General features: G+C 68.5%; 54 protein-coding genes and 1 tRNA gene (1 of these 55 cut by a window edge). 26 read left to right on the top strand and 29 right to left on the bottom strand.

All coding sequences use genetic code 11. From position 1 onward, the window contains the following. Positions 1-1510 carry the 5' portion of an MMPL family transporter gene (locus tag AW272_RS00325; RefSeq protein WP_066359895.1) on the bottom strand. 407 nt of this gene lie to the left of the window's left edge, so only the first 1510 of its 1917 coding nucleotides appear in the window; its start codon is at positions 1508-1510; its stop codon lies beyond the left edge, outside the window. Between the two features lie 84 nt (positions 1511-1594). On the opposite strand from AW272_RS00325, the gene AW272_RS00320 reads away from it, so the two are divergent. The 4 genes from AW272_RS00320 to AW272_RS00305 are packed head-to-tail and all read left to right on the top strand — an operon-like array spanning position 1595 to position 3614. Then, positions 1595-2008 carry a MarR family winged helix-turn-helix transcriptional regulator gene (locus tag AW272_RS00320; protein WP_066359893.1) on the top strand — a complete coding sequence of 138 codons (414 nt, stop codon included), beginning with the start codon at positions 1595-1597 and terminating at the stop codon, positions 2006-2008. 42 nt (positions 2009-2050) lie between these two features. Further along, on the top strand, positions 2051-2479 hold the full coding sequence (locus AW272_RS00315; RefSeq protein WP_066359889.1) for a hypothetical protein: 429 nt from the start codon (positions 2051-2053) through the stop codon (positions 2477-2479). Beyond that, on the top strand, positions 2473-2685 hold the full coding sequence (locus AW272_RS00310; protein ID WP_066359887.1) for a helix-turn-helix transcriptional regulator: 213 nt from the start codon (positions 2473-2475) through the stop codon (positions 2683-2685). The genes AW272_RS00315 and AW272_RS00310 overlap by 7 nt, the downstream gene beginning before the upstream one ends. A 5-nt stretch (positions 2686-2690) precedes the next feature. Further along, the gene (locus AW272_RS00305) at positions 2691-3614 is read left to right on the top strand and encodes an NAD(P)-dependent alcohol dehydrogenase (RefSeq protein ID WP_218010745.1); all 924 of its coding nucleotides are present in this window, start codon (positions 2691-2693) and stop codon (positions 3612-3614) included. Here the strand turns inward: AW272_RS00305 and AW272_RS45485 are convergent. From AW272_RS45485 to AW272_RS00285, 4 genes are all read right to left on the bottom strand, one after another. Next, positions 3604-3936 (bottom strand): DivIVA domain-containing protein, encoded by a 333-nt coding sequence (locus AW272_RS45485; protein WP_066359883.1) that lies wholly within the window; start codon positions 3934-3936, stop codon positions 3604-3606. The genes AW272_RS00305 and AW272_RS45485 overlap by 11 nt on opposite strands. Beyond that, positions 3933-5012, bottom strand: coding sequence for a ZIP family metal transporter (locus tag AW272_RS00295; RefSeq protein WP_157518060.1), 1080 nt, complete (start codon positions 5010-5012; stop codon positions 3933-3935). Before AW272_RS00295 ends, AW272_RS45485 begins: the two co-directional genes overlap by 4 nt. A gap of 149 nt (positions 5013-5161) precedes the next feature. Further along, positions 5162-6658, bottom strand: a complete 1497-nt coding sequence (locus AW272_RS00290; RefSeq protein WP_066359880.1) for an aldehyde dehydrogenase family protein — start codon at positions 6656-6658, stop codon at positions 5162-5164. Between the two features lie 37 nt (positions 6659-6695). Beyond that, positions 6696-7217, bottom strand: coding sequence for a TetR/AcrR family transcriptional regulator (locus AW272_RS00285; RefSeq protein WP_066359878.1), 522 nt, complete (start codon positions 7215-7217; stop codon positions 6696-6698). A 78-nt stretch (positions 7218-7295) separates the two neighbouring features. Between AW272_RS00285 and AW272_RS00280 the strand changes: the two genes are divergently transcribed. After that, positions 7296-8135, top strand: coding sequence for an NAD(P)H-binding protein (locus tag AW272_RS00280; protein ID WP_066359876.1), 840 nt, complete (start codon positions 7296-7298; stop codon positions 8133-8135). Here the strand turns inward: AW272_RS00280 and AW272_RS00275 are convergent. After that, positions 8084-8584 (bottom strand): PadR family transcriptional regulator, encoded by a 501-nt coding sequence (locus tag AW272_RS00275; RefSeq protein WP_169807462.1) that lies wholly within the window; start codon positions 8582-8584, stop codon positions 8084-8086. The genes AW272_RS00280 and AW272_RS00275 overlap by 52 nt on opposite strands. A gap of 27 nt (positions 8585-8611) precedes the next feature. Between AW272_RS00275 and AW272_RS43020 the strand changes: the two genes are divergently transcribed. Then, a complete protein-coding gene (locus AW272_RS43020; RefSeq protein ID WP_169807461.1) occupies positions 8612-8797 on the top strand; it encodes a hypothetical protein in 186 nt (61 codons plus the stop codon). Positions 8798-8831: 34 nt separating this feature from the next. On the opposite strand, the gene AW272_RS00270 is transcribed toward AW272_RS43020, so the two are convergent. After that, positions 8832-12872 (bottom strand): nSTAND1 domain-containing NTPase, encoded by a 4041-nt coding sequence (locus AW272_RS00270; protein ID WP_157518057.1) that lies wholly within the window; start codon positions 12870-12872, stop codon positions 8832-8834. 92 nt (positions 12873-12964) lie between these two features. Between AW272_RS00270 and AW272_RS00265 the strand changes: the two genes are divergently transcribed. Next, positions 12965-15175 carry an FUSC family protein gene (locus AW272_RS00265; RefSeq protein ID WP_083957771.1) on the top strand — a complete coding sequence of 737 codons (2211 nt, stop codon included), beginning with the start codon at positions 12965-12967 and terminating at the stop codon, positions 15173-15175. Here AW272_RS00265 and AW272_RS00260 read toward each other — a convergent pair. From AW272_RS00260 to AW272_RS00245, 4 genes are read right to left on the bottom strand one after another with little or no spacing between them, the layout of a single operon-like run. Continuing rightward, positions 15172-15684, bottom strand: coding sequence for a CAP family protein (locus AW272_RS00260; RefSeq protein ID WP_066359870.1), 513 nt, complete (start codon positions 15682-15684; stop codon positions 15172-15174). The genes AW272_RS00265 and AW272_RS00260 overlap by 4 nt on opposite strands. A 40-nt stretch (positions 15685-15724) precedes the next feature. Beyond that, entirely contained in the window at positions 15725-16207 is a 483-nt protein-coding gene (locus tag AW272_RS00255; RefSeq protein ID WP_066359869.1) for a CAP domain-containing protein, read from the bottom strand. A 36-nt stretch (positions 16208-16243) separates the two neighbouring features. Beyond that, the gene (locus AW272_RS00250) at positions 16244-17665 is read right to left on the bottom strand and encodes a multicopper oxidase family protein (protein ID WP_066359868.1); all 1422 of its coding nucleotides are present in this window, start codon (positions 17663-17665) and stop codon (positions 16244-16246) included. Beyond that, complete coding sequence (locus AW272_RS00245) at positions 17662-18009, bottom strand: hypothetical protein (protein ID WP_066359866.1); 348 nt, start codon at positions 18007-18009, stop codon at positions 17662-17664. Before AW272_RS00245 ends, AW272_RS00250 begins: the two co-directional genes overlap by 4 nt. Before the next feature lie 112 nt (positions 18010-18121). Between AW272_RS00245 and AW272_RS00240 the strand changes: the two genes are divergently transcribed. After that, entirely contained in the window at positions 18122-19228 is a 1107-nt protein-coding gene (locus AW272_RS00240; protein ID WP_157518055.1) for a sensor histidine kinase, read from the top strand. Continuing rightward, positions 19225-19881, top strand: coding sequence for a response regulator (locus AW272_RS00235; RefSeq protein WP_066359860.1), 657 nt, complete (start codon positions 19225-19227; stop codon positions 19879-19881). Before AW272_RS00240 ends, AW272_RS00235 begins: the two co-directional genes overlap by 4 nt. On the opposite strand, the gene AW272_RS00230 is transcribed toward AW272_RS00235, so the two are convergent. From AW272_RS00230 to AW272_RS00215, 4 genes are read right to left on the bottom strand one after another with little or no spacing between them, the layout of a single operon-like run. After that, positions 19868-22018 (bottom strand): MMPL family transporter, encoded by a 2151-nt coding sequence (locus AW272_RS00230; RefSeq protein ID WP_066359857.1) that lies wholly within the window; start codon positions 22016-22018, stop codon positions 19868-19870. The genes AW272_RS00235 and AW272_RS00230 overlap by 14 nt on opposite strands. 13 nt (positions 22019-22031) lie before the next feature. Next, positions 22032-22577, bottom strand: a complete 546-nt coding sequence (locus AW272_RS00225) for a TetR/AcrR family transcriptional regulator (RefSeq protein WP_066359855.1) — start codon at positions 22575-22577, stop codon at positions 22032-22034. Between the two features lie 60 nt (positions 22578-22637). After that, positions 22638-23471 carry an alpha/beta hydrolase gene (locus AW272_RS00220; RefSeq protein WP_066359854.1) on the bottom strand — a complete coding sequence of 278 codons (834 nt, stop codon included), beginning with the start codon at positions 23469-23471 and terminating at the stop codon, positions 22638-22640. A 48-nt stretch (positions 23472-23519) separates the two neighbouring features. Continuing rightward, positions 23520-24290 carry an alpha/beta fold hydrolase gene (locus AW272_RS00215; RefSeq protein ID WP_066359853.1) on the bottom strand — a complete coding sequence of 257 codons (771 nt, stop codon included), beginning with the start codon at positions 24288-24290 and terminating at the stop codon, positions 23520-23522. Between the two features lie 102 nt (positions 24291-24392). On the opposite strand from AW272_RS00215, the gene AW272_RS00210 reads away from it, so the two are divergent. After that, positions 24393-25223, top strand: coding sequence for a helix-turn-helix transcriptional regulator (locus AW272_RS00210; protein ID WP_066359852.1), 831 nt, complete (start codon positions 24393-24395; stop codon positions 25221-25223). Further along, complete coding sequence (locus tag AW272_RS41595; RefSeq protein ID WP_066359851.1) at positions 25220-25777, top strand: GNAT family N-acetyltransferase; 558 nt, start codon at positions 25220-25222, stop codon at positions 25775-25777. Before AW272_RS00210 ends, AW272_RS41595 begins: the two co-directional genes overlap by 4 nt. A 6-nt stretch (positions 25778-25783) precedes the next feature. On the opposite strand, the gene AW272_RS00200 is transcribed toward AW272_RS41595, so the two are convergent. Continuing rightward, positions 25784-26917 (bottom strand): glutathione-independent formaldehyde dehydrogenase, encoded by a 1134-nt coding sequence (locus AW272_RS00200; RefSeq protein ID WP_066361153.1) that lies wholly within the window; start codon positions 26915-26917, stop codon positions 25784-25786. Positions 26918-27070: 153 nt separating this feature from the next. Here AW272_RS00200 and AW272_RS00195 point away from each other — a divergent pair, with 153 nt between their 5' ends. From AW272_RS00195 to AW272_RS00180, 4 genes are read left to right on the top strand one after another with little or no spacing between them, the layout of a single operon-like run. Further along, complete coding sequence (locus tag AW272_RS00195) at positions 27071-28480, top strand: serine hydrolase domain-containing protein (protein ID WP_066359849.1); 1410 nt, start codon at positions 27071-27073, stop codon at positions 28478-28480. A gap of 9 nt (positions 28481-28489) precedes the next feature. Then, positions 28490-29146, top strand: coding sequence for a response regulator (locus AW272_RS00190; RefSeq protein WP_066359848.1), 657 nt, complete (start codon positions 28490-28492; stop codon positions 29144-29146). Positions 29147-29150: 4 nt separating this feature from the next. Next, positions 29151-30638, top strand: a complete 1488-nt coding sequence (locus AW272_RS00185) for a sensor histidine kinase (RefSeq protein ID WP_066359847.1) — start codon at positions 29151-29153, stop codon at positions 30636-30638. Positions 30639-30680: 42 nt separating this feature from the next. Next, positions 30681-30953: a DUF6343 family protein gene (locus AW272_RS00180; RefSeq protein ID WP_066359846.1), complete on the top strand. Its 273-nt coding sequence runs from the start codon at positions 30681-30683 to the stop codon at positions 30951-30953. Here AW272_RS00180 and AW272_RS00175 read toward each other — a convergent pair. Continuing rightward, a complete protein-coding gene (locus AW272_RS00175; protein ID WP_066359845.1) occupies positions 30946-31578 on the bottom strand; it encodes a winged helix-turn-helix transcriptional regulator in 633 nt (210 codons plus the stop codon). The two genes, AW272_RS00180 and AW272_RS00175, sit on opposite strands and share 8 nt — an antisense overlap. A gap of 60 nt (positions 31579-31638) precedes the next feature. On the opposite strand from AW272_RS00175, the gene AW272_RS00170 reads away from it, so the two are divergent. Beyond that, the gene (locus tag AW272_RS00170; protein ID WP_066359844.1) at positions 31639-32010 is read left to right on the top strand and encodes a VOC family protein; all 372 of its coding nucleotides are present in this window, start codon (positions 31639-31641) and stop codon (positions 32008-32010) included. 15 nt (positions 32011-32025) lie between these two features. Here AW272_RS00170 and AW272_RS00165 read toward each other — a convergent pair whose 3' ends face one another. After that, a complete protein-coding gene (locus AW272_RS00165; protein ID WP_066359842.1) occupies positions 32026-32442 on the bottom strand; it encodes a hypothetical protein in 417 nt (138 codons plus the stop codon). Between the two features lie 140 nt (positions 32443-32582). Beyond that, a complete protein-coding gene (locus tag AW272_RS00160; RefSeq protein ID WP_066359840.1) occupies positions 32583-33182 on the bottom strand; it encodes a nucleoside deaminase in 600 nt (199 codons plus the stop codon). Positions 33183-33863: 681 nt separating this feature from the next. Here AW272_RS00160 and AW272_RS00155 point away from each other — a divergent pair. Next, positions 33864-34256 carry a DUF732 domain-containing protein gene (locus AW272_RS00155; protein ID WP_066359838.1) on the top strand — a complete coding sequence of 131 codons (393 nt, stop codon included), beginning with the start codon at positions 33864-33866 and terminating at the stop codon, positions 34254-34256. Between the two features lie 503 nt (positions 34257-34759). Here the strand turns inward: AW272_RS00155 and AW272_RS00150 are convergent. The 9 genes from AW272_RS00150 to dnaA all read right to left on the bottom strand — a co-directional run bounded on the left by AW272_RS00150 (position 34760) and on the right by dnaA (position 46790). Next, positions 34760-34833, bottom strand: a tRNA-Ile gene (locus AW272_RS00150). Positions 34834-34915: 82 nt separating this feature from the next. Beyond that, on the bottom strand, positions 34916-35728 hold the full coding sequence (locus AW272_RS44690; RefSeq protein WP_369408706.1) for a DUF3566 domain-containing protein: 813 nt from the start codon (positions 35726-35728) through the stop codon (positions 34916-34918). A 65-nt stretch (positions 35729-35793) separates the two neighbouring features. Continuing rightward, complete coding sequence (gene gyrA, locus AW272_RS00140) at positions 35794-38331, bottom strand: DNA gyrase subunit A (RefSeq protein WP_066359836.1); 2538 nt, start codon at positions 38329-38331, stop codon at positions 35794-35796. A gap of 38 nt (positions 38332-38369) precedes the next feature. Continuing rightward, positions 38370-40316 (bottom strand): DNA topoisomerase (ATP-hydrolyzing) subunit B, encoded by a 1947-nt coding sequence (gyrB, locus tag AW272_RS00135; RefSeq protein WP_083957768.1) that lies wholly within the window; start codon positions 40314-40316, stop codon positions 38370-38372. Between the two features lie 335 nt (positions 40317-40651). Then, positions 40652-41158 (bottom strand): DciA family protein, encoded by a 507-nt coding sequence (locus AW272_RS00130; RefSeq protein WP_066359832.1) that lies wholly within the window; start codon positions 41156-41158, stop codon positions 40652-40654. After that, positions 41148-42320 (bottom strand): DNA replication/repair protein RecF, encoded by a 1173-nt coding sequence (gene recF, locus AW272_RS00125; RefSeq protein WP_066359830.1) that lies wholly within the window; start codon positions 42318-42320, stop codon positions 41148-41150. Before recF ends, AW272_RS00130 begins: the two co-directional genes overlap by 11 nt. A gap of 62 nt (positions 42321-42382) precedes the next feature. Further along, positions 42383-43330: a phosphogluconate dehydrogenase (NAD(+)-dependent, decarboxylating) gene (gnd, locus tag AW272_RS00120; protein ID WP_066359828.1), complete on the bottom strand. Its 948-nt coding sequence runs from the start codon at positions 43328-43330 to the stop codon at positions 42383-42385. A gap of 78 nt (positions 43331-43408) precedes the next feature. Continuing rightward, positions 43409-44545, bottom strand: a complete 1137-nt coding sequence (gene dnaN, locus AW272_RS00115) for a DNA polymerase III subunit beta (protein WP_066359826.1) — start codon at positions 44543-44545, stop codon at positions 43409-43411. 598 nt (positions 44546-45143) lie between these two features. After that, a complete protein-coding gene (gene dnaA / locus AW272_RS00110; RefSeq protein ID WP_066359825.1) occupies positions 45144-46790 on the bottom strand; it encodes a chromosomal replication initiator protein DnaA in 1647 nt (548 codons plus the stop codon). Between the two features lie 454 nt (positions 46791-47244). On the opposite strand from dnaA, the gene rpmH reads away from it, so the two are divergent. The 9 genes from rpmH (at position 47245) to AW272_RS46270 (ending at position 53833) form a co-directional block, all read left to right on the top strand. Further along, on the top strand, positions 47245-47382 hold the full coding sequence (gene rpmH, locus AW272_RS00105) for a 50S ribosomal protein L34 (protein WP_174551777.1): 138 nt from the start codon (positions 47245-47247) through the stop codon (positions 47380-47382). A gap of 69 nt (positions 47383-47451) precedes the next feature. Further along, positions 47452-47808, top strand: a complete 357-nt coding sequence (rnpA, locus tag AW272_RS00100) for a ribonuclease P protein component (RefSeq protein WP_066359821.1) — start codon at positions 47452-47454, stop codon at positions 47806-47808. Then, entirely contained in the window at positions 47805-48083 is a 279-nt protein-coding gene (gene yidD / locus AW272_RS00095; RefSeq protein WP_066359820.1) for a membrane protein insertion efficiency factor YidD, read from the top strand. Before rnpA ends, yidD begins: the two co-directional genes overlap by 4 nt. 4 nt (positions 48084-48087) lie before the next feature. Next, on the top strand, positions 48088-49038 hold the full coding sequence (yidC, locus tag AW272_RS00090; RefSeq protein WP_083957766.1) for a membrane protein insertase YidC: 951 nt from the start codon (positions 48088-48090) through the stop codon (positions 49036-49038). 14 nt (positions 49039-49052) lie between these two features. After that, a complete protein-coding gene (locus AW272_RS00085) occupies positions 49053-49547 on the top strand; it encodes a Jag family protein (protein WP_066359816.1) in 495 nt (164 codons plus the stop codon). 176 nt (positions 49548-49723) lie between these two features. Beyond that, on the top strand, positions 49724-50401 hold the full coding sequence (gene rsmG / locus AW272_RS00080; protein ID WP_066359813.1) for a 16S rRNA (guanine(527)-N(7))-methyltransferase RsmG: 678 nt from the start codon (positions 49724-49726) through the stop codon (positions 50399-50401). 203 nt (positions 50402-50604) lie between these two features. Continuing rightward, positions 50605-51486: a ParA family protein gene (locus AW272_RS00075; RefSeq protein WP_066359811.1), complete on the top strand. Its 882-nt coding sequence runs from the start codon at positions 50605-50607 to the stop codon at positions 51484-51486. Between the two features lie 76 nt (positions 51487-51562). Next, the gene (locus tag AW272_RS00070) at positions 51563-52531 is read left to right on the top strand and encodes a ParB/RepB/Spo0J family partition protein (protein WP_066359808.1); all 969 of its coding nucleotides are present in this window, start codon (positions 51563-51565) and stop codon (positions 52529-52531) included. Positions 52532-53500: 969 nt separating this feature from the next. Further along, positions 53501-53833 (top strand): tRNA nucleotidyltransferase/poly(A) polymerase-related protein, encoded by a 333-nt coding sequence (locus AW272_RS46270; protein WP_066359807.1) that lies wholly within the window; start codon positions 53501-53503, stop codon positions 53831-53833. Positions 53834-54318: 485 nt separating this feature from the next. Here the strand turns inward: AW272_RS46270 and AW272_RS00060 are convergent, their stop codons facing one another. Then, on the bottom strand, positions 54319-55065 hold the full coding sequence (locus tag AW272_RS00060) for a dienelactone hydrolase family protein (RefSeq protein WP_245657143.1): 747 nt from the start codon (positions 55063-55065) through the stop codon (positions 54319-54321). Positions 55066-56623 lie beyond the last annotated feature (1558 nt).

Raw genomic sequence — 56623 nt, 5'->3', positions numbered from 1 at the left:
GTCCCGAGACCCCCAGCGTGGCCGCGAACGAGAGCACGACCGTGGCGATGACCAGCAGCGGCGCGATCACGGCCCGCAGCAGGATGCCGAGGATGACCACGATCACGCCCAGGATGAGCGGGATGATCAGCCGGGCGTCGTGCTCGGAGGCGAGTTCGGCGTCGAGGGCCTCGGCGACTGTGCCGCCGACCTGCGCGCCGGGGATCTGACGCAGACGCTCGACGGTGGCCGGATCCTTGACCGAGCCGTTGATGAGGGCGCTCGGGCCCGCGACGACGGGTTCGGCGACTGACAGCACTCCGGGATCTGCGTCCACAGCGGCCTTGACCTGCGCGGCCTGACCTGCGGGAGCGATGACCACCAGGGAGCCGTCCTGGGTGGCGGGGAAGTTCTTGGCCAGCAGTTCCGCGCCGATGACGGAGTCGGGGCGGCCCCGGTAGGTGTCGGCGTCGGCGAGCGGGCCGATGGTGATGAAGCTCAGCGTGACGGCCATCCCGGCCAGCACCAGCGTCGTGACGATCCAGGTCCGGCGCGGGCGGCGGTCGACCGCCGAGCCGATGCGGTTCCAGACTCCGCCGGAGGTCAGGGCGACGCCGTACCGGGGGATCTGGGGCCAGAAGACACCGCGCGGGACCAGCACCAGCAGGGCGGGGAGCAGCGTCAGCATCGCGATCAGGGCGCAGACCACACCGGCGGCGCAGACCGGGCCGAGGCCGCGGGTGGCGCTCTGGTCGGCGGCGAGCAGGCAGAGCAGCGCCGCGACGACGGTCGCGGCGCTGGCCACGATCGCGGGGGCGGCCCGCTTCCAGGCCACGGTCATGGCCGCGACCCGGTTCTCGTGGCGGGTCAGCTCCTCGCGGTAGCGGGCCACGAGCAGCAGCGCGTAGTCGGTGGCGATGCCGAAGACCAGCACGAGCAGGATGCCGCCGCTCTGGCCGCTGACCGTGAAATCGGCATATTTGGCGAGAAGGTAAGCACCCGCCTGGGCGCTGACCAGGGCGGCTCCCGCCGAGAAGAACGGGATCAGCCAGAGCAGCGGCCCCCGGTAGGTGAGCAGCAGGACGATGATCACCACGATCGACGTCGCGATGAGCAGCGTCAGGTCGATCGAGCCGAACACCTCGATGGCGTCGGCGCTCTGCCCGGCCGGACCGGTCACATAAGCCCCGGGCCCGGCGAGCTCCCTGAGCCGGTCGACCTCGGCCGTCAGCGACTCCAGGTCGCCGCCGTCGAGGGGCACGACGGCACGCACGACGTTTCCGGCGGCCTCGGCCTGCGGGAAGACCGCCTTGACCTGCTCAAGCGGCCTGTTCTCGAAGACGATGATCGCCGGGATCCGGCCCCCCTGGGCGAAGGCCCGTCTGGCCTGCTCCACCTGGGTCGACTCGGCGCTCGCCGGCAGGTAGGCCGAGGGGTCGTTGTCCCTGACCTCGGAGAGCTTCCCGCTCAACATCCCGGCTCCGGCCAGTAACACCAGCCAGATCGCCAACGTCAGCCACGCCCGCTTCATCCTGCACTCCTCTTCGAAAGCTAAGGGACCTTAGCATCCCCTTCGCGGGAGCGACCGCTGCGGTTGCATCGGAGAATCGATGGCATGGACGACCTTCCCGCCTGGCCCACCGGACGCCTGCTGCTGGTCGCCGCGCGACTGGTCGAACGCGAGTGGAACCACGTCCTGGCCGGTCACGGGCTCACCCACGCCGGGTTCCTGGTGCTGCACACCCTGGCCGACGGGCCGCTGGCCCAGCGCGAACTCGCCGCCCGCACGTACGTCGAGGAGCAGACCATCGGCCCGGTGCTCGAACGCCTCGAACGCGCCGGACACGTCACCCGCGAACGCGACCCGGCCGACCGCCGCCGCGTCGTGGTCACCAGAACCGCGTCAGGTTCGGAGGTGTACGAGAACCTCACGGCCTCCGGCGCGGCGGAGTCGATCATCACGGTCCGGGACCTGGGGGCGTTCCGGGAGGACCTGATGAAGATCATCACCGAGATCCGACCCATGTAAAGAAAACTAGACACGATGTCTAAGTTGCTTTACCTTCGAGTTATGACAATGCTGGAAAAACGGGCATGGGTCTACCTGCTCGTCACCGTCGTCATCTACGGCGGCTACGTCGTGGTGATACTCGGCCGCCGAGGCGGCGGGCCGCTCACCGAAGTCGACTACGTCCCCGTCCTGCTGTGGTCCCTCGGGATCTCCATCGGGGCGTCGATCGTGGTCGGCATCGTCGCCGGGATGATCGGCGACCACAGCACCAGGACCGACGTCCGCGATCGGGAGATCGACCAGCTCGGCGACCGGATCGGCCAGGCGTTCACCGTCATCGGCGCGCTCGGCGCGTTCGTGCTCGCGCTCGTCGAAGCGCCCTACTTCTGGATCGCGAACGCGATCTACCTCGGGTTCGCCCTGAGCATGATCATCGGCTCGCTGGCCAAGGTCGTCGCCTACCGGCGCGGCGGGTTCCAGCAGTGGTGAAACCCACGAAGGTCACCAACACCATCCGCGCCCTGCGGTTCGCCAACGGCGAGATGACCCAGGCCGACCTCGCCGACCGGCTCGGCGTCACCCGGCAGACCGTCATCGCCATCGAGCAGGGTCGCTACTCGCCGTCGCTGGAGATGGCGTTCCAGATCGCCCGTGTTTTCGACGTCTCCTTGGAAGAGGTGTTCCAGTACCCGTGAAAGCCATGGTGCACAGAACCTACGGCCGCCTTGAGCTGGTCGAACTGCCCGTCCCCGCCGTCAAGGACGAGCAGGTGCTGATCCGGGTCAAGGCCGCCGGAGTCCACCCCGGCGATTACTACCGGATGGTCGGCATCCCCTACGCCGCACGGCTCGGCCTGGGGCTCACCCGGCCGAACCAGACCATCGCCGGTGGCGACGTCGCCGGTGTGGTCGAGAAGGTCGGCGCGAAGGTCACCCGGTTCGAGGTCGGTGACGAGGTCTTCGGGACCGCCGAAGGCAGCTTCGCCGAGTTCGTCGTCGCCAAGGAGAAGCTGCTGGTCCACAAGCCGGCCAACCTGGGCTGGGAGCAGGCCGCGGCCGTGCCCACCTCGGCGGCCACCGCGCTGCGGGGCGTCAGGGCGGCGGGCCCCGCCAAGAAGGCGCTGGTCATCGGCGCCGCCGGCGGGGTGGGAACGTTCCTGGTCCAGCTCCACGAGGGCGAGGTCACCGCCGTCTGCAGTGGCGGAAAAGCCGATCTCGTACGCCAATTAGGCGCTGCCCACGTCATCGACTACACCAAGGACGACCTCGGCACCGGCCGCTACGACGTGGTCTACGACATCTTCGGCAACCGGGACGTCAGCGTGCTGCGCCGTCGGCTCACCCCGAACGGGAAGCTGATCATCCTGGGCGGCATGTCGAAGGGCAAGCTGCTCGGCGTCGGCCGGGGGCTCCGCGCGGCGGCGCTCAACCCGTTCGTCAAGCACCAGCTCAAGCTCCTGATCGTGCTGCCGACCACGAAGGACTTCGAAGACCTGCGCGACCGTCTCGCCGACGGCACGCTGGTCCCCGTGCTCGACCGGACCTACCCGCTGACCGAGGCGAAACAGGCCATCGACCACGTGATGGCCGGCCGAGCGAAGGGGAAGAGCGTCATCACCCTGTAAAAGTCGCCACCTCCCTGATCAGCTCGTTCACCCGGGAGGCCTGATGCTCCAGGCCCGACCCCACCTCTCCCAGCAGCTCGGCCGCAGCGCGAAGCAGCTCCTCGGCCCGCCGCTCCCGGCTCTCCGCCGCCGCCATCACCTTGGCGGGATCGATCGTCACCATCGCGGACAGCCGCTCGTTCTCCTCATGCAGCCGGCGCAGGCTGTTCTCCACCTCGTTGAGGAACACATCGACCTCGGCCAGGTCATATCCCTCCCGTAGGCGCCCGGTCGTGAACACCTTGGTTCGCACGTCCTCCGGCGTCAGCACCATGTCGGTCATCCCCTTCTCGCTACGGCGTCGACGAGATAGCTCCGTTGCGTCCCGGTCAGATCGCCGACCGTGGACGACTCCCTGATGCCGTGCGCGCTCAGATCCCGCCCGTTCAACCGGCCTCGCAGCAACCACCAGATCGAGGTGTGCTTGGTCAGCCGGTCGGTGCGGGCGAGGATCTCGGCCAGGCTGAGCCGTCCGGTGGTCAGCGCCCAGCGCAGCTGGGAGCGGTCCTTCGGGGTGAAGTCGGGAGCAGGCTCGGGGATCGGCATCGGGATCGCGACCGGCCGCCGGATCATGGCCGCCACCTGCGAGGTTGCCTCACCTGCGGGGGCGGGCAACCACTGGGCGACGGCCAGGGTGGCGGCCAGCGTCGCGGCGACGGCCCCGGCGGCCAGCGCCGCCCGCCGGGGCATCCGGCCGGACTCTCCGCCCGCCAGGCGGAACCCGACCACGGCGGTGCGCAGCAGCACCCCGGCGACCGTGCCCAGCAGGATCGGCGTGGCCTCCGGCGGAACCGGGCTCACCTCCGCGACGACGATCCCGGCCGCCGGACTGAGGCAGGCGAGCAACATCCAGACGCCGATCTTCTTCCCGGCCAGGTCGAGCATCGCGGTCAGCGCGAGGCCCTCACTGACCGAATGCACCAGCAACGCCAGCAGCACGACCACGGAAGCACCGGTCAGGGTGAGGGTCGCGCCCTCGATCGCCCGGTGGATGGCCAGGGCGATCGCCGTCCCGGTGCCGCCGAACAGCGCCGCCGTCGCGACGGCCTTCACCCGGCGGTGTACCCCGGCGGCGTGCCGGGCCGACTCCTTCGGGTGGTCGTGGGCGCAGCCCTCCCTCGTGAAATAGGTGATCACCGCGAAACCGAAGACGATCGACAGACCGATCACCCACAGGGGCACGTTCTGCTCGATCCCGTCGTCGACGGCGTCAGGGACGATCTCTCCCAAGGCCGTGACGAGCATCAACGCCGACGCGATCGCGAGACCGACGCTCACTCGCATCGAACTCCGCCGGGCCAGCCACGACCCGGCAAGTGTGGCCAACGCGACGAGCACCGCCGCGAGCCATACGGACATGACCATTCAACACCTCTCCGCAGCACATATGACCTGCGATGATTACGGAGAGTAGATAGCCTCAACACGATCCGTTTACACATTTGATCATGTGTTCACACGCGAACCGGCCGCAGTGCGGTGACACACTGCGGCCGGTTCGGCGGAACTCACGGGTGGAGCTGGGTGCACACCGCCTTGACCTCGGTGTAGGCCTCCAGGACCTCGTGGCCCATCTCGCGGCCCCAGCCGCTCTGCTTGTAGCCGCCGAACGGGAGCCCGGCGTCGAACACGTTGTAGCAGTTGATCCAGACCGTGCCGGCGCGCAGGCGCTTGGCCAGCGCGTGGGCCTTGTTCACGTCGCGGGTCCAGATGCCGGCGCCGAGACCATATGACGTGTCGTTGGCCTGGGTGGCGATCTCGTCGAGTGAGGAGAACGGCGAGGCGACCACGACCGGGCCGAAGATCTCCTCGCGGACGACGGACATGTCGGGCGTGGTGTCGGTGATCACGGTGGGCTGCACGAAGTAGCCCCTGTCGCCGTGGCGCTCACCGCCCGCGACGGTCCGGGCGCCCTCGGCGCGGCCTGACTCGAGGAAGCCGGTCACCCGGCGGAACTGCTCGTCGGAGACGAGCGGGCCCATCTGGGTGTCGGGGTCGAGGCCGGAGCCGAGCTTGATGTTGCGGGCGATGGCGGCCACGCCGTCGACGACCTCGTCGAAACGGCTCTCGTGGACGAACAGGCGCGACCCGGCGACGCAGCACTGGCCGTGGTTGAAGAAGATCGCGTTGGCCGCGCCGGGGATGGCGAGAGCCGGGTCGACGTCGTCGAAGACGACGTTGGGGCTCTTGCCGCCGAGTTCGAGGCTGACCTTCTTGAGGTTGCCCGCGGCGGCGTGCACGATCAGCTTGCCGACCTCGGTCGAGCCGGTGAAGGCGACCTTGTCGACCCCGTCGTGGGCGGCCAGCGCGGCCCCGGCGGTCTCGCCGTAGCCGGGCAGCACGTTGACCACGCCGTCGGGCAGGCCCGCCTCGGCCATGATCTCGGCCAGCCGCAGCGCCGACAGCGGCGTCTGCTCGGCGGGCTTGAGGATCACCGTGTTGCCGGTGGTCAGCGCCGGGCCGAGCTTCCAAGCGGCCATCAGCAGCGGGAAGTTCCACGGGATGATCTGCGCGACCACGCCGATCGGCTCTCTGAGGGTGTACGCGTGGAACTCCGACCCCGGCATGTAGGGCACGGAGAGGCTGATTGTGTTGCCCTCGATCTTGGTGGCCCACCCGGCCATGTAGCGGAACAGCTCGGCCGCGAGCGGGATGTCGGCGGCGCGGGCGACCGAGTAGGGCTTGCCGTTGTCGAGCGACTCGAGCTGGGCGAGCTCGTCGCCGTACTGCTCGATGAGGTCGCCGATCCGCCAGAGGACGCGGCCTCGGTCGGAGGCGGTCATGCGGGACCAGGGTCCCTCTTCGAAGGCGGCGCGGGCGGCGCGCACGGCCCGGTCGACGTCTTCCTTGTCTGCTTCGGCGACGGTGGCGAGCGTGTCGCCGGTGGCCGGGTTGGGGGTGGCGAACGTGCGTCCGGAGGCGGCGTCAACCCACTGACCACCGATGAACAGCTGGCGGGGAGTCGAGATGAAGTCCTGAACGCTCTTTTCCAGGGTGACCGTCATCAGCGTCGGTTCCCTTCCTACTAGACGTAGTCACCAACTAACTACTCGGTGGCGAACTCCGCAAGCCGTCGAGGATGAGGGGCAGGAAGCGCGCCGGGACGACGCCCGGATGGCAGGCGAACACGTTGAGCACTTCCATGAGGTCGTCGGTGCCCACGTCTGGACGCATCGCGCCGTCCGCCTGCGCCTGCCGCACCAGCTCGTCGATGCGGTCGACCAGCGCCTGCCTCGCCTCGGGCGCGGAGGTCCCGGCCAGCGCGGCCGCGATGGCGCCCCGGCTCTTCTCCACGCTGTGGGCGACGAAGGCGCGCACGGCCGTCCAGGCGTCGGGCTCGGCCGCCACGGCGTGGTCGAGGGCGTCCATCAGCTCGTAGACGTACTGCTCCGCCAGGGCCGCGAGCAGCACGCTTCGGTCGGCGAAACGGCGGTAGAGCGTGCCGACGCCGACGCCGGCGCGCCGGGCGATCAGCTCCATGGGCACGTCGGTGCCCCGCTCGGCGACCACCTCGCGGGCCGCCTCCAGGATCTTGTCCCGATTGCGGCGGGCGTCGGCGCGCATGGAGTTCCCCTTGAAGTGGACGATGGTCTTCCGCTTATTATATAGAAGTGGAGGACATCATTCCGCTTAGGAGGTCGCATGGCGATCGTGGTGACGGGCGCGACGGGCACGATCGGGCGTGCGCTGATCGGGGAGCTGGGCGGTGCGGCGCGGGCCGTGGTGCGGCGTCCCGAACAGGGTGAAGAACTGGGATGCGACTACGTGGTCGGCGACCTGGAGCGGCCCGAGAGCATCCCGATCGAGCCCGGTGACCGGCTCTTTCTCAACAGTTCGCTGTGGCCGGGCTTCGTGCGGGCCCATCAGGCGGTCATCGACCACGCGGCCACGAACGCGGCGCAGGTGGTGACCGTCTCCGTGCGCGGCGTGACATCGGGCAGCCTGCTCGGGTTCGGCATGCACGGCCAGGTCGACGCGCACCTCAAGGCGTCGGGGGTGCCGTGGGCGATCCTGGCGCCCGTCGGCTTCATGCAGAACCTCGCGGGCGACGTCGACGACGAGGGGCGGTTCTTCGGCTCGTACGGCAGGGGCCCGGTCGGCTACATCGACGCGCGTGACATCGCGGCGGTCGCGGCCGCGCTGCTCACGCGTCCCGTCGGGGCCGACGCCACCTACGAGCTCACCGGGCCCAGCGCGCCGACGCACGACGAGATCGCCGCCGAACTCACCCGGGCGCTCGGCCGGGCCGTCAGTTACGTGGACCTGTCGGCCGACGACAACGCCGCCCGCCTGGAGAAGGGCGGCATGCCCGCCCAAGCGGCGCACGACCTGGCCGAACTCATGGCGCAGATCGGCGACGGGCGCTGGGCGAGCACGACCACGACCGTGGCCGACATCCTGGGCCGTCGCCCGCGTTCACTGCGGGAGTTCTACTCGCTGGTGGACTCGGCGAGTCTCAGGGCCGCCACGGCTGTCTCGTAGCGCCACGAGGCGACGGCCTGGTCCAGCCCCTCGGCCGATTCCCGCAGGCCGAAGAGCTGCGTCACGATGGGGCGCAGCGTTTCGGCCTGGGCGTCGAGGAGGCCGCGGGGGTCCCGGCCCGACCATTGGAGCAGGGCCAGCTTCACCAGGAACTCGGTGCGGATGTCCCTGATCCTGCTCACCGGCGTGACCAGCCATTCGTCGGCGCGGGCGCGGCCGGAAGGGGTGACGCGGAGCAGCCGCCGGGCCGGGCCCCTGCCCGGTTCGATCCCGATCGGCTCGGCCAGGCCGCGGGCGACCAGGGCGTCGAGGGCGCGGTAGACGAGGGGCCGGGGGATGTGCCAGATCCGGCCGATGGGCCCCGCGGTCGCGGTGAGGCGGGCGAGGGCGAAGCCGTGGGCGGGTTCGCGGGCGAGGAGGCAGAGGACCACCCACTCGGAGTTGTTCACAGGGGACAGCGTAGTCTCATTGTGACTATGAAGCCCCAGCCCAACGCGATCTGCATCGGTGGCCCGTGCCACGGGCTGCTGCTGACGATCAACCAGGAGATCGGGATCCTCGACGTCGAGGAGTCGCGGTACCGGGTGACGACCAGACGTGTCCATCATCCCTCGTGCCGGGAACCGTTCGTCGTCCTGGCCTGGGCGGACGAGTCCCTCTGAGCTCTCTATACCTGGCCTATACCGCCCTCTCCCATCATCGGCACGTGGGCCGGTAGTCCAGGGAAGGGATGTATCTGGCCCACTCCTCCCGGGTGAGGTCACGGCCGATCTCCCGGCACATCGCCGTCACCAGGACGTCGAGGCGCAGGGACCATCGGATGATCCGCCCGTCCTCTCCCCCGGAGACGAGCTCTCCGGAGTGGGTGAAGGCCAGACCCCGGATGGGGGCGGTGTGGCCGGTGAGGCGGGTGATCACCTGCCGGGAGGTCAGGTCCCACACGATCACCGTGTGGTCGTCTCCGGCCGAGGCGAGGGTCAGGCCGTCACGGCCGAAGGCGAGGACCTGGACGGGGGCGGTGTGACCGGCCAGAAGGGTGCCTCTTTCCCGGCCGGTCACGCCGTCCCACAGCCGGATCGTGTGGTCGGCCCCCGCCGTGGCGATGGTCGTGCCGTCGGGGCTGAAGGCCACGTCGAGGATGGAGCCCTGGTGGGTGCGGAGTGACCGTACCTCCGCGTTCTTCGTGAGATCCCAGATCAGCAGATCACCGGCCGGGCCCGTGGTGGCCAGCAGCGGATCGCGGGGGCTGAAGGCCAGCGCCGAGGCGAGCTGCCCAGGAAGCGGGGAGTCCGTCAGTCCGGGCAGGGCCCAGCGGAAGCGGCCCAAGGCGGTCGCGGCGACGTATCGGCCGCCGGGCTGGAAGGCGACGTCGGTGGAGGCGCCGAGACCCGGATACGTCGTGGCGGCGATCTTCCTACGCGTCGGCAGGTCCCAGACGGTCAGGGTGTGGCTGCGGGTGACCGAGGCCAGTGATCGGCCGTCGGGGCTGAAGGCGACGGCTCGTACATGATCGGGATGGTCGGCCAGGGTCGCGATGGGGGTGCCGGCCGAATCCCATAATCGGACCGTCTCGTCGCTGCTCGCGGAGGCGATCATGCGGCCGTCGGGGCTCGCCTCGATGTCGTTGACCGCGCCGCTGTGGCCGGTGAACGGGGGGATCGGGTTCTCCCTGACGACGATGGTGCGGCCCAGCCCGGCCGAGGCCATGAGCTTCCCGTCGGCGCTCAGCGCCAGGGACAGTGCTTCGGTTCGGCTGCGGTCCTGGTAGGTGGCGACGGCCTCGTGGCGGGCGAGGTCCCAGACGGTGATCAGGCCGTCTTCGTCGGCGACGGCGATCCGGCCGTTCGCGGGGGCGGACATGTCCCAGGTGTAGGGGGACCTTCTGGGGAGGCCGCCCAGAGAGGTGATCTCGGTGGGGGTGACGTGCCAGAGGCGCACCCCCTCGTGCGAGGAGCCGGTCGCCAGGGTGCCGTCGGCGGCGTCGAAGCCGAGGCGGTGGACGTTCTCCGTGTCGAGCGTGCCGACGTACTCCCCCGACTTCACGTCCCAGACGGCCGGGTGATCGTGCAGGCCGCCCGAACTGATCAGCACTTTCGCGTCAGGACTGAAGGCCAGGGCGGCGACCTCGGCCCGGTGGCGCTTCAGCAGGCGCGACGATCCCCCGGAGACCATCTCGACCACGTTTCCGTCGGCGAAGGCGATCAGGTCGCCGTCGAAGGCGAGCGCGTCGGTGAGGTGGTCGCGTTGCCGGCGGAAGGTCTCGGCGCCGGTCGTCAGGTCGCGCACCACGACGACCCCCGCCGACGACCCGAGGGCGGGGGAGCGCACGACGTAGGCGAGTGACCGGCCGTCGCGGCTGAACGCGACAGCCCGGCCGTGGACTCCGCCGGGTTCGGTGAACCTGCTGATCACCGCCTTGGTGCGCGGGTTCCAGATGGTGATCGAGCCGTCTTCGCCCGCTGCGGCGAGCAGGGAGCCGTCGGGGCTGAAGGCCACTCCGAAGATCGCCGGACCTTCGACGTTGAGCTCGATGCTGCGCCGGGCCGCCGCCGACACGCTCTCCAGGCCGCCCCGGGTCTCCGCTTCCGGATTCAGCCTGTACGCCGCCACCGCCAGCAGCCCCGCCAGTTCAGGATCGGTGGCCAGCAACGACCGGGCCAGCAGCGAGACCTGGCGGGCGGTCGCGGTCATCTGCTGGTATCCGGCCTCGTCGGCCTCCTCCAACGCCACCGCGCCGCCGGTCACCGCGAGCAGGAACAGCACCGCCATCCCGGCCAGCAGCCGTTGCAGGGTCCTGGCCCTGCGCTTCGCGGTGTCGCGTTCGGCCTGTTGCTGAACCTGGCTGGCGGCCAGGAACGCCGTCTCGACGTCGTTGAGCTCCTGCGGGTGATCATTGGCCCAGGTGCGGACGGCGAGGAGACGTACACCCCGATAGAGCGCGCCCGGATCGCGGCCGAGATCTGCCCAGGTCTGGGCGGCGTCGGTGAGACGGCGGTGGACGAACAGGTTCTCGCGGTCGTCGGTGAGCCAGCCGTGTAATCGGGGCCAGGCGCGGATCAGCGCCTCGTGGGCGACGTCGACGCCGTCTTCGGCCGGCACGATCAGCCGGGCGGCGGCCAGCCGGTCGAGCACCCGGGCGACCACCTCGGGGTCGGCCACGCCAGTGAGTTCCGTTTTCGAGATCGGTCGCCGGGTGTCCTCCGTCCCGTCGCCCAGAGCGGTCAGCCGCAGGAAGATCCGCCGGGCGGCGTGCTGTTCGACGGGGGAGAGCTCGCCGTGGACGCGTTCGGCGCTCTGCGCGATGGCGCCCCTCACCCCACCCGCCGCCTGATATCCGGCCAGTGTGAGCCGGGCGCCCTCGCGGTTGCGCCAGGTCTCCATCAGGGCGTGCGAGACCAGCGGCAGGCTGCCGGGTTCCCCGGCCGCGTCGGCGACCAGCGTGGCCGGGAGGTCGGGATCGACGGCCAGCCCGGCGAGCTCGGCCGGGCCCGTGACGATCTCGCGGAGCCCGGCCGCCGACAGTGGGCCGACGAGGAGCTGGGCGGTGCCGATGGCGTCGGCCAGGCCGGGGAACTGGGTGAGGTGGGCGAGGAAGTCGGCCCGGACCCCCAGCACCACATGGGCGTCGAGGTCGAGCAGGGCCGCGACGAACCGGCGGCGCTCGTCTTCGTCGGCGCAGAGGGTGAAGATCTCCTCGAACTGGTCGACCACGACCAGCGGCTCGCCGTCGATCTTGTCTAGGCTCTCCATCGGATACGCGCCCGGCGTGATGATCAGCGCCTCCCCCGGCCAGCCGCCGAGCAGCCCGGCCCGCAGCAGCGACGACTTGCCGCTGCCCGACGCCCCGAAGACCCCCACGACCGGCCGTGTCTCGACGAGTTCCCGCAACCGGCCGACCAGCTCGGACCGCCCGAAGAACCACTCCTGGTCATCGGGCTGAAAGGCCATCAGTCCTCGGTACGGACACACGTCCGACACCGCGCGGCGCACCCCCGCCGCCGGCAGCAGATCGTCGTCGCCCCGGAGCATGGCCTCGTGCAGCCGCTGGAGCGCCGGGCCGGGCTCGATGCCGAGCTGGCTGTCGAGCTCCTCACGGGTCTCCCGGAACACCTCCAGAGCCTCGGCCTGCCGCCCGGACCGATAGAGGGCCAGCATGAGATGCCCGCGCAGGCTCTCGCGGAACGGGTGTTCCCTGGTCAGCGCGGCCAGCTCGACGGCGACCTCCGCGTGACGGCCCAGCCCGAGCTCGGCCTCGGCCAGCCCTTCGGCCACCACGAGCCGGGTCTCCTCCAGCCGCCGCGCCTCCTCGGCGATCGGCGGCGAGTCGAGGAACTCGGCGAACGCGGGCCCGCGCCAGAGTTCGAGCGCCTTCTTCAGCAGGTCGTGGGCCTCTTCCAGGTCGCCGGCCTGTAACGCCTCGGAGCCCTGGTGAGCCAGCCCGCGGAACCTGAAGGCGTCGAGGCCCGCCGGGATGATCGCGTAGCCGCCGGGCCGCCCCACCACCAGGTCGGCGCCGAACGCGCGGCGCAGCTGGTGGACGTAGAGGTGAACGTTGCGCCGGGCCGAGGCCGGGGGACGGTCACCCCAGACGACCGCGATGAGCCAGTCGGTCGTGACCGGCTGGCCCGCCTTCGACAGCAGCGCGGCAAGCATGAGCTGATATTTCGGCGCACCGGTGACGGGAGTGGTCACACCGTCACGAGTCACCGAAAGCGGCCCGAGCACCCTTAAGTCCACGCGACACGCATCCTTGTCCGCCCGATGATGATCTGTCAATTCCAGCGTAAAGGGCCGCTGCGAACCGTCCCTGACGTCGCAGAATGCGCGGTATGAGGTGGCTGAGAGATCGGGATCCGGATTTCAACACGGTCCGCAGGGCCGCCCGCGCGGCGGTGGTCATGCCGGCCGTGTTCGCGTTCGCCGACCTGGTCGTCGGCAACGCGGGGATGTCGATGTTCGCCTCATTCGGCTCGTTCGCGATGCTGCTGTACGTCGACTTCGGCGGGTCCGCCCGTGACCGGCTGACCGCGCAGTTCTGGCTGATCCTGGCCGGAAGCGTACTGATCGTCGTCGGCACCCTGGCCTCCCACGCGGTGGTGACCGCGGTGCTGACGACGGTCGCGGTGGTGTTCCTGATCCTGTTCTCCGGGGTGGTCAGCTCGGTGCTGGCGGGGGCGTCGACCGCCCTGCTGGTCTCGTACGTGCTCCCGGTGACGATCCAAGTGCCTCTGTCGGCCCTCGACGACCGGCTCTACGGCTGGTGGCTCGCGGGGGCCGCGTCGATGGCGGCGATCACGCTGCTGTGGCCCGCGCCCGTCCGCGACCCACTGCGGCCGAAGATCACACGAGCCCTCACGCTGCTGGCCGAACGGATCAGGCTGGAGGTCGCGTGTGTCTCGGGCGGGCTGCCGCTGAGTGAGAACCCGCCGCTGCGGGCGCTCGCCGAGCAGGGCGACGAGGCGGTGCGGGACCTGAAGGACACCTTCTGGAGCACGCCCTACCGCCCGGCCGGGCTGACCACGACGGGCCGGGCCGAGGTGCGGCTGGCCGGTCAGGTGACCTGGCTGCACTCCCTGCTGGAGCGGGAGCCCTTCGAGGGCGGCCCCGGCCCCGTCGACCCTGCGGTCTGCGAGGTCGAGACCGCCGCCGCGCAGGTCCTCGAGCGGGCCGCGGTCCTGCTGGACTCCGACGGCCGCACCGACCGGCTCGACGGCGAGACGCGGCGCCTGCACCACGCCAGGCAGGCGATGGAACACGAGGTCACCGCCGCGCGGGTGCCCGGCGACGCGGCCGCCTTCGTGGCCTCGCTCGAACCGTCGTTCCGGGCCCAGGAGATCAGTTTCGCCATCTCCGAGATCGCCGGGAACATCGAGATCGCGGTCGCCGCCGAGGCCCGGTCGTGGCGCGACCGGCTGCTCGGCCACCAGCCCGCCGGGCTGCCCACCCGCCTGACCTCGGCCCGCGCCCGCGTCACCGCCCACGCCGACCGCCACTCGGTGTGGCTGCGCAACAGCATCAGGGGCGCCATCGCGCTCAGCATCTCGGTGCTGGTCGCGAACCTGCTGGGGGTGGAGCACTCGTTCTGGGTGGTGCTCGGGGCCATGGTCGTGCTGCGCTCGAACGCGGTCACCACCGGGCAGAGCGCGCTGAGGGCCCTGGCCGGGACGACCATCGGGTTCGGGATCGGCGCTTTCGTCCTGTGGGCCGTCCACGGCCACACGATCTTCCTGTGGATCCTGCTGCCGATCGCGATCCTGATCGCCGGGCTCGCGCCGACCGTGATCACCTTCATGGCCGGTCAGGCGGGGTTCACCGTCCTGCTGCTGATCCTGTACGAGATCATCGCGCCCGCCGGCTGGAGAACCGGCCTGATCCGGCTGGAGGACATCGCGGTCGGCTGCCTGGTGAGCCTGCTGGCCGGGGCGCTGTTCTGGCCACGCGGCGCCCGCGCGGCCCTGGGCCGGGCCTTCGACGAGGCGTTCACCGCCATCGCCCGCTACTTCCGCGGCGCGGTCGACTTCGGCGTCACCCGCTGCGACCTCACCACGCCGTCGGCCTACCCGGCCGACGGCCGCGCCCAGGCACTGGCCGCGATGCAGCGTCTCGACGACGCGTTCCGCGGCTACCTGGCCGAACGGGGCACCAAACGCCTGCACATGTCGGAGGCCTCGCGGCTGGTCAACAGCGCGACGGTGCTGCAGTACAGCGCGGAGGCCATCGTCGACCTGTGGAACGGGGAGGGCATGTCCGACCGGGATCGCGAGGCCGCCCGCATGGAGATCTCCACGGTGGCCGATCCGGTGGCGACCTGGTTCGAGCGGGCCGGGGAGTCGCTCGGCCGGGAGGGCCCGGCGCCGGAGCCGCTGCCCTACGACCAGGCCGCCGAGGCCCGCCTGATCGCCGTGGTGAGCCGCGACCTCAGCGACGGCGACGGCAGGGCGACGGCGACCGGGGTCAGGATCGTGTGGACCGCCCACCACGTCGACGCCGCCCGCCGGCTGGCGGACGGGGTCGCCGAGGTGCTCGCCGAACTCCGTTAGGAGACGGGACGGCCGACGTTCTGCGGGAACTGGCCCAGCCAGTTGCCCGGCGGGGTGTAGCGCGCGACGACGTACTTCGACGCCCTCGGGAAGATCGTGTTGGCCGGGCACGTCCCGACCGCGACGGCCAGATTCGTGGTGCTCTTCCAGACGACCTGAGTGAAGTGACCCGTGGCGCCGGAGAAGCCGGGGTTGCTGTAGTTGTAGAGCTTGGCCTCGTCCATCCAGGCCCTCACCGCGTCCCGGACGATCGTGGCGTCGTCGGCGACCTTGGTGGTGGCGTAGAGGTTCTCGCCGTAGGCGCCGTTCGGCTGGGAGTGCTGGAAGCGGCACTGGTTCGCCCACGTCTGGGTGGCGGGCAGCAGCGCCGGGTTCCAGGCCAGCGGGCGGGCGCCATACTGGGCGCGGGCCGTGTTGTGGCTGGCCAGGGCCGCGTCGGTGATGGTCTCGGCGAAGGCCGGGACCGGGACGACGGCCAGGGCCGCCGCGACCACGAGGTATTTGATCATGAGATCAAGTCGTAGTCGCGGAGCTCCGGGCGATCAATCATCAGAGGGCGGAGTTGACCGCACCCTTGTACCTGGCGACCACGAACTTGGTCGGCGACACGAAGATCGCACCGGCCGGGCAGTCGGCGATCGAGACGGCCATCCGCCCGGTCTTCGCGCCGATCATCTGGGTGTAGTGGCCGACGTCCCGGCTGTAGCGGTGGTTCTGCGCGTCGAACTTCATGGCCTCGGTCGCCCAGGCGACCACGGCGTCCCGCAGGACGGTGGTGTCGTCGGCCTGGCTGGTGGTGACGTAGAGGTTCTCGCCGTAGCGGTTCCCGTGGTCGGAGGGCATGAACGAGCAGGTCCGCGCGTACGCCTTGGTCTCCTCGCGGAGCGCTGCGTCCCACTCGACCGGTCCGGCGCCGTAGAAGGCGCGGGCCTCGTTGTGGAAACTGATCGCCGTGTACGGCACGATGTCGGCGGCGGCCGGGAGCGCCGGGGCCAGGGCAGCGGCGGCGGCGAGGACGAGGTATTTGATCACGACTCAATGTGATCGATGTGACTATCCGTGATCAACCTAGACAACGTCAAAGTCCGCCATCATCGCCATGTCCTCATGTTCGAGGTTGTGGCAATGGATCATGTATCGCCCTCGGTGACCGTCGAACCGCACGGCGACCTCGACGGTCTCGTAGGGGCGGACGTCGACGGTGTCCTTCCAGCCCTGGTCCTCCCTGCCGAGGATCTTGAAGCGGCCCAGGTGCACGTGGACGGGATGGTGGAAGTCGCTGACGAACCGCCAGATCTCGGTCGTGCCCAGGCGAGGGGTGGCCATGGGCCGTCCCGGCGCGTAGGGGTGGCCGTTGATCGTCCAGGTGCGGTCGGTGACGCGGAAGTCGAACGTCCGATGGGCCACGGGGTTATCCACAGGCTGTGGATCAGTCAGCCGTGATGGGACCCTGCTGTCATCCCTCGCTCGCCGGGTCACCGTGAAGCGCATGACGTCGCCGCCGAGCAGGTCGGTCAGCGTGACGTGGGAGCCGATCGGATACTGCGCGAAGTCGACGATCACGTCATAACGCTCACCCGGCGCGATGGTGATCGTTTCCTTCTGTAGTGGACGTTCCAGCAGGCCCTGGTCGCTGCCGATCTGGGTGAACGAGCCACCCGGGCGCAGAGCCAGCCTGTAGCGGCGGGCGTTGGAGGCGTTCAGCAGCCGGAGCCGATATCTGACCGCCTCCACTTCCCCGTACGGCCACGGCACCCCGTTGACCAGCACGACATCACCCTCGACGCCTTCCATATAGGCCTGCCGCACCCCGTGCCGCAGCAGCAGCGACGGATCGAGCGCCGGGTAGCGGAACGAGCCGTCCGCCTCGAACGACCGGTCGCAGATCATCAGCGGCAGCTCCCGGTCCCCCTCCGGTAGCCCGAGCCGGGCCTCCTCGTCGTCCCTGATCAGGAAGAACCCGGCGAGGCCCCGGTAGACCTGCGGGCCGGTGAAGTCCATCCGGTGATCGTGATACCAGAGCGTGGCGGCCTGCTGGTCGAGCGGATAGACGTAGTCCCTGGTCCGGTCGTGCAGGGTGAATCCCTCGTGGTGGTGTGGCCGCGTCGAGCCGACGACCAGGTCGGTCGGGTGGCCGTCGGAGTCGGCCGGAGTGACGCCGCCGTGCAGGTGGGTCGAGGTGGGCACGGTCAGGTCGTTGCGGATGGTCACTACGGTCAGGTCGCCTCTGCTGAGGTCGAACGTCGGGCCGGGGAAGGTGCCGTCGTAGCCCCAGATCTCCGTCGTGGTCCCTGGGATGATCTCGACCTTGGCCGCGCGCTGGGTGATGACGTACCGACCGGGGCTTTCCGGCTTCGCCGTCCGGGGGAGTGCCAGGGGCCGGGCGAACTTCGGGGGCAGGGGGAGCCTGCTGGTCAGCCGTTCGCCGGAGATCTCGGCGCCGCACCCGGCCGCCAGCAGGAGACCGAGGAAACCGCGCCGGGAGATCATCGGACCCGCCAGAGCAGCAGCGTCATGACCGCCGACGCACCGAAGATCGACATGCCGAGCGGGAAGTGCAGGCCCAGAACCCGCTCCTGACCCGCCCAGACCTGAAGCGTCTCGGCCACGATCAGCGCGCCCGTCGCCCACAGCGGCCAGGCGGTCCGGCGCCGCCGCCAGAAGAAGAACGCCACCACGAGCTGGACATAGAGCAGCGAATGGGTCACTCCGGCGTTGCCCTCGTGCAGGCTCAGCATGTCGACGTCGCCGGTCACGAACAGCCCGGCCAGCAGCGCCTGGCCGAGCACCCCGGCCAGATGCAGCGCCGAGGTGATCCTCAGGGTCCATCTCATGGACGGTCATGCTGCCGGGCCGGTCACGCGTGATCGTCAGGCTGCGGACGGGTCATCGATGTACATCCCGGGATGTACGCCCCAAGCCCCGCTCTCGCCTACCGTGACAGACGTGTTGCCCTGGAAGAACGACACCGTGCTGGCCCTGCTCGTGCTCACCCTGGGCGTGGCCGGGACCTACGGCCGGATGTCCAGCTCCGGGCTGGTCGAGCGGCCGATCGACTCCCTCGGCCTGACCCTGATCGTGGTCTCGTCGGTGACGCTGGTCTGGCGGCGGCGCTCTCCCCTGGCGGCCGGCGGCGTGACCGCAGCCTGCGCGGTCGCCTACTACGGCTGCCAATATCCGGGCGTCTTCGCCGCAGCCCCCGCCCTGATCATGATCTACACCGCCGCGAGCCTGGGCCGCCGCAGGCCGGCGATCGTGCTGGCCGTGGTGCTGGCCGCCGGCATCGGCGTCGTCGCCGGGCTGTCGGCCGTCGACCCGGCGCCGGGCGGCCTGAGCCTGCTGAGCGGCTGGCTCGTCGCCGTCGTCGTGTTCGGCGAGGTCGCCCGCAACCGGCGCGCCTACCTCCACGAGGTGGAGCAGCGAGCCATCGAGGCCGAACGCACCAGGGACGAGGCGGCGCTGCGCCGGGCCGGCGAGGAACGCCTGTGGATCGCCCAGGAACTCCACGACGCGCTGACCCACACGATCTCGGTGATCAACGTGCAGACGTCGGTGGCGCTGGAACTCCTCGACCGCGACCCTTCACGGACCCGGACCTCGCTGATGGCGATCAAGGAGTCGGGCCACGAGGCAATGCGGGAACTGCGCTCGACGCTGGGTGTGCTGCGCCAGCCGGAGAGCCCTTCCGCAGGCCTCGACCGGCTGCCCGCGTTGATCGAACGCGCCGAGGCCGTCGGGCTGTCGGTGAGGTCGACGGTGACGGGGGAGCCGGGGGAGCTTCGGCCGGAGACCGACCGGGCGGCGTACCGGATAGCGCAGGAGGCCTTCACCAACGTGCTCCGGCACGCGGGCCCCGCCACGATCACGCTGACTGTTTCACATGAAACCAGCCGGGTGATCGTGACGATCGCCGACGACGGCACCCCCGGCGACGCCGAACCCGGCATGGGCCTGATCGGCATGCGCGAACGGGCCGTGGCCGTCGGCGGCACCCTGGCAGCCGGCCCCGCACCTTCCGGGGGCTTTCTCGTACGAGCGGAGCTCCCCCGATGATCCGGGTTCTGCTGGCCGACGACCAGCCGCTGATCAGAGCCGGATTCCGGGCCCTGCTGGAACTCGCCGGCGACATCACGGTCGTGGGGGAGGCGGGCAACGGAGGCGAGGCCCTGGAGCTGTGCCGTTCCCTGCAGCCCGACGTGGCGTTGCTGGATGTGCGGATGCCCCTGATGGACGGCATCCAGGCCACCCGCAAGATCGGCGCCGACCCCGCGCTCGATTCCGTGCGGGTGGTGATCCTGACGAACTACGCCCTCGACGAATACGTCTTCGCGGCCTTGAGAGCGGGCGCGAGCGGCTTCCTGGTGAAGGACATCGAACCCGCCGACCTGCTGCAGTCGGTCCGGGTGGCCGCCAGGGGAGACGCCCTGCTGTCCCCCGCCGTGACCCGACGCCTCATCGAGGAGTACGTCGCCACCCCGCCCCGCCCCACCCCCGCCCCCGGTCTGGCCAGACTGACCGACCGGGAACGAGAGGTGTTGCGGCTGGTGGCGACCGGCATGTCCAACGACGAGATCGCCACCCACCTCGTCATCTCCTACGCCACCGTGAAGACCCACGTGAGCCGGATCATGGCCAAGCTGCTGGCCAGAGACCGCGCCCAGCTGGTGGTGCAGGCCTACGAGAGCGGCCTGGTCACACCGGGGTAGCCTCGCGCTCGAGCGGCGGCTGCGAGAGGTGGTGGCGCAGCTTCTCCCCCTCGACGTCGAGGTCGGGCAGGATCTTGTCGAGCCAGCGGGGGAGCCACCAGGCCGACCGGCCCAGCATCGACATGACGGCCGGGACGAGCACCATCCGCACCACGAACGCGTCGATCAGAACGCCGATCGCCAGCGCGAAGCCCATCGACTTGATGATCGGGTCCTCCATGAAGACGAACCCGCCGAACACCGAGGTCATGATCAGCGCGGCGGCGGTGACGACGCGGGCGTTGTGCCCCATGCCGTTGATCGTCGCCTGCTGCGCGGTGTCGCCGTGCACGAAGTCCTCCCGCATCCGGGAGACCAGGAACACCTCGTAGTCCATCGCGAGACCGAACAGGATGCCGATCAGCAGGATCGGCAGGAAGCTGACCAGCGGCCCCGGCTGGTCGACCCCGAGCAGACCGGCCAGGTGGCCCTCCTGGAAGATCGCCACGGTGATGCCGAACGTCGACCCGACCGTCAGCAGGAACCCGAGGGCGGCCTTGATCGGCACGAGGATCGACCGGAAGACCAGCATCAGCAGCAGCACCGACAGGCCCACGACGAGCAGCAGGTAGATCGGCATCGCCTCGCCGAGCTTGTCGGAGACGTCGATGCCGAGGGCGGTCGCGCCGGTCACCGCGATGTCGGCGCCCGCGATGGTGGCGAGCTTGGCCCGGATGTCGTGCACGGCCTGCTCGGTCTCGGCCGAGGTCGGCCCGTTCTTGGGGATGATCGCGACCAGCGCGGTGGTGCCGTCGGCGTTCGGCTGCGGCGGCGTGGCCGCCAGCACACCCGGCACCTGCATGATCATGCCGGCCGCCTGCCCGGCGAGCGCGGTCGTGGTCGCGGCGTCCTTGGTGGTGACCACGGCGATCAGCCGCGAGTTGAAGCCCTCGCCGAACCCTTCGCTGGTCAGGTCGTAGGCGGCCCGCGCCGGGCTGCCCGGCTTGGCCGAACCGGTGTCGGGGAGCGCCAGGCGCAGGTCCTGGGCGGGCAGTGCGAGCACGCCCAGCACGGCGATGCCGATCACCAGGATCGGGATGCGCATCCTGGTGACGAACCGGCCCCAGGTGTAGCCGAAGCCCTCCTTGGTGACGTTCTCGCCGTTGCGCTGCTTGCGCGGCAGCACCTTGGCGCCGGTGAAGGCCAGGATGGCGGGCAGCAGGGTGATCGCGACGAACACGGCGACCGCGACGGTCCCGGCGGCGGCCAGACCCATGACGGTCAGGAACGGGATGCCCGCGACGAACAGCCCGGCCAGCGCGATGACCACGGTGGCGCCGGCGAACACGACGGCCGAACCGGCGGTCCCGGTGGCCCGGCCCGCGGCCTCTTCGGGAGCAAGGCCTTCGGTGAGGAACTGGCGGTAGCGGGAGGTGATGAAGAGCGAATAGTCGATGCCGACGGCCAGACCCAGCATCAGGGCGAGGACGGGGGTGACCGACGTGAGCTCGACGGCGCCGCTGAGGGCGTACAGAGCCCCCATGCCGACACCCACTCCGACCAGCGCGTTGAGCAGCGTCATCCCGGCCGCGACCAGCGAACCGAGCGTGACGATCAGCACGAGGGCGGCGATCAGCACGCCGATGGCCTCGGAGCCGCCGACCTCGGGCGGGGCCCGCAGCACGTCACCGCCGTGCTCGATCCGCATGCCGGTGACGCCGTCGCCGACCTTCAGGTAGGCGTCGCGGGTCGCGGTGGCGAGATCCTCGGCGGATTCGGCGAACTGCACGGTGATCAGGGCGTAGCGGCCGTCGGGGGAGATGGACTTGGCCTGGAACGGGTCGATCGCAGCGACGACGCCGGGGACCGACGCGGCCTCCTTGACCACCGGAGCCACCGCCGCCGGGTCGAGCTTGGCGCCCTCGGGCGCCGCGATCACGATCGTGCCGGTGGCGCCACTGGCCTGGGGGAAGTCACGGGCCAGGGAGTCGAGGGCGCGCTGTGACTCGGTGCCGGGCATGCTGAACTTGTCACCCGAGGGCCCCATGAACAGAGCCGCGCAGACACCCATCAGAGCGAGCAGCAGCACCCAGACGGCCACCACCCGACCCCGGTTGCGGAAGGAGAACCGGCCGAGCCGGTAGAGCAAGGTCGCCATGAAAAGCTCTCTCTTAGGAGGACAGGCCGAGCGTGCGGAACGCTCCATGAGTCAGTTCCACGCGCATGGTCTCGTCGGGGATGTCGACCCCCCGGGCCGTCGTCAGGAAGATCCCCAGCAACGCCATCCAGCCCGCCACCCTGGGCGCCTGATCAGGCACCCGCCCGACGAGCGCGTCGACCAGTCGATCGGTCACGCCGTTGACATCGGGCAGTTCGGGGTGGCAGAGCAGCGCGTCGACGTCGAGCAGCAGGATCTTGACCTGACCACGGAAGCGCAGCGACAGGTCCACCACCCCGGCGACGGCGGCCCGTGCGGCCTCCTCGCCCCGCAGTGGCGCCAGCCGCTCGAGCAGCGTCTCGATCTCCTGCCCGACGGGGGCGAAGAGCTCGCTGAGCATCGTGTCCTTGTTCGTGAAGTGATAGAGCAAGGACGCCTTCGAGCAGCCCACATCCGACGCGATGTCCTGCAACGACGTGCCCCGGAAGCCGTGCGCGGCGAACAGGCGCACGGCGGAGTCGAGGATGTCGGCACGCATCGAGGTGGCGGATCGGGTCACACCACCACGATAACTGACCGATCGGACAGAACTGTCCGATCGGTCAGTTGTTCACACGGTTTATACAAAGCGCTGCACAAAGTTCAACGCGGTGTCGGCGACCTCACGCCAGCCGGAATCGATGGTGAGCGAGTGCCCCCGGTTCGGGATCTCGACGATCTCGGTGACGTGGTGCTCGTTCTTGTGCTGGATCTTGTACGACGCATTGGAGATCGCCCACGGCACCGTGTGGTCCTTCTCCCCCGACACGATCAGCATCGGCCCCCGGTTCTCGGCGTGGCTGTCGACCTTGACCTCACTCCACGGGTTGAAGTTGGCGATGGCCGCCTGGAACAGCGGGGCGCCAGGAGCCGCGACGGCGAACTCGTCGAACAGCTCGTGCGCCTCCTCTTCGGTGACGGCGTTCGCGAAGGCGTACCGGAACTGCTCATAAGTCAGCGGCACGGCCCGATGACGGTTCGCCGGGTTGCCCAGCACCGGCGCGGCCGACCGCAGCGACGAGAACGGCAGCGGCAGCACGCCCTGGAACGGCGCCGGGTCGATCGCCACCGAAGCGGCGGCCAGCCCGCGCCCGGCGAGGATCTGGGTGAGCAGCCCGCCGAACGAGTGCCCGATCACGACGGGCTTGCGGTCGAGCTTGCCGATCAGGTCGGCGAAGTGGTCGGCGACCTGCCCGACGGTCTTGTCGGCGAACACCTCGGGGTGCTCACGCGCCTCCTCGACGGTGTGCGGGTCATCCGGCCAGCCAGCGGTCACCGGCGCGAACCCGGCTTCGGCGAACACGGCCGCCCACCGATCCCAGCTACTCGGCAGCAACCACAATCCGTGCACGAACACCGCCGGGATCTTCCCGGTCGCGTTGGCCTGCTCGACGAGTTCAAGGTCGTGGCTCATGAGATCTGCCTTCCACTAAGTCGTACCTGAAACCGCAGCTTAAGCGGCTTAAGTGGAGAACTTGTGAACGAGTGTGACAATCTCGTCGGGCCGCTCGAAGACCACCACATGGCCGCTGTCGACCTCGGCGTAGGCGCTCCCCCGGATCGCGGCGTGCAACTCCCGGGAGTTCTCCACCGGAACCGTGCCGTCGTGGGCGCAGCCGACCACCAACGTCGCGGCCTCGATCCGCGGCAGCAGGGCCCGGACGTCGACCCGCGTGTTGAGATCCACCTGCCGGAGCACCCCCGGTGTCGGCCGGATGTTGGACACGAGCCTCTCGACCTCCGCCGGCCCGAGCCGCTCCAGGAACGTGCGGCTGAACCCGGTGACCGTGGCGACCCGGCCGAACGTCGCGGGGTCGCCGACGCTGCCCTGCCATACGAGCATCAGGTTGCGCAGATACTCGTCCGTGCGCCCGAACCCGGCGATCAGCACGAGCCCGCGCACCAGATCCGGATTCAGGGCCGCCACGGCGGCGGCCACCGGCGCGCCCAGCGAGAAGCCGACGAGGTCGGCCGGTTCACCCCCGAGATCCTCGATCACCGCCGCGACCTGCGCCGCGAGCGTCTCGACGGTGAGGGAAGCGCCGTCGTCCACCGCCCGCTCGCTCCCCGACAGGTCGGGCAGCACGACGGTCCTGCGATCGCTGAACCTCGTCGCGAGATGCCCCCAGGTGAGCTCGGCTCCGGCTCCCGTCCCGTGCACCAGCACGAGTGGCCGGCCTGTTCCTTCCGTCCTGTACGGAATGCGGGCGTTTCCTATGGTCACAGTCGTCATGACCGGGACGTTGCCATCCTTCGGCGGCGTTGAGGAGCTGACCGGCCTGCCTAGGATCGGCGACCCCAGGCTCACCGGCGGAGGGGCGGTCATGATGGAGACATGGCCATGAACCGGGACGAACTCGCCGACTTCCTGCGCCGTTCCCGCGCCCGGCTGCGGCCGTCCGAGGTGGGCCTGGCCGACGGCCCCCGGCGGCGCACCCCCGGACTGCGACGTGAGGAGGTCTCCCGCCTCGCGGACATGTCGGCCGACTACTACATGCGCCTGGAACAGGCCCGCAGCCCGCAGCCGTCGGCCCAGATCCTCGCCTCGCTCGCCCGCGCGCTGCGGCTGACCCGCGACGAACGCGACCACCTCTATCTGCTCGCCGGACAGCGCCCACCCGCGTCGGGATGCGCCGGCGACCGTGTGCGCCCCGGCCTGCTCCACCTCCTCGACCAGCTCAAGGAGACCCCCGCCCAGATCCTCGGCGACCTCGGCGACCTGCTCGCCCAGAACGCCATGGCCGAGGCCCTGTTCGGCTGCGTCTGCACCGTCGATCCCCCCGGCCGCAACATCGTCTGGCGCTGGTTCACCGACCCCGCCCAGCGAGCCGCCCACCCACCCGACGAGCAGGACCGCTACAGCCGCGTCCACGTCGCCGACCTGCGCGCCGCCGTCACCCGCCGCTCCGGCGACCCGGCCGCGCTCGACCTGGTCGCGCGCCTGCGCACCGCCAGCGCGGAGTTCGCCGACCTGTGGGAACTCCACGAGGTCGCGGTCCGCCGGGACAGCCGCATGCGCGTCATACATCCGGAGATCGGCCTGATCGAACTCGACTGCGAAACACTGCTCACTCCCGCCGACGACCAGCGCCTCCTGGTCTTCACCCCGCCCCGGGGCACCCGAAGCGCGGCCCACCTCGAACTGCTCCGCGTGGTGGGCCCGTGATCGCGGTCGTGCTCCGTCCCCTGGACGTCGGCGACCTCGATGCCCATATGGCGGGCGAGGACGAGCATCTGATCCGCTGGCTCCACGGCGGCCGGTCGACCCGTGAGGGCACCGCGGACTATCTCCGCCACTGCACGATCGAATGGCGGATCAAGGCGGCCCACCGCGCCTTCGGCATCCGGGCGGACGGCGAACTGGCCGGCACCCTCGACCTCCGCTTCGACGCGGACGAGGTCGCCATCGCCTACGGCCTCTATCCAGCCTGGCGCGGTCGCGGCCTGGCCACCCGTTCCGTGCTTCTCGCCTGCGCGTACGCCGCCTCCGAGGGCGCCCGGACAGCAGTAATCAAGGTCGAGCCCGCCAACACCGCGTCGTCGGCCGTGGCCCTGAGAGCGGGCTTCACCCTCACGGGAACGGTGGTCGAGAACGACACCACGTTCAGCCGCCACGTGCTCGACCTGACCCGTGACGGCGGGCCACCGGGAACGGCCGGTTGGCGCCGGGCGCGGAGCGGGCCGGAGACGGCGGGCGGGGCCGGCCAGGCGGAGCCGTAACAGATATCAGGGGTGCAAGACGACCTTGGTCCAGCCGTCGTCGCGGGCGTCGAAGTGCCGGTAGCCCTCCGGCCCCTCGGCCAGCGGCAGTTCGTGGGACACGATGAACGACGGCTTGGCCCTGCCGGTGTGGATCATGTTCCGCAGCTGCCGGTTGTACGCCTTCACGTTCGCCTGCCCGGTCCCCATCGACTGCCCCTTGAACCAGAAGTGCCCCATGTCGAACGGGATCTTCCCGGCCCGCGCGGCCTCGTCGGCGTTGCCCGGGTCGTCGGGCAGGAAGAGACCGACCACGCCGATGCCACCCGTGGGCCGCACCGACATGACGACGCTGTTCAGCGCCGCGTCGGAGTGCTCGTCCCCCTGCGGGTCGTGCGCCTGGTACCCCACGCACTCGCAGCCCCGGTCGGCCCCCTCACCGGCGGTGAGGTCGAGGATCTGCTCGACGGCCGACCCCTGGGAGTCGTCGATCGGGATGCACCCGATCGACTCGGCCACCCTGAGGCGGTCGGCCTGCCGGTCGACGACCATGACCTTGCTCGCACCCTTGAGCAGCGCGGAGTAGGCGGCCATCTGGCCGACGGGCCCGGCGCCGTAGACGACGCACGATTCGCCCGGACGCAGCCCCGCCAGCTCGGTGGCGTGCCACCCGGTGGGGAAGATGTCCGACAACATCACGTAGTCGTTCTCCTTCTCCCGCGCGTCGCCGGGCAGCCGCAGGCAGTTGAAGTCGCCGTACGGCACCCGGAGGAACTCGGCCTGCCCACCCTGGTAGGGCCCCATGCCGGCGTAGCCGTAGGCGGCCCCGGCGACGCCCGGGTTGACGGTCAGGCAGAAGCCGGTGAGCCCGTTCTCGCAGTTCTTGCAGTGCCCGCAGGCGATGTTGAACGGCAGGCACACCATGTCGCCCACCTTGATCCGGTCGACCGCCGACCCGACCTCGACGACCTCGCCCAGGTTCTCGTGACCGAGCACCCGCCCGGTCTCCATGCTGGTACGGCCTTCGTACATGTGCAGGTCAGAGCCGCAGATGTTGGCGGTGGTGACACGTACCAGGACGTCGGTGGGCCGTTCCAGGCGGGCGTCCGGGACGTCTTCGACGACGACTTCCCGGGGACCTTCGTACACGAGCGCCTTCATGATCACACCTCCGAATGTTCGTCCTGAGCCGCGATTCCCCTGATAAGCAGACAAATACCTCACGGGTAACCAAAGTTCACCTGACGAAAGTCAGATGAGGTCCATCCCATCGTCGGCAGAGCGGCCGCCCCACCCGCTCCTAGCGTTCTTCACATGCGAAGACTCGCGGCGATCGCCGCTCTGACCGGTGTCCTGCTCGCGGCGGGACCCGCGAGCGCAAGCGCCCCCGGGACCGGCGAACTGACCTCGGCGGCGGTCGACGGCTACATGCGCGGCTACATCGAGCGGACCCACCTGCCCGGCGCCCTGGTCGCGGTCACCAAAGGTGATCAGGTCGTCCACACCGCCGGATACGGCCACACGGCGGGCGGCGAGGCCATCACGAAGGACACCCCGATGCCGCTGGCGTCGCTGTCCAAGTCGCTCACGGCGCTGGCCGTTCTGCGGACCGGGATCGACATCGACGGCGCCGTCCAGAAGTACCTACCGGAGTTCACCATGGCCGACTCCCGGACCGGTCGGATCACCGTACGCGACCTGCTCAACCAGACCTCCGGCATGAGCGACCAGACCTTCCCCGAACTCACGCTCCCCGCCCCGGACACGCTCAAGGAAGCCGTCGCCATGCTGCGCACGGCTCCCCTGACCACCGAACCCGGCACGAAGGAGACTTACCACAACCCCAACTACGCCGTCGCGGCCCGGCTGGTCGAGGTGGTGACCGGGGTGCCGTTCGCCGACCACATGGCCGCCACCATCTTCGGGCCGCTCGGCATGACGTCCACGAAAACGGTGAACACCACGCTGGACCTCCCGGGCGCGGGCGAGGGCTACATCCGCGCCTACGGCCAGGTCATCAGGCGTTCTCACCCGAAGTGGTTCATCAACGGCTCCTTCGGCGTCGTCAGCACCGCCGCCGACATGGCCAGGTGGCTGATCACCCAGAACCGCTCCGGCGACGACGTCTTCTCCGACGAAACGATCGAGACCACCCACACCGCCTCCGGTGTCGGCGGCAGCAGCTACGCCATGGGTTGGAGGACCGGGAAGACCGCAGGGGGAGCACCCCGGCTCCGGCACACCGGCTGGCTGCTCACCCACAACTCCGCGCAGACCCTCCTACCCGCGAGCGGATACGGCATCGCCGTCGTCACCAACACCGGGATGATCTCCGGTGACGACGCCATGATCATCACCGACGCCCTGGTCGACATCCTCGAAGGCCGCCCCGACGAGGGCGCCGTCCCCTTCACCATGACGGTGGATCCCTGGCTGGCCGTGCTGACGCTGCTCAATCTCGGGCTCGGCCTCCTCGGCGTCTACCGTGCCCGCCGTTGGGCCGGCCGCCCATTGTGGCGCCTGATCCCCTACGCCCTGCCGATCGCGTTCTTCGCCGGTCTCGCCCAGGTGGCGGGCTACCTGCTGAACCGGGTGGGGACGCTGCACCAGATCACCTACGGCTGGCTCGCGGTCGTCATCTGGACCGGCACCGGCGCGCTGGCCGCCGCCGCCGTGGTGGTCGCCCGGCTCGTCCACACCATTAGCCTGAGACGCCACCGATAGGAGCGCGCGATGATCCGGGTGTTACTGGCAGACGACGAGGCACTGATGCGGGCCGGCCTGACCGCCATCCTCGGCACGGCCGGCGACATCGAGGTCGTCGCGGAGGCGGGCGACGGTCGCCAGGCTGTCGACCTGGCCCTGCGACACCGCCCGGACCTCTGCCTGCTCGACATCCGGATGCCGGTCCTCGACGGCCTCCGGGCGGCGGCGGAACTGCGCAGGGTCCTCCCCGAGGTCGCCGTCGTGATGCTCACGACCTTCTCCGAAGACGAGTACGTCACCGGCGCACTCGCCAACGGGGCATCCGGCTTCCTGCTCAAGTCCGGTGACCCACGCGAACTGATCATCGGCATCCGCGCCGTCGCCGAAGGCGGCGCGTATCTCTCCCCCGCCATCGCGCGACGCGTCATCACCCGCCTCGGCGCGGGGCCGCTGGGGAAGCAGGCCGTCGCCAACACCCGGGTGGCCGAGCTGACCGTCCGCGAACGCGACGTCCTCGCCCTGGTCGGCGCGGGCCTGTCCAACGCCGAGATCGCCCGCCGCCTGCACCTGGTCGAGGGCACGGTCAAGGGATACGTGAGCCAGATCCTCACCCGTCTCGACCTCAGGAACCGCGTCCAGGCCGCGATCCTCGCCTACGAGGCAGGTCTCGTACCCGAACAATAGGGTCATGCGGTTCTCTCGTCTCTTCGACGTCGGGCTGTGGCTGGTGGCCTGCGCCCCTCCGGTCGCGGCGGCGACCTCCCTGCACGGCCGCGAAGTGATCACAGCCGCGGTGAGCGTCCCACTGCTCGGCGCCGCCGTGGCGGTGAGCCGGAGGCGGCCGCTGGCGGCGCTGGCCGTGCCGGTTGCGCTGAGCCTGCTCCAGGACGTGCAAATGCTCACGCCCGTTTACTGGACGACACTGGTGATCTTCGCCTACCTGGCCGGTCACCGGACGACGGACTCCCGCCCGGCTGTGTGGTTCTTCGCCGCCGTCGCGGTGATCGGGCTGCCGCTGTCGGCGCTCGTCCTGCGCGACCTGTGGGGCTGGCCGACGCAGTTGCTGACACTCCTGCTCACCGTCGGCCTGCCCTGGCTGGCAGGCCGCTACCGCCGCCAATACGCCGAACTGGTCGGCACGGGGTGGCGCCTCGCCGCCCGGCTGGAACACGAGCAGCGTGCCGTCGCCGACCGCGCCCGCATCCGCGAGCGTGCCCGCATCGCCGGCGACATGCACGACTCCCTCGGCCACGAACTGACCCTGATCGCGGTACGCGCCGGCGCCCTGGAACTCGACCCCGCGCTGGACTCCCGGCAGCGTGCCGCCATCGGCGAACTGAGACAAGCCGCCGGAACCGCGACCGAACGCCTCCGCGACATCATCGGCGTCCTGCGCACCGACGACGAAGAGCCGATCTCGCCGGACGAGACCGCCGAATCCCTCGTCGAACGAGCCCGCGACTCCGGCATGATCGTCACCCTCGAACGCGTCGGCGATCCGGCCGGCCTGCCGCCCATGGTCGGTCTAGCCGTCCACCGCCTGCTCCAGGAAGCCCTGACGAACGCCGCCAAACACGCACCGGGTGCCGCCGTCCACACGCGGCTCGTACGGGACCAGACGACCCTGCGCCTCACCGTACTCAACGCCCCGGCGGCGGCGGCATCCCTGCCCGGCGTCGCCTCGGGCGGCTCCGGCCTGCTGGGCCTGGGGGAGCGGGTCCGCCTCGCGGGCGGCACCCTGCGCACCGGCCCGACCCCGGCCGGCGGCTTCGAACTCGTCGCCGACCTGCCCACCGTCGACGGCGCATCCCCACGGCCCAGCACCTCCAGCATGGAACTGGGCCGGGCCCGGCAGCAAGTGCGACGCCGCCTGCTGCACACCGTGGTGGTCCCGGTGGCGGTCCTGGCCGGGATCGTCCTGCTCACGATCCCCATCAGCGTGATCACCTCGTCGCTCTCGGTCCTGGACCGGACCTCGTACGAAAAACTGAAGGTGGGAGACACGGCCGCCCAGCTGCCCGCGTTCACCAGAGACGGCCCCCCGGACGACGTCCCGCCCCCGCCCGAGGGCCAAAACTGCGCTTACTACAACACGAAGACGGCCTCCTCCGAGGCCTACCGGTTGTGCTTCGTCGACGAGCGGCTCGTCTCCAAAACCGTCGTGGGACACGAATGAGGAATCGGGCATCTCTCGAAGGTTACCGGGAAGGGGGAGCCTATGAAACAGGAACATCCGAGAAGCGTTCGTGACAGGTTCTGGGACACCGTCTCACCCACATCGGAACGACCGGAGAGCCCGCTCACCCTGCGGATCGCCCTGGCCACCTTCGGATTGATCGTCTGCGCGGCCCTGGCCGTGGTGGCCTTCATGGCGGGTGTCCTGGCCCTGGGCATCATCCTGGCCGTTCTCGCGCTCATCGCGGTCGTCGACCTCGTCGCCGTGATCCGCCGCCGCCACAAGCGCGGCAACCGCCACTCCCTGTTCAGCTGACCCGCAGGAGCCGCCGGAGCACCGCCGGATCGCCGGTGACGACGGCGCTTCCGTCGTCCAGGGCCGCATCGAGCGCGCTCAGGTCGTCGAGCACGGCGTTCAGCGTCTTCGGGTCGGTGCGAAGCCCCGCATCCGGGTCAGCGATCTCACCGAGATCCACCCGCACCTGACCACCAGCGACCCGCACCGTCCACACCCGGTCGTCGAGCTCGATGCGACAGACGGTCGCGGGCGCGTCGGGATCGGGACGCGCGGCACCCCGCAGGAAGAGCATGACGGAGGTGGCGCTGAGCGTCGGCTCGGTCGGAGGCGGGAAGCCGAGCCCCCACCCGCCCAGGGCGAGCACGATCGGTTCCAGCTCCCGCCCCCGCTCGGTCAGTTCATACACCCACGAACTCGCCGGGGCCGCCAGCCTGCGACGTCGGAGCACCTCACGCCCCTCCAGCTCCCGGAGCCGGTCGGAGAGCAGGTTCGAACTCGCACCGGGCAGCGCCCGGCGCAGCTCGGTGAAACGCTGCGGCCCGAGGAGCAGCTCACGGACCACCAGCAGAGCCCACCGCTCCCCGACGGCGTCGAGAGCACGCGCTATCCCGCAGGCATCCCCATAACTGCGAGTCGTTGACATAGTTGCAAATAAACACTAGTTAGTTGTTTTTAACAACCAGACCAGAGTGGAGAGGCAGCCATGGGACAGCCAGTCGTGCACTTCGAGATCATCGGTACCGACCCGGCGAAGCTACGCGAGTACTACCGAGAGCTGTTCGGCTGGGAGTTCCAGCTAGGCGACACCGTCAGCCGGAACATCTCAGAACCAGGCATGTACGGCTTCATCAACGCCGCCACAACAGGTCTCAACGGCGGCATCGGCGGCGGCCCGGGCCACCGGCCGAGCGTGCTGTTCTACGTGGGCGTCCCCGATGTGGAAGCCGCACTGAAGAAAGCCGAAGCCCTCGGCGGAACCCGGCGAATGGGCCCCGACGGCACCCCGGGCACCCTCGTGGTCGGCCACTTCACCGACCCCGAGGGCAACCTCATAGGCGTAGCCGGCACGGCCTGATCGGGCGTCTAACGATTAACGGAAGTGCCAGCCACCCCAGCCGAACTTGTTGCCGTGGCCGTAGCCGCCGCGAACGCGGAAGTCATCGACGTTCTTGCCGAAGACGAGGTGCTTGCTGAAGAAGTCGTCCGACTTGTACCGCTTGTAGTGGGACCAGCGGCCGTTGTCCTTGTACCAGACGTCGAAGAAGCTGTAGTCCCGGTCGTCGTCGTCACGGTCCCAGATCTTGAAGTCGAGCCAGAAGCGCCCGTCCTTCTTCCCCCACCGGTAGTCGAAGCGCCCGTCGCCCCGCTCGAACCGGTCCCAGCTGGAGCCCGCCTGCGAAGCCGAGGCCGTGGTAGCCGACGCCGCAGCGGCCGGAACAACAGCAACCCCCGTGGCCACGACACCGGCCAGCACGGTTCCGAGGAGCAGCTTGCCAACCTTACGCACGATTTCCTCCGTTGAGTCGCTGTCCGGAAACCCCTGATTCGTTCTTGTTCCGGACGACGCTCAAGTTAGGCCCGGGGCCGACACCCTCTCTGCGCACAAGTACTCACAAATCGCCCAACGCGTACTACTGCACAAGCCCCTCAAATGACCTGGCCTCTACGGGCGTTGTAGACCACGGCGTCGTCGCGCTCCCCATAAGCGCGGAACACCTCGATGGCCTCCTCGCGCAACGGGCTGACCACGACCTCAATGCCACGAACGGCGAACTGGTCGACCCAGTCGGCGACCATCGGCCCCTCGTCGAACCCGGTCAGCTTCTCCAGCTCCGGCCCGTCGCCCGCGATGAGCAGCCGTCGGACACCAGACCACATCGTGGCGCCGTAACACATGACGCACGGCCGCCAGTTGACGACCAGCTCCAGGTCGGGCAGGTCCGGACCGCCCAGATCCCAGGCCCCGAGCCGGTCCTGGGCGAGGGAAAGCGCGGTGACCTCGGCGTGAGTCGACGACAACCCAGACGCCAGCACGACATTGACCCCCGCAGAAACGAGCCGGCCGGTAGCCGACTCGACGACCAGGGCGGCGAAGGGCCCGCCGGTGTTCTCCCGGTGGTTACGGTCGGCGAGCCGGTTGGTCAGGCGGATGCGATCGTCGTCGGTCGGGAGGGTCTGCGGGAGGTCGGCGAGCTCGGCGATGAACCAGCCGGGCAGGCTCGCGCCGAAGGAGGTGGAAAGAGTCATCGTTACTCCGTGAATCAGGGCAGTGAAGAGACGCGCAGGCCACAGCGATAGGCGGGCCCTCGGAAAGGTGCACCACAACCTGCGCGGTGAACGGCGAACCGCTGAATTCCCGGCGGGAACCGCCTGCCCGCGCTACGGCGGGATATTCCAGTCGCGAGGTAGGCCTGACGGGGAAGCTTCGCGAGGACTGATGAGTCGTCAGACCCGCGCATCCTCCGACGCCGCTCTCCACCCGCGCGCGACCCGGCCGCGCGTCCAGGCGGACTGGTGAACACGGAGCCGAGCAGACGGACGACCATCACCATCCACAGTGGAGAGACTCACCGCATGTGGCCCCGGCACCCCAGCTGCGACGGCCTCCTCCAACCACCAAACGAACAGAGAGAAACCATTCGGATCTCTGCCCAGCAAGCGATGCAGATCATGGCGGCGACGCGTCGGGCCCTGGTTGCACACGGTTCTGGGCGATGGCTCCGAGGACGGCGGTCGGCAAGCTCAGCCTTGTCGGCTAGTTGACGGACATGGGCAAGGCCGACAGTCAAACATCGGGTACGGCGGAACGATCGTCCTGAGCCGTGACCTGGCGGGCACCGCGTCGGCCTGCACAGCAGGCGCGAAAGGCCCAATGGCGCGTCGGTAACCATAGAAGCCAGCGCCCTCTCGGCCCATATCGTCGTCCGCATGAGATCCCTCGCCTTGGTCGGCCTCTTAGCTGTCGTGCTCGCGGCAGGGTGCGGCACGGTCACGGAACCTGCTGCGGCACCTTCGGACGCGATCGCATCGGCCGAGGCCGACATTGGAATCCCGCCCGCACCGGATACCGACACGCAGGCGAAGTTCATCGCTGCGCTGGAAGCCATCGATCCGGACATCGTCCACGGCGACGAGGAGAAGGCCGTGGACCGGGCCCGGAACCAGTGCAGCTCGGTCAAGGAGAACCCCGACGAGAAGGCCCAGCTGGTGAAGCTTACGAACCAGCGGTTCAGCTCTCCCGACCATCCGGAAGGGTTTGGCACGGCGAAGGCGACTCGGATTCTGACGGCTGTCCGGAAGCACATTTGTCCGTCCTTCTGACCGGTGCGAGCCGGACGATCTCGACGTCGAACAGTGCGACAGCAAAGCGCGAAACGCCCCACCAAACGGCGGGGCGCTCTTTGTCGGGCGAACCAGCTCTCAGCCGATACTCCCCGGACACCAACTCCCGACCGCGATTATGCGTTCCGCGTGGATCTAGGTGGGCTAGTCATGACTTCACGAACCACATCGATCTTGAGCAATCGGGCAGCCAGCAGAAGTCGAGTGGCCAGCCAGGCGAAGCCGTAACAGAAAAGGAAGCTAATTCCCCCCGAGCGAAGCGAGGCTTTCCAGAGAGCGCGAGGGGCGGAGCCCTTCGCAAGAGAGCGAAGCGACCCGGAGCGACAGCGACGCAAGGACGCAAAGCGGCCAGGGGAAGCGCGAGGGGGCGAAGCCCTCTCGCATCGGGGGGCTCGGGGGGTCGTCCCCCCGTATAAACGAGGAAGGAGACCCGCGGAAGGTGGCCCAAAGGCCACCAACCACAGGTCTCCCATCTCCGAACGTGGGGCTACCAGGACTTGAACCTGGGACCTCTTCCTTATCAGGGAAGCGCTCTAACCGTCTGAGCTATAGCCCCTCGTAAACCGGCTTTCGCGCGGCGACGAGGTAAAGCTTACCGTGTTCCGCGGTGTGGTCGCACCGCGGAATCACGTCTACAGCTACTCGGCTTCGGAGAAGGTCACTTCGACGCCGCCGACCAGGTCAGCGCTCAGGTTGTAGATCACAGCGCCGAGGGTCGAGAGCGCGGTGATGAGCACCACGTTCACGGCCCCGAGCAGAGCCGTGTATCCGAGAATCCGCACCGGCTCGAACCAGGTCGCGATGTTGAACGAGGCCGCGGCCCCGCCCTCGCCCTGCGTCAGCTGGTTGACCGCCTGCACGAACGCGTCGAACACGCCCATGGCCGACAGCACCCCGTAGAGCACCGCCACGGCCACGAACAGCACGACGAAGCACACCAGCGACACCACGAAGCTGAACTTCATGGCCGACCACGGCTCGACGCGCCGCAGCACCAGGTGGGCCTTGCGCGGCGCCCGTCCGGAGGAGTCCTTCGGAGCGGACGTGGAAAGGACGGGGCGCTCAGCCGCGGCCTGCTCCACCGACGACCGGGACGTGGTCACGATCGGCTCGGGAGCCGAGACCGGCGTGGGCAGGCGGGGCGCCTTGAAGGCGGCCGTCGGCTCATCACTGGCCGTGCGGTTCTGGTCGCCGTTGGGCGACTGTGGCCGCGACCACGGTTTGTTGTCGCTGCCCGACGTGGGGCGGATGCGAAGAGTGGAGTCGTCGGTCTTGGGGTCGTCTTTGGGCTGATCCCGAGCGCTCTGAGGCGCCCTGGGAGTCTCCTTCTTCTGAGGAGGGCCCTGACTCGGTCCCTGGGCCGGCCCGGGGGCCGGTGGTCCGGCCGCAGCCTTGGGAGTTTCAGCCGTGTCGTTCTCGCCGTCGATCCGGGCGGATACCCCGTCACGCATCGACGAGGCAGCCGAGGTAGACGCCGGTTTCTTGGCCGCCCCGGTATTCGTCTTGCCCGAGTTGGTCATTGCTCGTCTCCTGCCCCGTTCTCAGTCTCCACCGCTTCGGCAGCTTCCAACGCTTCCGCAGTCTCCAGCGCTTCGGCGTTCCGGGCTAGAGCCACCACGCTGTCGCCTTCCGCGAGATTCATCAACCGGACCCCCATCGTCTGACGGCCGGACTGCTTGATCTCTACGGCGCTGGTCCGGATCACTCCACCGGCGGAGGTGATCGCGAAGACTTCGTCTTCGGGTCCCACCATGACGGCTCCGACCAGCTTGCCACGGGCACTGACTATTTTCGCCGTCAGGACGCCCTTTCCGCCCCGGCCTTGCAGCGGATAGTGCTCAACCGGTGTGCGCTTCGCATACCCGCCCTCGGTGGCGATAAGCACGTCGTCACCATGGCTCATGACATTCATGGCCAGAAGTTCATCAGCGTCGACGAAACGCATACCGATCACACCACTGGTCGCCCGGCCCATCGGCCGCAGCGCCTCGTCGGAGGCGGTGAAGCGGATCGCCTGGGCGTTCTTGGAGACCAGCAGCAGGTCGTCTTCTTCGGAGACCAGCCTGGCGGCGATGACCTCGTCGTCCTCCCGGAGGTTGATGGCGATCAGGCCGCCGGACCTCGGGGAGTCGTACTCGGAGAGCCTGGTCTTCTTCACCAGGCCGCTGCGGGTGGCCAGGACGAGGTAGGGGGACACCTCGTAGTCACGCAGGTCGAGGACCTCCATGACCCGCTCGTCGGGCTGCATGGCCAGCAGGTTGGCCAGGTGCTGGCCGCGGGCGTCGCGGCCGGAGTCGGGCAGTTCGTACGCCTTGACCCGGTAGACCCGGCCCTTGTTGGTGAAGAACAGGAGCCAGTGGTGGGTTGTGGTGACGAAGAAGTGCTCGACGATGTCGTCCTGGCGGAGCTGCGCGCCTCGGACGCCCTTGCCGCCGCGCTTCTGGGCGCGGTAGAGGTCGGTGTTGGTGCGCTTGGCGTAGCCGCCGCGGGTGATCGTGACGACCATCTCGTCTTCGGCGATCAGGTCCTCGATGGACATGTCGCCTTCGTACGCGATGATCTCGGTCTTGCGCTCGTCGCCGAACTTGGTGATGATCTCGCCGAGTTCGTCGCCGACGATCGTGCGCTGGCGCTGCGGGCTGCCCAGGATGTCGTTGTACTCGGTGATCTGGACCATCAGGCCCTCGAACTCGTCCTGGATCTGCTGACGCTCCAGGGCCGCGAGCTTGCGGAGCTGCATGTCCAGGATCGCCTGGGCCTGCGTCTCGTCGATGTCCAGCATGTCGATCAGGCCCTGCTGGGCGGCCGAGGCGGAGGGCGAGCGGCGGATCAGGGCGATCACGTCGTCGAGGCGCTCCAGGGCCTTGAGCAGGCCGCGCAGGATGTGGGCCCGCTCTTCGGCCTTGCGCAGCAGGTAGCGGGTCCGGCGGACCACGACCTCGATCTGGTGGCCGATGTAGAACTTGACGAACTGGTCGAGCCGCAGCGTGCGGGGCACGCCGTCGACCAGCGCGAGCATGTTGGCGCCGAACGTGGTCTGCAGCTGGGTGTGCTTGTAGAGGTTGTTCAGCACGACCTTGGCGACCGCGTCGCGCTTGAGCACGACCACCAGGCGCTGGCCCACGCGCGACGACGACTCGTCGCGGACGTCGGCGATGCCGTTGATCTTGCCTTCCTTGACCAGCTCGGCGATCGACAGCGCGAGGTTGTCGGGGTTGACCTGGTAGGGCAGCTCAGTGATCACCAGGCACTGACGGCCCTTGTTGTCTTCCTCGACCTCGACGACCGCGCGCATCGTGATCGAGCCGCGGCCCGTGCGGTAGGCGTCGTCGATGCCCCGCTTGCCGACGATCAGCGCGCCGGTGGGGAAGTCGGGGCCCTTGACCCGGGCGATCAGCCCTTCGAGGAGCTCCTCGTCGGTCGCCTCGAAGTTCTCCAGGGCCCACTTGACGGCGTCGCCGATCTCCCGCAGGTTGTGCGGCGGGATGTTGGTCGCCATGCCGACCGCGATGCCGGCCGCGCCGTTGACCAGCAGGTTCGGGAAGCGCGACGGCAGGACCATCGGCTCCTGGGAGCGGCCGTCGTAGTTCGGCTGGAAGTCGACGGTCTCCTTGTCGATGTCCCGCAGCATCTCCATGGCGATGGGGGCGAGCTTGCACTCGGTGTATCGCATGGCGGCGGGCATGTCGTTGCCCGGCGAGCCGAAGTTGCCCTGGCCGTCGACCAGCGGGTAGCGCAGCGACCACGGCTGCGCCAGTCGCACGAGAGTGTCGTAAATCGAGCTGTCACCGTGGGGGTGGTAGGAACCCATCACGTCACCGACGACGCGCGAGCACTTGAAGTAGCCGCGCTCGGGACGGTAACCGCCGTCGAACATGGCGTAGAGCACCCGGCGGTGCACCGGCTTGAGACCGTCGCGCACGTCGGGGAGGGCACGCGACACGATGACCGACATCGCGTAGTCCATATAGCTGCGCTGCATCTCGGACTGGATGTCCACAGGTTCGATGCGGTCAGCCGGCGGCGGGCCCGGAGGCAGGTTAACTTCCGTCACGTCAATCCTTCACAAGGGTGGGGTTCGGCTGCCTCGGTCTAGACGTCCAGGAAGCGCACGTCGCGCGCGTTCCTGATGATGAACTCCCGGCGCGGGGCGACATCCTCGCCCATGAGAACGGTGAACATCTCGTCGGCCTGGGCGGCGTCGTCGAGGGTGACCTGAAGCAGGACGCGCGTCTCCGGGTTCATCGTGGTCTCCCAGAGCTGGTTGGCGTTCATCTCGCCGAGACCCTTGAACCGCTGGATGCCGTCGTGGGCGCGGGGGTCGCGCTTGCCGCGGGAGATCCCCTCTTCGATGATCGCGTCACGCTCGCGGTCGGAGTAGGCGTAAGACGCGTCTTCGCCCTTCCGGTCCCACTTGATCTTGTAGAGGGGCGGCTGTGAGAGGTAGACGTGACCGGCTTCGATCAGCGGCCGCATGAACCGGAACAGCAGGGTGAGCAGCAGCGTGGTGATGTGCTGACCGTCGACGTCGGCGTCGGCCATCAGGATCAGCTTGTGGTAGCGGAGCTTCGAGACGTCGAATTCGTCGTGTACGCCGGTGCCGAGCGCCGTAATCAGCGACTGGACCTCGGTGTTCTTCAGCACGCGGTCGATGCGCGCCTTCTCGACGTTCAGGATCTTGCCGCGGATGGGCAGGATCGCCTGGAAGCGTGAGTCGCGACCGCCCTTGGCCGAGCCGCCGGCCGAGTTGCCCTCGACGATGAACAGCTCACACTTCTCGGGCTCGCTCCACTGGCAGTCGGCCAGCTTGCCGGGCAGCCCGGAGCCGCTCTCCAGGAGCGACTTGCGGCGGGTCAGGTCGCGGGCCTGGCGGGCCGCGATGCGGGCGCGGGAGGCCGACAGCGACTTGCTGATGATCTCCTTGGCCTCGCCCGGGTTGCGCTCGAACCAGTCGCGCAGGTGGTCGTTACAGGCCTTCTGGACGAACGACTTGGCCTCGGTGTTGCCCAGCTTGGTCTTGGTCTGGCCCTCGAACTGGGGCTCGGCCAGCTTGACCGAGATGATCGCGGTCAGGCCCTCGCGGACGTCGTCACCGGTGAGGTTGTCGTCCTTGCCCTCCTTGAGGAACTTCTGCTCGCGCGCGTACCTGTTGACGATGGTCGTCAGCGCGGCACGGAAGCCCTCTTCGTGGGTGCCGCCCTCGGCCGTGTTGATCGTGTTGGCGAAGGTGTAGACCGACTCGGAGTAGGAGTTGTTCCACTGCATGGCGATCTCGACAGAGATGCCCTCGCCGTGCTCCTCGAAGTCGATCACCGAGTTGTGCGCCTGCTCCTTCTTGGAGTTCAGGTGCGCGACGAAGTCGGACAGGCCGCCCTCGTAGTAATAAGTGATCTCGGTCGGCCCCTCGTCGGTGCCGTGGTCGGGACGTTCGTCGCGGATGACGATCGTGAGGCCCTTGTTGAGGAAGGCCATCTCCTGGAAGCGGCGCGAGAGCGTCTCGAAGTTCCACGTGGTGGTCTCGAAGATGGTCTCGTCGGGCCAGAAGGTGATCGTGGTGCCGGTCTCCTCGGTGGGCTCGCCCTCGACCAGGTCGGTGACGGGCTTGGAACCGAGGTAGGACTGCCGCCACTCGAAGCCGTCGCGCTTGATCACGGCCTCGAGACGGCTGGACAGCGCGTTGACGACCGAGATGCCCACGCCGTGAAGACCACCCGAGACGGCGTAGGACTTGCCGTCGAACTTGCCGCCGGCGTGAAGGACGGTCAGCACGATCTCGAGGGTCGGCTTGTTCTCGACGGGGTGCAGGGCGACCGGGATGCCTCGCCCGTTGTCCACAACCCGCACGCCGCCGTCGGCGAGCAGGGTGACCTCGATGGTGTCGCAGTATCCGGCCAGGGCTTCGTCGACCGAGTTGTCCACAACCTCGTACACAAGGTGGTGGAGACCGCGTTCTCCGGTCGAGCCGATGTACATACCCGGGCGCTTGCGAACCGCCTCAAGACCTTCGAGAACGGTGATTGAGCCTGCGTCGTAGGACAAGTGCGAAATCCTCCTGCCGCGGACACGCGGCAGGGAAACATAGGATGGCTCCCTGCCGTGCCCGTCACCGTCGTGAGTGCCCCGATGCGCTCACCCTGGGGAATCGGCTCGCCACGGCCGGGGTGACACGCAAACGGACGTGTCCTTAAGTCCAGTTTCATTCTACCGGCTCTCGGAGCCTCAGGTGGCATTGACGGGGGCTGTGATGCCCTCTAATACGATGATCTTGGTTTTGGTGTGACACCCCTGACCCAGGGGTTCAGCGCGCCAGACGCGATTTCGGGCCGGTCCAAGACTTTTCCACAGGAGTTCTCCTGATCTTGTGGAAGCCCGCGTCAGCCATAAATGTCACCGGGCCCTCGACTGCCCTTCACTCGGATGTGTCCCGCCTGTCGAGGCGGCGCGAGGTTGGGCCCGCGGACCTTCACAGCCGTCACCGTTCCCTCTCCCAGCTCCTCGTTCAGCCTTCTGACCAGGGTCGGGGCGAGCAAACGTACTTGAGTGGCCCATGCCGTCGAGTCGGCGGAGACGATCACCTCGCCGTCTTCGAACGCCTCGGGCCGGGTGTGCAGCCCGAGTTCGGCCCCGACGATCTCCCGCCAGCGACCGAAAACACCTCCGATCGCCACCGGTTCCTCCCACCCCCGGGAGGCCAGAAGATCGGCGATCGCGGCCCCGAAGGTCAGCGGATCACCGGCATCCCGCTTGGGCCCCTTCTTCTTTCTGGGCTCGGTACGCGGAAGTTGCCCCCGCCGCTGGGCGTCGGCCTTGGCCTGGGCGAGCTTTTCGCGCGCCAGCGCCGCCCCTTTGGCCGCCGACTCCTTCGGATCGTCACCCGACACGGGTCACACTCCCCTCCGCGACGTCGAACCGGGCACCGCTCAGTTCTTTCGGTACGTCTTCCGCCACCGCCGCCGTGATCAGAACCTGCTCGGCCGGGGCGACGATCTCGGCCAGCCGGCGACGACGCTGAGAGTCGAGTTCGGCGAACACGTCGTCGAGGATCAGCACCGGATCGCCCCCTTCCGCACGCAGCAGGTCGTAGGCGGCCAGCCGCAGCGCCAGCGCGAACGACCACGACTCGCCGTGGCTGGCGTAGCCGCGCGCCGGCAGCTCACCGAGCCGCAGCAGCAGATCATCCCGGTGGGGACCCACGAGGGTGACCCCCCGCTCGATCTCCTGCGCCCGCGCCTCGGCCAGCGCCTGCCCCAACCGTACGGCGAGTTCCGCTCGATCCGTCCCCAGGTCGGCGTCGTCTGTGGAAAACCATCGATAGTCGATCTGCGCCGGCACCGAACCGGGCGCCAGTTCCGCATACGCCTTGGCCACGAGAGGTCGCAGGTTCTCCACCAGGTCCAGCCGGGCGGCGAGCAGCTCGGCGCCGTGGCGGATCAGGTGGGCGTCCCATACCTCCAGGGTGGACAACGCGTCCCCGGCGCCGGCCGAGGCGAAGGCCGCGTCGTCCATCTGCCGCCGGGGGCTCCTGCGACGGGCCTGCGAGGCGGTCCGGAGCAAGGCGTTGCGCTGCTTGAGGGCGCGGTCGTAGTCGGCCCGGACGCCGGCGAACCGGGGGTGGCGGGCCACGAGGAGGTCGTCCATGAACTTGCGGCGTTCTGAGGGGTCGCCCTTCGACAGGGCAAGGTCTTCGGGGGCGAACAGGACGGTCCGCAGCACGCCGAGCGCGTCTCTGGCCCGGGAGACCGGCGAGCGGTTCACCCGGGCGCGGTTGGCCTTGCCCGGGTTGATCTCCAGTTCGACCAGCGCCCGTCGCTGGTCACGCTCGATCTGCGCGCGGATGACGGCCCGGGGGGCGCCATGGCGTACGAGAGGAGCGTCGGTCGCCACCCGGTGCGACGCGTGGGAGGCGACGTAGCCGATGGCTTCGACCAGATTGGTCTTGCCCTGCCCGTTGGGTCCGACGAAGGCGGTGACCCCGGGTTCGAGCGCCAGCTCGGCGGTGGGGTAGGACCGGAAGTCCGTCAGCGACAGGTGGGCGGTGAACATGCCGGTAACGGTAACGGGCTCCCGCCGTGAAGCGGGAGCCCGTCCGAGTCAGCGGGGCCGGATCAGGAGCCGTTGGCCTCGCGCACGGTGCTGTCGGCCGCGCCCGGGGAGTCGGCGCCCTTCTCGTACGAACCCTCGGCGGCGGTGACGGCATGGCCGCCGAACTGGTTGCGGAGCGCGGCGACCATCTTCATCGCCGGGGAGTCGTCCTGCCGGGAGGCGAAGCGGGCGTAGAGCGCGGCCGTGATGACCGGCAGCGGCACGGCGTGGTCGACCGCCGCCTGGACGGTCCAGCGGCCCTCTCCGGAGTCCTGGGCGTAGCCCCTGAGGTCTTCCAGGCCGGGGTCCTCGTCGAGCGCCCGGGTGAGCAGGTCGAGCAGCCAGGAGCGGATGACCGTGCCGTGGCGCCAGCTTTTGAACGCTCCAGGCACATCGGTGACGATGTCGGTGGCCTCGAGCAGCTCCCAGCCTTCGGCGAAGGCCTGCATCATGCCGTATTCGATGCCGTTGTGAACCATCTTGGCGAAGTGGCCCGCGCCGATCGATCCGGCGTGGACGAACCCGTCGAGGCCCTCGGGCTTGAGAGTGTCGAAGATCGGCTGGAGGTGCGCGATGTCGTCGGCCTCGCCGCCCGCCATCAGGGCGTAGCCGTTCTCCAGGCCCCACACGCCGCCGGAGACGCCCACGTCGACGAACCGCAGGCCCTTCTCGGCGAGTTCCTTGCCGTGCTTCTGGTCGTCGAGGTAATGGGAGTTGCCGCCGTCGATGATCACGTCACCGGTGGAGAGCGCGTCGCTCAGGGACGCGATGGTCGCCCGGGTGGGCTCACCGGCGGGGACCATCACCCAGACGGCGCGGGGCGCCTCCAGGCGGTCGACGAGTTCCTTCAGGCTGCCGACGTCGCTGACGTCGGGATCACGGTCGTAGCCGACGACCTCATGGCCACCGCGGCGCAGCCGCTCGGCCATGTTGCCGCCCATCTTGCCCAGGCCGATCATGCCGATCTGCATGAGAGCTCTCCCTCAGGGTTCCATCTACGGTCACGCCGACTCGCCTACCCGACCCGAGGGTTGATCATACGGATTTGATCAACTGGAGAGGCGAATGGGCATGATCAGGTAGCGGTAGTCAGGTATGCCCCCATCTTCCACAGGTTTTCCACCTGTGAGGATGGCGGGCTTCGTCGAGGTGGTGAACTGCAGACGAGCAACGTCGGAATCGATGGCGCCGAGGCCCTCGAGCAGGAACTGGTGGTTGAAGGCGATGTTGATCTCGTCGCCGGTGAACTCGACCGGCAGGACTTCCACAGCCTGTGCCTCGTCGCCGCTGCCCGCCTCAAGCACGACCTCGTCGCCCCGGAAGGCCAGCCGGACCGGGGTGTTGCGCTCGGCGACCAGGGCCACGCGCTTGACGGCCTCGACGAAGGCGCTGGTGACCAGATCGGCATGGCAGGAAAACTCGGTCGGCAGCAGCGAGCGGTATTTGGGGAACTCGGGGTCGAGCAGCCGGGTCGTGGTGCGCCGCCCGGAGCTGCTGAAGCCGATCATGCCTTCGCCGGTGCCGCCCACGGAGCTCAGGGCGACCTCGACCTCGGCGCCGGTGACCAGCGACTTGGCGGTGTCGGCGAGGGTCCGGCCCGGGATCATCGCGATCGCCTGGAAGTCGGGCTGGTCGGGCTGCCACTTGAGCTCACGCACGGCCAGCCGGTAGCGGTCGGTCGCGGCCAGCGTGACCGTGTCGCCGTTGATCTCCATGCGGACGCCGGTCAGCATCGGCAGCGTGTCGTCCTTGCCGGCGGCGGTGGCCACCTGGGCGACGGCCGAGGCGAACGTGTCGCTGCCGATCCGGCCCGCGGCCGGCGGCATGGCCGGGAGCGAGGGATAGTCCTCCGCCGGCATGGTCAGCAGGGTGAACCGGGCGCTTCCACAGGTCACGACCGCCTTGGCGCCTTCCACCACGAAATCCACAGGCTGTGCAGGAAGAGCCCGGGTGATCTCGGCGAGCAGCCGGCCCGACACGAGCACCACACCGGATTCGCCGGTCTGCAGGTCGAGGGTGACCTCGGCGGAGACCTCGTAGTCGAACCCGGACAGCTTGAGCTGCTGGTCTTCGGTGACCTCGAGCCGCATACCGGCGAGGACGGGCACCGAGGGCCTGGCGGGGAGGCTGCGTGCCGTCCACGCGACGGCTTCGGCGAGCACGTCTCGGTCGATCCGGAACATCACGTGGATCAGCCTCCTGTGGTGGGTAGGGACGGCGTCGGGCAGTGACGACTGGGGGAGCGGCGACGCGGGGCTCGGGGTGTGACTGCCCATCTTCGTCGCTTGCCGGGAGGTGTCAACTCCGGGATTTTTTGCTCCGAGCTCAGCCCGAAGGTTGCTCTTGACTTTCCTCTAGGTGGAGATATCAGCAGTCTTAATAGGGGCTGTGGAAACTGTGGACAACACCTATATCTGCAGGTCAGGTGCTGTTTTTTTTCCACAGGGCTTGTGGACAGACTGTGGATTACTTAGAGCGCATTGGGGATAACTTTTAGTTACCCACAACGCGTCCACAGGTTTGCACCCAGTTATCCACCGGTTACCCACAGCTTATCCACAGGTTGTCCACACGAGACACGCCCAACACGGAGTGTGTTTTTTCCACTACCCACAGGCCATCCACAGCGTGTCCACAGGTTATCCACCGCTGGAGGGGGGTTTTTCCACAGGTTATCCACAGACTTGTCCACAGCCCGGCGTGGCCTGTTGATCTAAGTGATACGTGCGCTCAGCACGTCAGAGAAGTGTTCCGTGATCCACAGGGTTATCCACAGGCTGTGAATCAAGCGTTGCGCGCGCGCTGCTTGATGCGGGTCGTCAGCTCGTTGACCTGGTTGTACATCGACCGGCGCTCGGCCATCAGGGAGCGGATCTTGCGCTCGCTGTGCATAACAGTGGTGTGGTCACGTCCGCCGAACTGGGCGCCGATCTTCGGCAGCGAGAGATCGGTGAGCTCCCGGGCCAGATACATGGCGATCTGACGGGCGACCACGAGGGCCCGCGACCGCGATCCGCCGCAGAGGTCGTCGAGCGAGACGCCGAAGTACTCGGCGGTGGTCGACATGATGAGCGCGATGGTGATCTCGGTGCTGGAGCTGTCCTCACTGATGAGGTCCTTCAGCACGATCTCGGTCAGCCCGATGTCCACGGACTGCCGGTTGAGCGACGCGAAGGCCGTCACCCTTATCAGTGCGCCTTCGAGCTCGCGGATGTTGGTGGCGATCCGGCTGGCGATGTACTCCAGCACGTCGGGCGGCGCGGCCAGGCCCTCCTGGATCGCCTTCTTGCGCAGGATCGCGATGCGGGTCTCGAGCTCGGGCGGCTGCACGTCGGTGATCAGCCCCCACTCGAAGCGGTTCCGGAGCCGGTCTTCCAGCGTGACCAGCTGTTTCGGCGCCCGATCGCTGGAGATCACGATCTGCTTGCTGCTGTTGTGGAGGGTGTTGAAGGTGTGGAAGAACTCCTCCTGCGTCTGCTCCTTGCCCTCAAGGAACTGGATGTCGTCCACGAGGAGGATGTCCACAGCCCGGAACCGCGCCCGGAATCCGTCGGCCTTGTGGTCGCGGATGCTGTTGATGAAGTCGTTGGTGAACTCCTCGGAGCTCACATAGCGCACCCGCGCACCTTCATAGAGGCTCTGCGCGTAGTGACCGATCGCATGGAGAAGGTGTGTCTTCCCCAGCCCGGAGTCGCCATAGATAAAGAGTGGGTTGTACGCCTTCGCCGGCGCCTCGGCCACCGCGACCGCCGCCGCGTGGGCGAACCGGTTGCTGGCACCGATGACGAACGTCTCAAAGGTGTACTTCGCGTTCAGCCGCGCGGGCTCCCCCGGCGTCTTGCCACCCGAACGCGGCGGCGCCTTGTCGTTGTTCGGGGGGTTCTCCGCAGCCTGTGGATATTGGGTGTACGGCTGCTCCGCGGGCGGCGGCGCAACGGGGACTCCCTGTGGGCGCGGCTGTGGAAAATCAGCCTGCTGCTCCGGAGGATCCTGATGAAACCCCTGGCCGAAGCCCTGGGGAGATTGCACAGGCTGTTGAAAACCGCGATCCCCAGCCTGGGGAAAACCGCCGCCTTGGGGGAAACCGGTGGGGCCGCCGGCCGGGGAGAACCCGCCACCCTGGGGAAAACCACCCGGGCGGCCGTAGTTCTGCTGGGTCGGCTCGGCCTGCGTGGCCGTCGGATCGACCATCACCGCGATGCGGACCGGACGGCCGAACTCCTGCGACAGCGCCTGGGCGATGAGGGGGCGGAGCCGCACCTCGATGACTTCCTTCGCGAAGTCGTTGGGCGCGGCCAGCAGAATCGTGTCGTTGATCAGCCCCGATGGCTGCGTCATCTGCAGAAATGCGCGCTGCTGCCCCGAGACGCCCTGGTCCAGGAGAGTGGTGAGCGCTCTTGCCCACAACTGGTTGAGGTCGACGCCGTCCACCGTTCGGCACTCCTCCCTGACGCGGCCCCCGCAAAAGCTTGCCGCGTATCGTTTTCCACACCCGCCTCACCCGGTCCGGTCCCGGTGGCGCCGGCCTCCGCTGTGAGTTTCCACAAATGATCCACAGGAGATCCACAGGTGCTCTGGGTGTGGAGGAAGGCCAGAAGGCCTGACAGTAGCGCTGTGCGCGACCTGCCTTCAAGACGTTGTCCACAGCCTACTGGCAGTCGTTGCCCACAGGGTGTGGATGACCAAGAGGATTGTGGATAACTCCACAGCCTGTGGATAACTATGCGCGATTCCGGGTGCCGGTTTGACCATTCGGGCGTGTAGCCCGTAACGTGACCCGGTCGGCTTATCTCGGGACGGCTCTTTCGCATGCCCAGCGCCCGGTGGGTCGTAAACTTTGGTCTAACCGCCCTAACGACAGGGCACATCTAGCCTGGAGCCCATCGTGAGCAAGCGTACTTTCCAGCCGAACAACCGCCGTCGCGCGAAGACCCACGGCTTCCGGCTGCGCATGCGGACCCGCGCCGGTCGCGCCATCCTGGCCGCCCGCCGCCGCAAGGGTCGTCACGAGATCACCGTCTGACCCGGCACCTCGTAGCAGCCCCGCCCGCCGTCACCTCTGACGGCGGGCTACTTGTTAAGGAAGTATCCGGTGCTCCCGCCCGCTTCACGTATGCGCCGAGGCGAGGAGTTCGCCGAGGCGATCCGACGTGGGCGCCGCGCCGGTCGGCCCTCCCTGGTCGTGCACTTCACCGCTGTGGAGGGTGACGAGACCCCGATCGTCGGGTTCGTCGTCAGCAAGGCCGTGGGCGACGCGGTCACCAGGAACAGGGTCAAACGAAGACTCAGACACCTGATGCGGGCACGTCTGCACCTCCTTCCGGGAGGTAGCCTGCTGGTGGTACGCGCCAATCCACCGGCTGCGTCCGCGCGCAGCGAGCACCTGGCCGCCGATCTCGATGTCGCGCTCGAACGACTCCTGCGGCGGCCGCGGGACGGACGGTCATGACAACCGAGCAGCCCCAGCCGGTCACGCCGGTCTCGACGGCTGCCCGCGTGTTGATCGTCCCGATCAGGTTCTACCGGGCGTTCATCAGTCCCCTCCTGGGGCCTCGGTGCCGTTTCTTTCCCTCTTGCAGCGCGTACGGCCTCGAGGCGATCGCCGTGCACGGGGCGCTGCGCGGGTTGTGGTTGACCATCCGCCGCATCGGCCGATGCCATCCCTTCCACCCCGGCGGGTTCGATCCCGTGCCCCCTCGACCCCACGACAAGCAAGGGAGCTAGCTCGGTGGAGCTGTCCTGGCTGAACTGGCTTTATACGGCCATCGCCTGGGTGATCACCCATATTCACAACTTTTATAGCCTTGTCCTCAGCCCCGACAACGGGCTGAACTGGGCTTTGACCATTGTCACGCTGACTGTGCTCATGCGGGTCCTGATCTTCCCGCTCTTCCTGAAGCAGATGCGCTCCTCGAAGAAGATGCAGGAGCTGGCACCCAAGGTTCAGGATCTGCGCAAGCGTTACAAGAACGACAAGCAGCGCATGAACCAGGAGGTCATGCGCACCTACCAGGAGGCGGGTGCCAACCCCCTGGGTGGCTGTCTGCCGATCGTCGCGCAGTTCCCGATCTTCATCTCGATGTTCACCGTGCTGAACGCGATGGCCCATGGCGAGCCCAGGTTCGGCATGACGCAGCAGCTCGTCGACAGCGCCCGCGCCGCCCACATCTTCGGCGCTCCGCTCCCGGCGACGTTCTTCACCAGCAGCGCGGACATCCAGGGCTACGGTGCCGATCCGGTCATCGCCAAGATCGTCCTGGTCATCTTCGTCGCGGTCTCGTCGCTGACGACGTTCCTGACCGTCCGGCAGAGCGTCACGCGTTCGATCGCGCAGATGCCGGACAACCCCATGGCACAGCAGCAGAAGATCCTGATGTACATCTCGCCGCTGTTCGCCGTGTTCTCGCTGAACTTCCCGCTGGGCCTGATCCTCTACTGGGTCACCACCAACGTGTGGACCCTCGGCCAGCAGCACTGGTTCTACAGCCGTAACCCGATGCCGCAGTTCGACGCCAAGGGCAACCTGATGCCCGTCGAGACCAAGCCGGGCTTCTTCGCGCGCTTCCGCAAGACCCCGCCGCCGGCGCCAGAACAGCCGGCGGAGCCAGAGACTAAGATCGTCCGACAGCAGCCGACGCGGCAACCACGCAGCAAGCGCACCGGCAGCAAGAAGCCGTGAGAAGGAGTTCCCACGTGACCGAAGCCGAGGAGACCGTCAAGGCGGCTCCCAGCGTCGCTTCCCTGGAAGCCGAGGGCGAGATCGCCGCCGACTATGTCGAGGGCCTTCTCGACATAGCCGACCTCGATGGCGACATCGACATGGACGTCGAGGGCGATCGCGCGCTCGTCTCCGTGGTCGGCCTCAAGGGTGGCGACCTGGTCGGCCCCGGCGGTGAGGTCCTGGAGGCGCTCCAGGAGCTGACCCGCCTGGCCGTCCACCGGCAGACCGGCGAGCGCTCCCGGCTCATGCTCGACGTCGCCGGTTACCGCGAGCGCCGCCGTGCGGAACTCACCAAGATCGGCATGGCGGCCGTCGACGACGTCAAGGCGTCGGGCGAGCCGAAGCCCCTCAAGGCGATGACGCCGTTCGAGCGCAAGGTCATCCACGACGCGGTCGCCGCCGCCGGCCTGCGCAGCGAGTCAGAGGGGGAGGAGCCCCGGCGTTTCGTCGTGGTTCTGCCCGCCTGATACCCCGCCCTGTGGAAACCGCCGCCCCGTCCCGGGTCGGCGGTTTTCTTGTCTGTACGGCCTGTGCTGGGCTTTTGGCCCGCCGCACACAGTTGTCCACAGGGCACGCACCGCAGTGTCCACAGGTTTATCCACAGGCTCCTGGCTGTCGTCCACCGCCCGATACCCTACGAGGGATGACCGAAGAGATGAGCAACCAGCAGCCTCCCGAAGCCGCCCATGCGGTGTTCGCGGGCGAGGCCTTGGCCCAGGCGGAAACCTTTGCTTCCCTGCTGGCCGGGCCGGGGGTGGTGCGCGGGCTGCTCGGCCCCAGGGAGGTCCCCCGCATCTGGGACCGCCACCTGTTGAACTGTGCCGTGATCGCCGAAGTGGTGCCGCCCGACGTGAAACTCGTCGACATCGGCTCGGGCGCGGGCCTGCCCGGCATCGTCCTGGCGATCGTCCGCCCCGATGTGACGGTGACCCTCCTGGAACCGCTGCTCCGGCGGACGGTCTTCCTCGAAGAGTGCGTCGAGACCCTCAAGTTGCCCAACGTCGAGGTGCTCCGCGGTCGTGCCGAGGAACTGAAGGGCAAGCGGGAGTTCGACGTCGCCACGGCCCGTGCCGTGGCCCCTCTTGATCGCCTGCTCGCATGGTCACTCCCCCTCCTCACCGAGGGCGGAGAGCTGCTGGCGATGAAGGGTGAGCGGGCCGCCGAGGAATTGGCGGGCGCCAAGGCCCAATTGTCAGCTCACGGGGCAAAGACGGCCGAGCTTGTCACGGTCGGGCGCGGTAAAGTCGACCCGCCTGCAACTCTTGTCCGCGTCATCGCCGGCGCCGGTTCACGAGGTGCACAGCGCCGACGTAAGAGGTAATCGAGGTCGGGCCGGGAACGATCGAATCCGACCTGGGACGACCCGAGGAGCTCGCGGCGACGCGACGAGCGCGGCCTGATGGGGGTGGGGTCGCACTTCCGCTCCGAACCACCGGCTTCAAGCCGGTCGAAAGGACGACCAAGGTGTCCCAGCCCCCGCTAAGCCCCGGTGATTCCCCGCTGGTTCGAGAGGCACTGAGTTCTGTGGTTTCACGTGAAACAGCCGCGCCCGCCAAGCCGGCCGCCGACGGTCCCGTCGGATATTCCGCCCGCCGTGACGGAGACTGGCCGCGCCCGCCCAAGACCCGAGTGATCACCGTTTGCAACCAGAAGGGCGGGGTGGGCAAGACGACGAGCGCCGTCAACCTGGCCGCAGCCCTTTCGATGCACGGGCAGCGAGTCCTCGTGGTCGACCTCGACCCGCAGGGCAATGCCTCGACGGCTTTGGCCACCGAACACCGGGCCGGGACGCCCTCTATCTATCAGGTCCTGGTGGAAGACCTCCCGATGGAGTCCATCGTGACCGAGGTCCCCGACATGCCGGGCCTCTACTGCGCCCCCGCCACCCTCGACCTGGCCGGCGCGGAGATCGAACTGGTGCCGATGGTCGGCCGGGAAACCCGACTGCGCCGGGCCTTCGCGGCCTACGAGTCGGCCCAGATGGACTACATCCTGATCGACTGCCCCCCGTCGCTCGGCCTGCTGACGGTCAACGCGCTGACGGCCGCGCAGGAGGTCCTGATCCCGATCCAGTGCGAGTACTACGCGCTGGAAGGCCTGACCCAGCTCCTCCAGAACGTCGAGCTGGTCCGCGTCCACCTGAACCAGCCCCTCAACGTGTCGACGATCCTGCTCACCATGTACGACGGCCGCACCCGCCTGGCCTCCCAGGTCGCCGAGGAGGTCCGCTCCCACTTCGGCGCCACCGTCGTCGACGCGGTCATCCCCCGCAGCGTCCGGGTCTCGGAAGCCCCCAGTTATGGTCAGTCGGTCATGACCTACGACCCGGGTTCGAGCGGCGCGATGGCATACATGGACGCGGCACGAGAGATCGCCTATCGCGGTGCGGCGGTCGCGGAGGCGTGAACCTGTAGCCTTCTACAATCGTGCGCGGCGGTTTAAGAACCGACGCGGCGTTTCTTTGGTGCGGTGAGGAGCAAGGGTGAGTCAGCAGCGTCGGGGACTCGGCAAGGGCCTGGCCGCCCTCATCCCCAACGGCCCCGCCATGGAGCCGGGGGTCGTTCCGGCGCCCGCTCCTCCCGGTGATCGGGATCTGGTGCCGGTAGCGGGGGCACACTTCCAAGAGATCCTGATCAAGCAGATCGTGCCCAACCCCCGCCAGCCCCGAGACATCTTCGATGATGAACGCATCCGGGAACTGGCCGACTCGATCCTTGAAGTCGGCCTGCTGCAGCCGATCGTCGTACGTGCCGCCGGCAGGGACGACCACGGCAAAGACCAGTTCGAACTGATCATGGGCGAGCGCCGGTGGCGGGCCAGCCAGCTGGCCGGCCTGGAGCGCATCCCCTCGATCGTCCGCAGCACGGGCGACGACGAGATGCTGCGCGAGGCCCTGATCGAGAACCTCCAGCGAGAGCAACTGAACTCCCTGGAGGAAGGCGCGGCCTACCGCCAGCTCCTCGACGACTTCGGCGCCACCCACGAACAGCTGGCCAAGAAGGTCGGCCGCTCGCGCTCCCACATCACCAACACCCTGCGCCTGCTGAGCCTCCCCGTGAGCGTCCAGGTCCGCCTGGCCGCCGGTTCGATCACTCCGGGGCACGCACGCCCCCTGCTGACCCTGGGCGACCCAGTGGCCCAGGAGCGCCTGGCAGACCGGATCGTGGCAGAGGGTATGACGGTCCGAACGGTCGAAGAGATCGTGTCGATGGGTGACGCGTCCGCCGGCCCGGCTCCTCGGAAGCCGAGGACTAAGCAGCCGACGGCACCGGCGTTGCGGACGCTGGCGGATCGGCTGTCGGATCACTTCGAGACCAAGGTGAAGGTCGATTTAGGGCGTCGGAAAGGGCGGATCGTGGTGGAGTTCTCCACGATCGACGACCTTGAGCGCATCATCGGCACTATGGCTCCTGACGCGGCCAACCAGATGCGAGGGCTGGAGAGCGACTAGGTTTCACGTGAAACAGCTCCTCTGGGCTTAGGCCCGGGGGAGCTGTTGTGCGTCTGGGGGTGCTTGGCGGACTTCCCGGGCCGTGTCGTCCGTTAGATCTTCCCGCACCTGATGAACACGATCACGTCCCCCGGCCAGTGCGGGCCGTCCCCGCACCAGGTCTCACCGTGGTCAGCGTGCTGCTATGGCTCCACATGTGATCTACCGGACACGTCTAGGGCCCGGGAGAACATTGCGAGCTGACTAACTTGGTTTCACGTGAAACAGCGCCGCTACCGTCAATAACCCGGACCTGTACCTCCTCGGTGTGGGATCCAGCCGCCGCTGAACTCCGGGCGCTCGCCACCCCGACTAAGGATCTCGGCGCCTCTCGGTGGCAGCCGATCCACCGAGCCTCTGATCAGCTAGGCCAAGGTATTGGCCAGCTCGTTGCCCCCTCAGCTCAGCCGGGGGGCGGTCACGGGCCCGGCACCGGCCACCGTGCCGGGCGACCCGATCGGGATGGCTGGCCAGGCGCAGACGCCTCCCCGCTCGACCTGTGGCGGCTGGGCAATCACGGGACGTGGTCTCAAGGCTCCCAGCTGGCCGCGACTGGCCAGCCGACCCGAGTCGAAGCCTCGGTCGCGGAAGGACTGTCGTGGTCGTCACGGGTGACGCGGCGGGCGATGGGTTCGCTCATGGGCGACCTAGCTCGACACGGAAGCTGTCGATGAGTTGTCGCAGTATCTGCGGGCAGGCATGGGAGGCCGCCGGGCCCGTGGCGGCGTCGTACACGATGAAAGAGATCGCGCTGATGCCCGTGAGGGTCGCTGCAATAAGCCGAGGAAGTACCGACCATAGTGATCGCCTGCCCTATGGGAGTCAGGCGTAACGCCGCGCATGAAGTTCATCCATGCCTCCCCCGAACCCGGCTACAGGGACAGTTCGACCGGCTCTGGGGTTCACCGTCGTCCCCAACGGGTCAGGGCGATGACTGAGATGGCCGACCGCATCCAGGCCGAGCTCGACAAGCCGATCTGCGGCGCTCACCCACGTGAGGGCCTGGCGCTACTGGTCGACATGGGGCTGGCCGACGCCGTGCTGCCCGAGCTTGAGCCTGAGATCTTGGCGGCGGTGCCGTCGATGCCGGGGTGGAGCGCTTGCGGTTTCCAGTCGACCTTCCACGCTATTGAGGGGTGTCGTCGGCGTAGGCGGGCGCTGAAGCCAATTGTCGTGAGAGGGATGCCTCTGTCAGGTCGCTTCACCTCCCGGCGGATGGCGGCTTGCGTGGTGGCCACTGATGTTGAAAGACGACGGCGGTGAAGGCGTCTAGGCCTGAGTCATCTAGCTCTATGGGGCGAGTTCCTGTAGCAGGGCCATTGCTTCGGCTGCTCACCCACTGATGTCGGTGACTTGAGCTTGGTGGTCCGCATCACGACGAAGTCGTTGCCGCTCTGTTCGTGCGACATGAGGTTCGGTCGCTGCCTACGACTCGTTGAGGAAGAGGTTGCACCGCAATGGGTAACGGAGGTTCCGGGGGCATGTGGCGATGTTGCCGCGATCCCGCCTGTGCGCTGGCTCTGTGCGGAAGGCAGTCACCGGACTCCGCCACCACGTTGCCGTCGACCGGGTGCCGTGGCGAACCATCTGTACGAGCAGCCATCAGCCCTGTACTTCCCTGGAGCTCCTGAACGGGTTTCCTTCTGTCGGCGTTGCCTCCGGGGTCTGTCAGCAGCCGCGCCAAGGAGCGTGCGCTGTGCCACGCTGATCGGGTACGGAACCCGATCAGCGTGACGCGGGCGGCTACGTCAGTTCAGGTGTCGGGAGAAGAATCGCACTGAGCTGTCCAGCTCGAACCGCGGGATCTCTCCGTGCTTGCCTGGGTTGGCGTGGAGGGTTTTCTCGGTTGAGCTGAAGCGATCGAAGAGCGCGAGGCTGTCTGCGCGGGGAACCAGCTCGTCGTCCCATTGCACGAGGAACTCCAGCGGGACGGTGATCCGTTCGGCGCCCTCGGCACAGGTTTTCGCACCGTTCAAGCCCAGCACGGCTGAGCGGACGCGAGGTTCGGCGGCGACGAACGGAACGCCAAGGGCGGACCCCTGTGACACTCCCCAGTAGCCCACCGGGCCTGCCCCGACGTGGTCGAGTTTCTGGACCGCGTCCAGAACCGCCTGCCACTCCGGGACGCTCTGGCCGGCGAGCAGCGCATGGAGTTCGGCGAGTATCGGGGTGGCGTCGCCGCCCGTCTGAAAGCTGGTCCGCATCTCGGTGATGAGCCGCTTGTGTTCGTCGGATTGCGGACGACCGCCGTGGGCGGGGGAATCGACGGCCACGACGGCGAAACCGCACTCGGTCGCGAAGCGGCGGGCGCGTGCCACGACGCCGGGAGCCTGCTTGTGCTGGCCGCCGCCGTGTCCGATGAGGATCAGTGGACGAGAGCCGGTGGCGGAATCCGGAGACCACAGCACGCCGGGGATGTCCCCGAAGCTGAAGGAGAGGGTGAAGAGTTCTTCAGTGACGCCGTCGGAGGACGTCTGAGAGATAGAGCGCAACATGCGCGTTCGAGCCTTTCGGGATGCCTTCTGCGGGCACTCCCTAGCCCATGAAGGGGAGGGAGTCCCGACCTGTCACAGCGTTGATCGGTCTCACCTCCTCAGTTCGCAGCAGCATCTGGCGACGCCGAAGTTACCACGAAACGGATTCATCCGTCCTGCGGCTCTGCCAGGGTGAACGGCGTCGACTCGATGTCAGTCACATGCGCTGTTTCACGTGAAACAGCGCATCCAGCGTCGACGACGCCGATTCGATACGGCTGTTCTCCGGTGAGATGCCGGTCCTATCACCCACAGAGATTTCGCGGCACGACCGAGAGGAACGGCCCCCAAAGCTCACACCTCGCCGGCTGGAACGGGTGCGCTGGCTGATGAAGCATCCAAGCGAGCCTCGCTTGAACGCCAGAGTTCTCTCCTTGTCGGCTCTGGCGGTGCGGTGGAGGCGGAGGAGAGGTCCGTGAGGTCGGCGTACATGTGAGCGTGCCGGAGCCTGCGGGCGCCGCAGGCGACTAACTCCTGTCTCACTCAATCCGGCGTCGGTGGAGACCGCCCCGCTCTGGAGCTGCCATTGGTGTACCGCGTCTTCTCCTCTGGGCCGAGGAGATCGGGAGCGTCAAGCTCGCCGAGCGGAGTGGGCGCACGAGACCCGCCCAGCTTGATGTGGCTTGGGCACCTGCATCGAGGAGCAAGCGATGGCTGACGTCGGCTGATAGTGCATGCGAGGGACTTCAGGCGGCACTAGGCCGGGATGTCGGTCCTGCGGTGACCGGCAATCGCTGGCGGGCTGTGCATGCACGCCAGCCGATCCGTGCAGGGAGGCCGCAGGCAGGAGGCCGGATGGGAAATGGCGAACGTCAGTGATTGACGGGATAGGGCCTGGCTCTGGGCCGCCAGCGGCGAGTACCTGATCGGTCCGGCGCTCCCTTCCGTGGGCACGGGCAGCCGCCTATCGCAATCACAACGTCGGTCCACGATGATTCCGACGTCGGCGGCCCTTCAGGGACTTCGGGTTCTCCTCAGCCGGAGGATCCACGGTTGTCGGCGCAGCCTGGGCCGATTAGCTCCTTGGGCACCAATCTCACGAGGCGCCAGATCCGGAGCTGAGGCTAGGTCGCGTAGCTGGCCGCCGTAGCTCGCAGCGACCGCCGAAACTTCGTAGCGCGGCCTGTTAAGCGGCCTGAGCGGCGTCGACTCCGTGAGCGCCGATCTGATGGCGCGCCGGATCCGGAGCTGCAGCCAGATCGCGTAGCTTGCGCCGCAGCTCGGAGCAGCCGCCGGAACTTCGTAACGCGGCCCGTTAAGCCGCCCGAGCGCATCGGCTCGGTGAGCACCCATCCATGGGCGCCGGATCCGGAGCTGCGGCCAGATCGCATAGCTGGCCGCCGCAGCTCGCCGCGACCGCCGGAACTCCGTGACACGGTCCGTTAAAGAGTGCGGACACGTGGAGGCTCACACGTCGGGGGAGAGCTGGTTCGGACGCTTTATCGGGAGCGATGCTGCTGGTTCTGATTGTGCACCAGCGTTTCTGCGACTTTCCGCGCCGGGCGGCGTCTCCGCTGGG

Source organism: Herbidospora mongoliensis, assembly GCF_001570545.1.
GTDB classification, from domain to species: Bacteria; Actinomycetota; Actinomycetes; order Streptosporangiales; family Streptosporangiaceae; genus Herbidospora; species Herbidospora mongoliensis.
The sequence above is the reverse complement of the archived record's forward strand: the minus strand, read 5'-3'. Positions and strand labels throughout refer to the sequence as shown.

Excerpts from the sequence above, each read along its gene's own strand:
- AW272_RS00320 (WP_066359893.1), top strand. The coding sequence starts at position 1,595 with ATGGACGACCTTCCCGCCTGGCCCACCGGACGCCTGCTGCTGGTCGCC.
- AW272_RS00315 (WP_066359889.1), top strand. The coding sequence starts at position 2,051 with ATGACAATGCTGGAAAAACGGGCATGGGTCTACCTGCTCGTCACCGTC.
- AW272_RS00305 (WP_218010745.1), top strand. The coding sequence starts at position 2,691 with ATGGTGCACAGAACCTACGGCCGCCTTGAGCTGGTCGAACTGCCCGTC.
- AW272_RS45485 (WP_066359883.1), bottom strand. The coding sequence starts at position 3,936 with ATGACCGACATGGTGCTGACGCCGGAGGACGTGCGAACCAAGGTGTTC.
- AW272_RS00295 (WP_157518060.1), bottom strand. The coding sequence starts at position 5,012 with ATGTCCGTATGGCTCGCGGCGGTGCTCGTCGCGTTGGCCACACTTGCC.
- AW272_RS00290 (WP_066359880.1), bottom strand. The coding sequence starts at position 6,658 with ATGACGGTCACCCTGGAAAAGAGCGTTCAGGACTTCATCTCGACTCCC.
- AW272_RS00285 (WP_066359878.1), bottom strand. The coding sequence starts at position 7,217 with ATGCGCGCCGACGCCCGCCGCAATCGGGACAAGATCCTGGAGGCGGCC.
- AW272_RS00280 (WP_066359876.1), top strand. The coding sequence starts at position 7,296 with ATGGCGATCGTGGTGACGGGCGCGACGGGCACGATCGGGCGTGCGCTG.
- AW272_RS43020 (WP_169807461.1), top strand. The coding sequence starts at position 8,612 with ATGAAGCCCCAGCCCAACGCGATCTGCATCGGTGGCCCGTGCCACGGG.
- AW272_RS00265 (WP_083957771.1), top strand. The coding sequence starts at position 12,965 with ATGAGGTGGCTGAGAGATCGGGATCCGGATTTCAACACGGTCCGCAGG.
- AW272_RS00260 (WP_066359870.1), bottom strand. The coding sequence starts at position 15,684 with ATGATCAAATACCTCGTGGTCGCGGCGGCCCTGGCCGTCGTCCCGGTC.
- AW272_RS00250 (WP_066359868.1), bottom strand. The coding sequence starts at position 17,665 with ATGATCTCCCGGCGCGGTTTCCTCGGTCTCCTGCTGGCGGCCGGGTGC.
- AW272_RS00245 (WP_066359866.1), bottom strand. The coding sequence starts at position 18,009 with ATGAGATGGACCCTGAGGATCACCTCGGCGCTGCATCTGGCCGGGGTG.
- AW272_RS00235 (WP_066359860.1), top strand. The coding sequence starts at position 19,225 with ATGATCCGGGTTCTGCTGGCCGACGACCAGCCGCTGATCAGAGCCGGA.
- AW272_RS00230 (WP_066359857.1), bottom strand. The coding sequence starts at position 22,018 with ATGGCGACCTTGCTCTACCGGCTCGGCCGGTTCTCCTTCCGCAACCGG.
- AW272_RS00220 (WP_066359854.1), bottom strand. The coding sequence starts at position 23,471 with ATGAGCCACGACCTTGAACTCGTCGAGCAGGCCAACGCGACCGGGAAG.
- AW272_RS00215 (WP_066359853.1), bottom strand. The coding sequence starts at position 24,290 with ATGACGACTGTGACCATAGGAAACGCCCGCATTCCGTACAGGACGGAA.
- AW272_RS00210 (WP_066359852.1), top strand. The coding sequence starts at position 24,393 with ATGGCCATGAACCGGGACGAACTCGCCGACTTCCTGCGCCGTTCCCGC.
- AW272_RS00200 (WP_066361153.1), bottom strand. The coding sequence starts at position 26,917 with ATGAAGGCGCTCGTGTACGAAGGTCCCCGGGAAGTCGTCGTCGAAGAC.
- AW272_RS00195 (WP_066359849.1), top strand. The coding sequence starts at position 27,071 with ATGCGAAGACTCGCGGCGATCGCCGCTCTGACCGGTGTCCTGCTCGCG.
- AW272_RS00190 (WP_066359848.1), top strand. The coding sequence starts at position 28,490 with ATGATCCGGGTGTTACTGGCAGACGACGAGGCACTGATGCGGGCCGGC.
- AW272_RS00185 (WP_066359847.1), top strand. The coding sequence starts at position 29,151 with ATGCGGTTCTCTCGTCTCTTCGACGTCGGGCTGTGGCTGGTGGCCTGC.
- AW272_RS00180 (WP_066359846.1), top strand. The coding sequence starts at position 30,681 with ATGAAACAGGAACATCCGAGAAGCGTTCGTGACAGGTTCTGGGACACC.
- AW272_RS00175 (WP_066359845.1), bottom strand. The coding sequence starts at position 31,578 with ATGTCAACGACTCGCAGTTATGGGGATGCCTGCGGGATAGCGCGTGCT.
- AW272_RS00170 (WP_066359844.1), top strand. The coding sequence starts at position 31,639 with ATGGGACAGCCAGTCGTGCACTTCGAGATCATCGGTACCGACCCGGCG.
- AW272_RS00160 (WP_066359840.1), bottom strand. The coding sequence starts at position 33,182 with ATGACTCTTTCCACCTCCTTCGGCGCGAGCCTGCCCGGCTGGTTCATC.
- AW272_RS00155 (WP_066359838.1), top strand. The coding sequence starts at position 33,864 with ATGAGATCCCTCGCCTTGGTCGGCCTCTTAGCTGTCGTGCTCGCGGCA.
- AW272_RS44690 (WP_369408706.1), bottom strand. The coding sequence starts at position 35,728 with ATGCGTGACGGGGTATCCGCCCGGATCGACGGCGAGAACGACACGGCT.
- recF (WP_066359830.1), bottom strand. The coding sequence starts at position 42,320 with ATGTTCACCGCCCACCTGTCGCTGACGGACTTCCGGTCCTACCCCACC.
- gnd (WP_066359828.1), bottom strand. The coding sequence starts at position 43,330 with ATGCAGATCGGCATGATCGGCCTGGGCAAGATGGGCGGCAACATGGCC.
- yidD (WP_066359820.1), top strand. The coding sequence starts at position 47,805 with ATGACAACCGAGCAGCCCCAGCCGGTCACGCCGGTCTCGACGGCTGCC.
- rsmG (WP_066359813.1), top strand. The coding sequence starts at position 49,724 with ATGACCGAAGAGATGAGCAACCAGCAGCCTCCCGAAGCCGCCCATGCG.
- AW272_RS46270 (WP_066359807.1), top strand. The coding sequence starts at position 53,501 with ATGACTGAGATGGCCGACCGCATCCAGGCCGAGCTCGACAAGCCGATC.
- AW272_RS00060 (WP_245657143.1), bottom strand. The coding sequence starts at position 55,065 with ATGTTGCGCTCTATCTCTCAGACGTCCTCCGACGGCGTCACTGAAGAA.